Annotated in this window: 57 protein-coding genes and 1 other annotated feature; of the genes, 13 read left to right on the forward strand and 44 right to left on the reverse strand. The window is 45.2% G+C overall.

The features are described from left to right. From TCA2_RS27745 to TCA2_RS23150, 4 genes are all read right to left on the reverse strand, one after another. On the reverse strand, positions 1-223 hold a 223-nt coding region (locus tag TCA2_RS27745; protein ID WP_047913972.1), incomplete at its 3' end, for a hypothetical protein. Between the two features lie 30 nt (positions 224-253). Continuing rightward, complete coding sequence (locus tag TCA2_RS23140) at positions 254-1,453, reverse strand: acetyl-CoA C-acyltransferase (protein WP_047913973.1); 1,200 nt, start codon at positions 1,451-1,453, stop codon at positions 254-256. A 135-nt stretch (positions 1,454-1,588) separates the two neighbouring features. Continuing rightward, positions 1,589-4,015 (reverse strand): 3-hydroxyacyl-CoA dehydrogenase/enoyl-CoA hydratase family protein, encoded by a 2,427-nt coding sequence (locus TCA2_RS23145; RefSeq protein WP_047914044.1) that lies wholly within the window; start codon positions 4,013-4,015, stop codon positions 1,589-1,591. A 5-nt stretch (positions 4,016-4,020) separates the two neighbouring features. Then, a complete protein-coding gene (locus tag TCA2_RS23150; protein WP_047913974.1) occupies positions 4,021-6,201 on the reverse strand; it encodes a (Fe-S)-binding protein in 2,181 nt (726 codons plus the stop codon). Between the two features lie 409 nt (positions 6,202-6,610). On the opposite strand from TCA2_RS23150, the gene TCA2_RS23155 reads away from it, so the two are divergent. From TCA2_RS23155 to TCA2_RS23165, 3 genes are all read left to right on the forward strand, one after another. Beyond that, positions 6,611-7,195 carry a TetR/AcrR family transcriptional regulator gene (locus TCA2_RS23155; RefSeq protein ID WP_047913975.1) on the forward strand — a complete coding sequence of 195 codons (585 nt, stop codon included), beginning with the start codon at positions 6,611-6,613 and terminating at the stop codon, positions 7,193-7,195. A 40-nt stretch (positions 7,196-7,235) separates the two neighbouring features. Then, on the forward strand, positions 7,236-8,003 hold the full coding sequence (locus tag TCA2_RS23160) for an electron transfer flavoprotein subunit beta/FixA family protein (RefSeq protein ID WP_047913976.1): 768 nt from the start codon (positions 7,236-7,238) through the stop codon (positions 8,001-8,003). A 209-nt stretch (positions 8,004-8,212) separates the two neighbouring features. Further along, entirely contained in the window at positions 8,213-9,187 is a 975-nt protein-coding gene (locus tag TCA2_RS23165; RefSeq protein WP_047913977.1) for an electron transfer flavoprotein subunit alpha/FixB family protein, read from the forward strand. A gap of 1,285 nt (positions 9,188-10,472) precedes the next feature. Here TCA2_RS23165 and TCA2_RS27750 read toward each other — a convergent pair. The 5 genes from TCA2_RS27750 to TCA2_RS23185 all read right to left on the reverse strand — a co-directional run bounded on the left by TCA2_RS27750 (position 10,473) and on the right by TCA2_RS23185 (position 13,328). Then, positions 10,473-10,724: a GNAT family N-acetyltransferase gene (locus tag TCA2_RS27750; protein WP_274520949.1), complete on the reverse strand. Its 252-nt coding sequence runs from the start codon at positions 10,722-10,724 to the stop codon at positions 10,473-10,475. Between the two features lie 12 nt (positions 10,725-10,736). Further along, positions 10,737-11,063 carry a hypothetical protein gene (locus TCA2_RS27755; protein ID WP_238546498.1) on the reverse strand — a complete coding sequence of 109 codons (327 nt, stop codon included), beginning with the start codon at positions 11,061-11,063 and terminating at the stop codon, positions 10,737-10,739. Between the two features lie 179 nt (positions 11,064-11,242). Then, positions 11,243-11,695 carry a hypothetical protein gene (locus tag TCA2_RS23175; RefSeq protein WP_047913978.1) on the reverse strand — a complete coding sequence of 151 codons (453 nt, stop codon included), beginning with the start codon at positions 11,693-11,695 and terminating at the stop codon, positions 11,243-11,245. A gap of 180 nt (positions 11,696-11,875) precedes the next feature. Continuing rightward, positions 11,876-12,382: an HIT family protein gene (locus TCA2_RS23180; RefSeq protein ID WP_047913979.1), complete on the reverse strand. Its 507-nt coding sequence runs from the start codon at positions 12,380-12,382 to the stop codon at positions 11,876-11,878. A gap of 319 nt (positions 12,383-12,701) precedes the next feature. After that, positions 12,702-13,328 (reverse strand): SGNH/GDSL hydrolase family protein, encoded by a 627-nt coding sequence (locus TCA2_RS23185; RefSeq protein ID WP_047913980.1) that lies wholly within the window; start codon positions 13,326-13,328, stop codon positions 12,702-12,704. 186 nt (positions 13,329-13,514) lie between these two features. Between TCA2_RS23185 and TCA2_RS23190 the strand changes: the two genes are divergently transcribed. Beyond that, positions 13,515-14,057, forward strand: coding sequence for an isochorismatase family protein (locus TCA2_RS23190; RefSeq protein ID WP_047913981.1), 543 nt, complete (start codon positions 13,515-13,517; stop codon positions 14,055-14,057). 154 nt (positions 14,058-14,211) lie between these two features. On the opposite strand, the gene TCA2_RS23195 is transcribed toward TCA2_RS23190, so the two are convergent. The 5 genes from TCA2_RS23195 to TCA2_RS23215 form a co-directional block, all read right to left on the reverse strand. After that, complete coding sequence (locus tag TCA2_RS23195) at positions 14,212-14,991, reverse strand: exodeoxyribonuclease III (RefSeq protein ID WP_047913982.1); 780 nt, start codon at positions 14,989-14,991, stop codon at positions 14,212-14,214. Positions 14,992-15,232: 241 nt separating this feature from the next. Continuing rightward, the gene (locus TCA2_RS23200; protein WP_047913983.1) at positions 15,233-15,952 is read right to left on the reverse strand and encodes a YebC/PmpR family DNA-binding transcriptional regulator; all 720 of its coding nucleotides are present in this window, start codon (positions 15,950-15,952) and stop codon (positions 15,233-15,235) included. 104 nt (positions 15,953-16,056) lie between these two features. Then, positions 16,057-17,289, reverse strand: coding sequence for a DUF5643 domain-containing protein (locus TCA2_RS23205; protein WP_047913984.1), 1,233 nt, complete (start codon positions 17,287-17,289; stop codon positions 16,057-16,059). Positions 17,290-17,379: 90 nt separating this feature from the next. Further along, entirely contained in the window at positions 17,380-17,616 is a 237-nt protein-coding gene (locus TCA2_RS23210) for a hypothetical protein (RefSeq protein ID WP_047913985.1), read from the reverse strand. A gap of 23 nt (positions 17,617-17,639) precedes the next feature. After that, on the reverse strand, positions 17,640-18,245 hold the full coding sequence (locus TCA2_RS23215) for an N-acetyltransferase (RefSeq protein WP_047913986.1): 606 nt from the start codon (positions 18,243-18,245) through the stop codon (positions 17,640-17,642). Positions 18,246-18,363: 118 nt separating this feature from the next. Between TCA2_RS23215 and TCA2_RS23220 the strand changes: the two genes are divergently transcribed. Next, positions 18,364-19,116 (forward strand): DUF4184 family protein, encoded by a 753-nt coding sequence (locus tag TCA2_RS23220; RefSeq protein WP_047913987.1) that lies wholly within the window; start codon positions 18,364-18,366, stop codon positions 19,114-19,116. Between the two features lie 26 nt (positions 19,117-19,142). Here the strand turns inward: TCA2_RS23220 and TCA2_RS23225 are convergent, their stop codons facing one another. From TCA2_RS23225 to TCA2_RS23245, 5 genes are read right to left on the reverse strand one after another with little or no spacing between them, the layout of a single operon-like run. Beyond that, a complete protein-coding gene (locus tag TCA2_RS23225; protein WP_047913988.1) occupies positions 19,143-20,117 on the reverse strand; it encodes a Gfo/Idh/MocA family protein in 975 nt (324 codons plus the stop codon). Beyond that, positions 20,110-21,126: a Gfo/Idh/MocA family protein gene (locus tag TCA2_RS23230; RefSeq protein WP_047913989.1), complete on the reverse strand. Its 1,017-nt coding sequence runs from the start codon at positions 21,124-21,126 to the stop codon at positions 20,110-20,112. Before TCA2_RS23230 ends, TCA2_RS23225 begins: the two co-directional genes overlap by 8 nt. Continuing rightward, the gene (locus TCA2_RS23235; protein WP_047913990.1) at positions 21,116-22,738 is read right to left on the reverse strand and encodes an extracellular solute-binding protein; all 1,623 of its coding nucleotides are present in this window, start codon (positions 22,736-22,738) and stop codon (positions 21,116-21,118) included. The genes TCA2_RS23230 and TCA2_RS23235 overlap by 11 nt, the downstream gene beginning before the upstream one ends. A 52-nt stretch (positions 22,739-22,790) precedes the next feature. Then, positions 22,791-23,672: a carbohydrate ABC transporter permease gene (locus TCA2_RS23240; protein WP_047913991.1), complete on the reverse strand. Its 882-nt coding sequence runs from the start codon at positions 23,670-23,672 to the stop codon at positions 22,791-22,793. Between the two features lie 17 nt (positions 23,673-23,689). Then, entirely contained in the window at positions 23,690-24,625 is a 936-nt protein-coding gene (locus tag TCA2_RS23245) for a sugar ABC transporter permease (protein WP_047913992.1), read from the reverse strand. A gap of 336 nt (positions 24,626-24,961) precedes the next feature. Between TCA2_RS23245 and TCA2_RS23250 the strand changes: the two genes are divergently transcribed. After that, a complete protein-coding gene (locus TCA2_RS23250; RefSeq protein ID WP_047913993.1) occupies positions 24,962-27,268 on the forward strand; it encodes a helix-turn-helix domain-containing protein in 2,307 nt (768 codons plus the stop codon). Between the two features lie 110 nt (positions 27,269-27,378). On the opposite strand, the gene TCA2_RS23255 is transcribed toward TCA2_RS23250, so the two are convergent. The 12 genes from TCA2_RS23255 to TCA2_RS23305 all read right to left on the reverse strand — a co-directional run bounded on the left by TCA2_RS23255 (position 27,379) and on the right by TCA2_RS23305 (position 36,985). After that, positions 27,379-28,344, reverse strand: a complete 966-nt coding sequence (locus TCA2_RS23255; RefSeq protein WP_047913994.1) for a hydroxyacid dehydrogenase — start codon at positions 28,342-28,344, stop codon at positions 27,379-27,381. A 17-nt stretch (positions 28,345-28,361) separates the two neighbouring features. Next, positions 28,362-29,399 (reverse strand): tripartite tricarboxylate transporter substrate binding protein, encoded by a 1,038-nt coding sequence (locus TCA2_RS23260; protein ID WP_052512280.1) that lies wholly within the window; start codon positions 29,397-29,399, stop codon positions 28,362-28,364. A 37-nt stretch (positions 29,400-29,436) separates the two neighbouring features. Continuing rightward, positions 29,437-30,906 carry a tripartite tricarboxylate transporter permease gene (locus tag TCA2_RS23265; protein ID WP_047914046.1) on the reverse strand — a complete coding sequence of 490 codons (1,470 nt, stop codon included), beginning with the start codon at positions 30,904-30,906 and terminating at the stop codon, positions 29,437-29,439. A 68-nt stretch (positions 30,907-30,974) separates the two neighbouring features. Continuing rightward, positions 30,975-31,433 (reverse strand): tripartite tricarboxylate transporter TctB family protein, encoded by a 459-nt coding sequence (locus TCA2_RS23270; protein ID WP_047913995.1) that lies wholly within the window; start codon positions 31,431-31,433, stop codon positions 30,975-30,977. A gap of 199 nt (positions 31,434-31,632) precedes the next feature. After that, the gene (locus TCA2_RS23275; protein ID WP_047913996.1) at positions 31,633-32,871 is read right to left on the reverse strand and encodes an aminotransferase class I/II-fold pyridoxal phosphate-dependent enzyme; all 1,239 of its coding nucleotides are present in this window, start codon (positions 32,869-32,871) and stop codon (positions 31,633-31,635) included. 131 nt (positions 32,872-33,002) lie between these two features. Beyond that, positions 33,003-33,431 (reverse strand): hypothetical protein, encoded by a 429-nt coding sequence (locus TCA2_RS23280; RefSeq protein ID WP_047913997.1) that lies wholly within the window; start codon positions 33,429-33,431, stop codon positions 33,003-33,005. A 103-nt stretch (positions 33,432-33,534) separates the two neighbouring features. Next, a complete protein-coding gene (locus TCA2_RS23285) occupies positions 33,535-34,035 on the reverse strand; it encodes a DinB family protein (RefSeq protein WP_047913998.1) in 501 nt (166 codons plus the stop codon). A gap of 188 nt (positions 34,036-34,223) precedes the next feature. After that, on the reverse strand, positions 34,224-34,664 hold the full coding sequence (locus tag TCA2_RS26415; protein WP_052512281.1) for a hypothetical protein: 441 nt from the start codon (positions 34,662-34,664) through the stop codon (positions 34,224-34,226). Between the two features lie 77 nt (positions 34,665-34,741). Then, a complete protein-coding gene (locus tag TCA2_RS26800) occupies positions 34,742-35,218 on the reverse strand; it encodes a hypothetical protein (protein ID WP_081872786.1) in 477 nt (158 codons plus the stop codon). Positions 35,219-35,228: 10 nt separating this feature from the next. Beyond that, on the reverse strand, positions 35,229-35,768 hold the full coding sequence (locus TCA2_RS23295; RefSeq protein WP_047913999.1) for a thioredoxin fold domain-containing protein: 540 nt from the start codon (positions 35,766-35,768) through the stop codon (positions 35,229-35,231). Continuing rightward, positions 35,765-36,307, reverse strand: coding sequence for a MauE/DoxX family redox-associated membrane protein (locus TCA2_RS23300; protein WP_047914000.1), 543 nt, complete (start codon positions 36,305-36,307; stop codon positions 35,765-35,767). The genes TCA2_RS23295 and TCA2_RS23300 overlap by 4 nt, the downstream gene beginning before the upstream one ends. A gap of 36 nt (positions 36,308-36,343) precedes the next feature. After that, positions 36,344-36,985 (reverse strand): hypothetical protein, encoded by a 642-nt coding sequence (locus tag TCA2_RS23305; RefSeq protein ID WP_238546499.1) that lies wholly within the window; start codon positions 36,983-36,985, stop codon positions 36,344-36,346. Positions 36,986-37,188: 203 nt separating this feature from the next. Here TCA2_RS23305 and TCA2_RS23310 point away from each other — a divergent pair, with 203 nt between their 5' ends. Next, complete coding sequence (locus tag TCA2_RS23310; RefSeq protein ID WP_047914002.1) at positions 37,189-37,377, forward strand: hypothetical protein; 189 nt, start codon at positions 37,189-37,191, stop codon at positions 37,375-37,377. Between the two features lie 87 nt (positions 37,378-37,464). Here the strand turns inward: TCA2_RS23310 and TCA2_RS23315 are convergent, their stop codons facing one another. From TCA2_RS23315 to TCA2_RS23325, 3 genes are all read right to left on the reverse strand, one after another. Then, positions 37,465-39,285, reverse strand: a complete 1,821-nt coding sequence (locus TCA2_RS23315) for an ABC transporter substrate-binding protein (RefSeq protein WP_047914003.1) — start codon at positions 39,283-39,285, stop codon at positions 37,465-37,467. 170 nt (positions 39,286-39,455) lie between these two features. Next, complete coding sequence (locus tag TCA2_RS23320; RefSeq protein ID WP_047914004.1) at positions 39,456-40,172, reverse strand: 3-ketoacyl-ACP reductase; 717 nt, start codon at positions 40,170-40,172, stop codon at positions 39,456-39,458. Positions 40,173-40,247: 75 nt separating this feature from the next. Then, positions 40,248-40,838: an MSMEG_1061 family FMN-dependent PPOX-type flavoprotein gene (locus tag TCA2_RS23325; RefSeq protein WP_047914005.1), complete on the reverse strand. Its 591-nt coding sequence runs from the start codon at positions 40,836-40,838 to the stop codon at positions 40,248-40,250. A 191-nt stretch (positions 40,839-41,029) separates the two neighbouring features. Between TCA2_RS23325 and TCA2_RS23330 the strand changes: the two genes are divergently transcribed. From TCA2_RS23330 to TCA2_RS23345, 4 genes are all read left to right on the forward strand, one after another. Beyond that, positions 41,030-41,866, forward strand: coding sequence for a TrmB family transcriptional regulator (locus TCA2_RS23330; RefSeq protein WP_047914006.1), 837 nt, complete (start codon positions 41,030-41,032; stop codon positions 41,864-41,866). Then, entirely contained in the window at positions 41,863-42,579 is a 717-nt protein-coding gene (locus tag TCA2_RS23335; protein ID WP_047914007.1) for an AzlC family ABC transporter permease, read from the forward strand. The genes TCA2_RS23330 and TCA2_RS23335 overlap by 4 nt, the downstream gene beginning before the upstream one ends. A 7-nt stretch (positions 42,580-42,586) precedes the next feature. After that, on the forward strand, positions 42,587-42,910 hold the full coding sequence (locus TCA2_RS23340) for an AzlD domain-containing protein (RefSeq protein WP_047914008.1): 324 nt from the start codon (positions 42,587-42,589) through the stop codon (positions 42,908-42,910). Positions 42,911-43,020: 110 nt separating this feature from the next. Further along, entirely contained in the window at positions 43,021-43,422 is a 402-nt protein-coding gene (locus TCA2_RS23345) for a secondary thiamine-phosphate synthase enzyme YjbQ (RefSeq protein WP_047914009.1), read from the forward strand. Between the two features lie 112 nt (positions 43,423-43,534). On the opposite strand, the gene TCA2_RS23350 is transcribed toward TCA2_RS23345, so the two are convergent. From TCA2_RS23350 to TCA2_RS23375, 6 genes are all read right to left on the reverse strand, one after another. Next, entirely contained in the window at positions 43,535-43,957 is a 423-nt protein-coding gene (locus tag TCA2_RS23350; protein ID WP_047914010.1) for a hypothetical protein, read from the reverse strand. A 255-nt stretch (positions 43,958-44,212) separates the two neighbouring features. Beyond that, the gene (locus TCA2_RS23355) at positions 44,213-44,650 is read right to left on the reverse strand and encodes a MarR family winged helix-turn-helix transcriptional regulator (protein WP_047914011.1); all 438 of its coding nucleotides are present in this window, start codon (positions 44,648-44,650) and stop codon (positions 44,213-44,215) included. A gap of 126 nt (positions 44,651-44,776) precedes the next feature. Further along, positions 44,777-45,808 (reverse strand): NADH:flavin oxidoreductase/NADH oxidase, encoded by a 1,032-nt coding sequence (locus tag TCA2_RS23360; RefSeq protein WP_047914012.1) that lies wholly within the window; start codon positions 45,806-45,808, stop codon positions 44,777-44,779. Positions 45,809-46,118: 310 nt separating this feature from the next. Further along, complete coding sequence (locus tag TCA2_RS23365) at positions 46,119-47,801, reverse strand: glutamine--tRNA ligase/YqeY domain fusion protein (protein ID WP_047914013.1); 1,683 nt, start codon at positions 47,799-47,801, stop codon at positions 46,119-46,121. Between the two features lie 88 nt (positions 47,802-47,889). After that, positions 47,890-48,160: a binding site (T-box leader), on the reverse strand. Positions 48,161-48,189: 29 nt separating this feature from the next. Continuing rightward, positions 48,190-49,026 (reverse strand): class I SAM-dependent methyltransferase, encoded by an 837-nt coding sequence (locus TCA2_RS23370; RefSeq protein ID WP_238546500.1) that lies wholly within the window; start codon positions 49,024-49,026, stop codon positions 48,190-48,192. Positions 49,027-49,135: 109 nt separating this feature from the next. Next, positions 49,136-49,912, reverse strand: coding sequence for a hypothetical protein (locus TCA2_RS23375; RefSeq protein WP_047914014.1), 777 nt, complete (start codon positions 49,910-49,912; stop codon positions 49,136-49,138). A gap of 362 nt (positions 49,913-50,274) precedes the next feature. On the opposite strand from TCA2_RS23375, the gene TCA2_RS23380 reads away from it, so the two are divergent. Then, positions 50,275-51,030: a DeoR/GlpR family DNA-binding transcription regulator gene (locus tag TCA2_RS23380; RefSeq protein WP_047914015.1), complete on the forward strand. Its 756-nt coding sequence runs from the start codon at positions 50,275-50,277 to the stop codon at positions 51,028-51,030. Between the two features lie 56 nt (positions 51,031-51,086). Here TCA2_RS23380 and TCA2_RS23385 read toward each other — a convergent pair whose 3' ends face one another. From TCA2_RS23385 to TCA2_RS23400, 4 genes are all read right to left on the reverse strand, one after another. Further along, positions 51,087-52,655 carry a YcdB/YcdC domain-containing protein gene (locus TCA2_RS23385; protein WP_047914016.1) on the reverse strand — a complete coding sequence of 523 codons (1,569 nt, stop codon included), beginning with the start codon at positions 52,653-52,655 and terminating at the stop codon, positions 51,087-51,089. A gap of 169 nt (positions 52,656-52,824) precedes the next feature. Beyond that, positions 52,825-54,015: an MFS transporter gene (locus TCA2_RS23390; RefSeq protein ID WP_047914017.1), complete on the reverse strand. Its 1,191-nt coding sequence runs from the start codon at positions 54,013-54,015 to the stop codon at positions 52,825-52,827. Between the two features lie 35 nt (positions 54,016-54,050). After that, a complete protein-coding gene (locus tag TCA2_RS23395) occupies positions 54,051-54,497 on the reverse strand; it encodes a MarR family winged helix-turn-helix transcriptional regulator (RefSeq protein WP_047914018.1) in 447 nt (148 codons plus the stop codon). A 201-nt stretch (positions 54,498-54,698) separates the two neighbouring features. Beyond that, entirely contained in the window at positions 54,699-56,456 is a 1,758-nt protein-coding gene (locus tag TCA2_RS23400; protein ID WP_238546501.1) for a glycoside hydrolase family 2 protein, read from the reverse strand. A gap of 172 nt (positions 56,457-56,628) precedes the next feature. Here TCA2_RS23400 and TCA2_RS23405 point away from each other — a divergent pair, with 172 nt between their 5' ends. Next, the gene (locus TCA2_RS23405) at positions 56,629-57,531 is read left to right on the forward strand and encodes a transcriptional regulator (protein WP_047914020.1); all 903 of its coding nucleotides are present in this window, start codon (positions 56,629-56,631) and stop codon (positions 57,529-57,531) included. Positions 57,532-57,671 lie beyond the last annotated feature (140 nt).

A 57,671-nucleotide genomic window follows, 5' to 3' on the forward strand; every position in this document is an offset into this window, starting at 1 on the left:
TGTGAGTGCTGCTGTGAGCGCTTCGATGGCGAATCGAGGTCCGAGCCTTCTTGTCCTTGGATTCTTCTGATTCCATCTTAATGGTGAGAATCCAAGGACAAATACGCACGCTTCGCTTCTTCACTCCGATTTCGCCCTCTCCGCTTGTCGCTGCACTCCTTGCTTGAAGGGCAATTCCTCCTCTCTCAACCTTGTGGGGTGAGAGGGGGAGACGGGCTTCCATTCTTCGTCTTATGGAAGCGCCGAGTACAAGCTAGGCTGTTCCAGCGCTTTGTGCGTGCACCTCGAACACCCCCGCTGCACCCATCCCTCCGCCAATGCACATGCTCACCACCCCATATCCTCCACCACGGCGCGCTAGTTCGGATACCAGGCTCACGGTAAGCTTCGCGCCCGTACAGCCGAGCGGATGACCAAGTGCAATAGCACCACCGTTCACGTTAACCTTCTCTTCGTCAAGGTTAAGAGCACGGATGATGTGCAGGCACTGGGAAGCGAATGCTTCGTTAATTTCAAACAGCTCCACCTGATCCAGCTCAATTCCCGCCATTCTCAGCGCTTTTGGTATCGCTTCGACAGGTCCTACCCCCATAATTTCCGGCTCTACACCTGCCAAGGCAAACGAGCGGAAGGTGGCCAAGGGTTCAAGACCGAGCTCCTCTGCTTTTTCCCTGCTCATTACAGCGACAGCTGCTGCCCCATCGCTGGTTTGAGATGCATTGCCTGCCGTAACGGTGCCTTTTACCGAAAATGCAGGTTTCAAACGGGCTAGCCCCTCTGCTGAGGTATCTGCACGCACCCCTTCATCGGTATCAAAAGTGAATTGACGGTTCCTGATCCGCCCGTTGTCATCAATGGTCGTATGGGTAACCTCGACAGGCACGATTTCATCCTTGAATCGGCCGGCAGCGATTGCCGCATGGGCTTTACGATGACTGTTCACGGCATAGGCATCCTGTGACTCCCGGTTCACCCCGAACCTGCGGGCTACCTCCTCAGCGGTGTGTCCCATTCCCATATATACTTCCGGCATCTCCTCCACAATTCGGTAATGTGGAGCAGGCTTGAAGCCGGTCATGGGAACATGGCTCATGCTCTCCACGCCGCCCGCAACAATGACTTCAGCAGAACCGAGCATTATTCGTTCCGCCGCAAATGCAATCGCTTGCAGTCCGGAGGAGCAGAACCGATTGATCGTCAGTGCGGGAACGGTAACAGGAAAGCCGGAATACAAGGAAATGATGCGTGCAACATTCAACCCCTGCTCTCCTTCCGGCATTGCACAGCCGAGGATAATATCCTCGACATCTTCCTTTTTCAGCCCTGGCGCGCGTGCAATAACAGCTTCAAGCACAGCTTTGCCCAAATCCTCTACTCGTGTATCCGCCAGGCTTCCTTTCTTGGCCTTGCCTACAGCGGTTCGGGCAAGTGACACAATGACTGCTTCTCTCAAACTAATCACCTCAACCTTTAATTGATATAAGTGAATCCGTTTCATAAGACTGCTGAAATGGATCCGGATAATGATGATTTTAAGGGATGTATTTAGTAAGCTCTGCCGTCTAATGCAAGTGATGTAATGTGACCGCTAATTGCGAAGAGGCTTACCCTTGGCAAGCATGTGCTGCATGCGCTGCTGGGTTTTCACTTCACCTAGCAGGCTCAAGAAGGCCTCCCGTTCAAGGTCCAATAAATACTGTTCTGAGACAAGGGTACCTGCCGGGACATCTCCCCCTGCCAGAATATGAGCAAGCTTCTTCGCAATGAGGTAATCATGCTCGCTAATATATCCGCTCTGCTTCATACCCAGCGCCCCCAGCTGAAGCACCGCACGTCCGTCACGCCCTGCAACTCTTGCTTTACCGGCAGGAGCTGGTGTATATCCTTCACGATCCAATTCAAGCACGGCCTGCTTGGCTTCATAGATGCGATAATCCTGATTCATCACGACTCGATCCTGGGAGCGGCCATATCCCATATGCAGTGCTTCATGCCCACTGGATGAGGTTTTGGCAAGTGCAATCATTTCAAAGATGCGGTTAAGCTCTGGCTGAAGGTCGGCCTGCTGATCCGGAAAGCGATCGCTCGTCATCCGCACCAACTCTTTGCAGCCTCCCCCGGCTGGAATCAAGCCTACTCCGGTTTCGACCAAGCCAAAATAGGTTTCTGCCGAGAAGATAATTCGATCTGCGGGTAGACAGGCTTCAACGCCTCCTCCAAGCGTCATCCGATGTGGGGCAGCTGCAACCGGTTTAGCTAATTGCTTGAGCTTCATCATACTGCCCTGGAACAATCGGATAATGTCATCCACCTCATCCCAATCTCCGCTTTGAGCTTCCATGAGCATCAGCATGAGATTCGCGCCGACACAGAAGTTTCGGCCTTCATTGGCAAGAACGAGCCCTCTATAATTAGCTTCGACTTCTTCGGCTGCCTGCTGAATCATGACCAGGATGTCGGCGCCAATAGCATTGTTTGGAGAGGTGAATTCCAGAAGCGCAACATCATCTCCAATATCCATCAGATTTGCGCCTGTATTTGAACGAATGATTTTGTTCTGGGCCTTAAGCGCTGCTAAAGATATAATCTCAGGTCGTTTCTCTACCACTCTGTACTCCCCTTTGAGATATTGGAATACATATCCGTCCTTCTGCTGATAGAAGGAGTTATTCCCTGCAGCGATCCAGCTCTTCACCCATGCAGGCACGATCAGGCCTTCTGCTTCCATGCGTTCCACCGAAGCAGGCAGACCGATCAGATCCCAAGTCTCAAACGGGCCCAGCTCCCAGTTGAATCCCCATTTCATCGCATGATCGATATCTTGAATGGAATCCGCAATTTCCCCCAGCTTCTCTGCGGAGTAGATCAGCACTTGCTTAAGCACATTCCATGCGAGCTCTGAATATCGGTCCTTCGTGTTCAAAAAAGCCTTGATCTTCTTCCTTGCTCCTTTGACTGTCTTCGCAGCTTCTATCGACGCTGAGCTGATCTTTGCGCTTGGACTGTACTCCATGTTAGCTAGACTCAGCGATAGAATCTGACTGCCGTGATCTCCTTTTACTTTTTTGTAGAACCCCTGACCACTCTTCTCACCAATCCAGCCTTTTGTTAACAATTCCTGCAGCGCGGCAGGCACTTTAAATACATCCCTCTCCGCTCCGTCCGGCACGGAATCATACACGTTCTGGGCCACATGAATAAAAGTATCGATCCCTACCAAATCGAGCGTACGGAACGTTGCACTCTTGGGCCTGCCGAGCGCTGGTCCTGTTGCGGCATCCACTTCCTCTACCGAGTATCCGTTTTCCGCCATTTCCCTCAATGTGACGAGCAGTCCATAAGTGCCAATACGGTTTGAGATAAAATTCGGAGTATCCTTGGCAATGACAACGCCCTTGCCCAGCCTTTTCTCACAGAATTCTTTCATGAAGGATGTGATCTCAGGATCGGTGTCGAACCCTGGGATAATCTCCAGCAGCTTCATATGCCGTGGTGGATTAAAAAAGTGTGTTCCTAGAAAATGACGCCGAAACTCCTCACTGCAATCCTCCACCATCGCATTGACCGATATGCCGGACGTGTTCGTGCTGACAATGGTTCCTTTTGCACGGACCGCTTCAATCTGCTTCATGATAGACCTCTTAATTTCCAGCTTTTCGGTAACAACTTCAATAATCCAGTCAACTTGTTTCAATAGATGCAAGTGATCCTCTATGTTGCCCGGTGTAATTCGTTCTGCAAAATGAGGAGCATAAAGTGGAGCCGTGCTTGACTTGGGAAGCGCAGCAATGGCACGATTGGCAAGCCGGTTGCGTACCGCAGGATGCTCCAGTGATAGCCCTGCCTGTTCTTCTTCTGGTGTTAATTGAGCCGGTACAATATCCAGCAGCAGACAAGACAGTCCCGCATTAGCCAGATGTGCAGCAATTCCTGCACCCATGACCCCGGAGCCGATTACGGCAGCTTTGGATAAGGTCCTCTTCGTAATTGCAGATGGATGAGTAGGGGTTAACATTTGGTTCACTTCGCAACGACCTCCTGTTCATTCATTTCAGAAACACCGAAGACGGAAGCTTCGAGTATTTCTGCAATATCCTTCGTTTGCACTTTGTCTTCTATTTCTATAAGCTTCGTTCCATCCTCCAGCATCGTCAGGCAGTAAGGACAAGCAGAGCTGATCATCGTCGGTGATACAGATAATGCCTGTTCTGTCCGTGCGAGATTTACACGCTTGCCGGTATCCTCCTCCATCCACATCTGTCCGCCGCCGGCACCGCAGCACATCCCGTTCTCTCGACTGCGTTCCATTTCAACGAGCTCGACGCCTGGAATAGCGCGCAGCACATCTCGCGGTTGATCGTACACATCGTTATATCTTCCGAGATAGCAGGAATCGTGATAGGTGATTTTTTCTGATAACGTGTGCTTGGGAATCAGCTTGCCGGTCTTCACCAGCTCATCCAAGAGCTCGGTATGATGAAGCACTTCGGCTGTAAGGCCAAAATCGGGATATTCATTCTTGAACACGTTAAATGTATGGGGACAGGCTGTAACGATTTTTTGAACATCATATTTATTAAAAATTTCGATGTTCTCCACACACAGCTGCTGGAACAAAAATTCATTCCCCATTCGTCTCGGTGTATCACCCGAATTCTTCTCTTCATTGCCCAATATCGCAAAGTTGACACCTGCCTCATTCAGCAAATGAACGAGCGAACGTGTAACCTTTCGGCTCCGGTTATCATAGGACCCCATCGAGCCTACAAACAGCAGAATGTCAAAGTCCGGGTTCTCCTTCACCGTCGGAATGCTCAAATTCAAGGTGCCGTCCGGGTCAATTTCCTTCACCCACTTGCTGCGTTCTGCCCGGCTGATACCCCATGGATTACCTTGACGCTCAATATTCTGCATTGCTCGTTGTCCCTCATGAGGTACGCTTCCCTCCATCAGCACGAGATGACGTCTGAGATCTACAATTTTGTCCACATGCTCATTTGCAACAGGGCACTGATCCTCACAGTTACGGCACGTAGTACAAGCCCATATTTCTTCTTCTGTCATGACTCCACCGATGAGCTGCACATCCTTGGCGGTAACACCTTCAACTTGATGCCAGGCTCTTTTTTGCACACTCATGGTTGGACGAATGTCAGTTACTCCTTCCCCCGTCCATTCGCTAAGTGATAGATCGGCAGTTCTCATTTCGTGGACTCCAGCGTAACCAAACACACTGGCAGGCATCCAGGCCGACTTCGACGTCAACGCCTCGCCCTTCTCGGTTAAGTGGTCTCTTAACTTGATAATCATGTGCATGGGGGACAAGAGCTTGCCGGTATTGGTCGCCGGACATACATTCGTACATCGTCCGCACTCTACGCAGGCATAGAAATCGAGCATTTGCTTCTGGGTAAAATCTTCGATATGACCGACCCCATAGGACTCTGCCTCTTCATCTTCTAAATCGAGCTTACTTAGCTTGCCAGGTGGATCTGTTCGTCGCAGCAGGATGTTAATGGGTGCAGTAATAAGATGAAAGTGCTTGGATTGGGGTACGTATAGTAGAAAGGAGAGCAGGATCAGCAGATGAATCCACCAGAAAAAGTAATACATTGCGGCCACCGCTATATCGGGCATCCAGGTAAATAACGATGCAATTCCAGATGAGATGGGTGCATAGGCTGAAGATGGCAAATCCTCTCTGAGACGTTCAAATGCCATTGTGAAGAGAACGGATATCATTAGAGATGTGATATAAAAGACAACAAGGCTTGGTTTCCAGCCTCTTTTTAACCGATGCAGCTTCTCCCCATATCTTCGATAGGCAGCATATGAGATGGCGAGGAGAATAAGCACGACCGTAATCTCCTGGGTCAATATAAATCCTTCGTAACCCGGTATAGGCAGACTGTGCCCTGTGAGCCCCTTCCAGATAATGTCCAGTGCACCAAACTGCAGAATAATAAATCCGTAAAAAACGATAAAATGCATGATTCCGCTTCTCGGATCCTTGAACAGCTTGCTCTGACCGAAGACCTGCACCATAAATGCTGCAATCCTGTCTTGAATGTCCTTACGAAGATCCGCAGGTCTGCCTAATTTGATATATAAGTAACGGTGGTATACAACTCTGGCGAATAGATAAACCGCCCAGCCGGTAATGAGGGTAAAGAGCAGTGCATTCATCATTTGTAGAATCATCCTCATCAAGCCCCTTGTATTGATAAAATTTAATTTCAGCTTGCATGGCGGATAGCTGTTAGTTTGAGCTTTAGTAACTTACTATCTTTTGATGTGCAGCTTCACTCCTTTCGGGCACAACCCCCCTAGCCATTGACAATGGTAAGTACGATTCATTTATTAAGCGCTTACATTGTGTCTGCAAAAACAGACCTCCACATCGTTTGTACTCTTTGACAATATCATTGTCATACTCGCTGCAAACTTCGATATGAACGCCTAATGAACCATCTCAACCTTGTAGAACGATTTTCCAATGAGACAGGGATTGAATCGTTGACAATGACTGGAACGTATTTTATAGTGGATACAAGAAATGAATGAGTATTCATTCAGAAATTTAACTGTATTCTAACACCGGGGTGAACATATGACAAGTAAAAAAACAGAAAAATATCAACTCATACTTCAAGGCGCCCTCAAAGTGTTTGCCGAGAATGGCTACCATCGGTCCCAGGTTTCCAAGATTGCTAAGGCTGCCGGCGTAGCCGATGGGACGATCTACCTCTACTTTAAGAGAAAGGAGGACATCCTGATTCATCTGTTCCAAGAGAAGCTGGGTGAGCTGGTGCAGAAATTCCATGACAGTGTCGCTGGCAGCTCTGATCCAGTTCAGGCCCTCCGCACGGTCTGCCGCATTCATTTTACAGAGCTTGAGAATAATCCTGAGCTTGCGTACGTCACGCAGATCGAGCTAAGACAAAGTGATATTGAGCTTCGCAAGGAGATTGGCAAATCACTCAAGCCATATATTGAGCTGATTGAGAATATTCTAGAGCAGGGCATTGAACTGGGACATTTTAGAGAAGACCTGAATCTCAAACTGGTTCGAAACCTCATCTTTGGCTCCATGGATGAAGCAGTTACCTCCTGGCTGATCTCAGGGCAGAAATATTCGCTTCAAGAACAGGTTGACGACACCCTTAGCTTCTTTCTTCACGGTGTTTCCAAATAAATAAATTCATAACTCATGTTTTGAAGGGAGACGATCGAATATGAAGATAGTTGTATTGTTAAAGCAAACTTTTGATACAGAGGAGAAGATCACTCTGCAGAATGGAGTCGTGTCTGAGGATGGTGTGAAATTTGTCATGAATCCATACGACGAATATGCGGTAGAAGAAGCTGTCAAGCTTCGAGATGAACACGGCGGCAGTGTAACTCTTCTCTCCGTCGGTCCAGACCGTGCTGCAGAAGCCCTGCGTACAGCGCTCGCGATGGGTGCAGATGAAGCGGTTCTGATCTCGGATGAGCGAATCCCTGACGACGAATATGTGATCTCCAAAGTGCTCTATTCCTACTTAAACCAAGAGAATCCGGATCTCATTCTTGGGGGTAATTTCTCCGTCGATCGTGGATCAGGTCAAGTCGCCATTCGTCTGGCTGAGCTCCTCGGCATTCCTCACACCTCATCCATTACCAAGCTAACGATTGAAGGTACAACAGCCGAAGTCCATAGGGATGCTGAAGGTGATCTTGAAGTGCTCCGTGTCACACTGCCTGCGCTGTTTACCGCTCAGCAAGGTCTGAACGAACCGAGGTACCCTTCTCTTCCTGGTATCATGAAAGCAAAAAAGAAGCCGTTCAAGACGCTGCTGCTTGAGGATCTAGATCTCACCGAAACCGATGTTCAGCCTGCTACGAAGCAAATCGAGCTGACGCTTCCACCTGAACGCGGTGCAGGTAAGATCCTTAAGGGCGATGCCGAGAACGTTGCCCGCGAGCTTGTTGGCCTTCTGCGTACCGAATCCAAAGTCATTTGAACGATACATTGCGTGCTGAATCATACTGATTCGTTAATTTATTGTGCAACAGTGGACTTTGCCATGCCAAATCCATCATTTTGTATACGGTTTCAATTATGTGCATCTCATCTACCCCAAGTGTATGGCAAACAGAATGTCCGACATGCGTTATTTTTCCATTGGCTGTTCATGCATTCAAATTCAAATGTCCTTAGGAGGTTCTTGTGATGAGTAAAACATTGCTTGTATATGCCGAGAATCGAGATGGAAGGCTTCGTCAGGTAGCACTTGAAACGTTAGGTGCTGCACAACAAATCGCAGGTGCTCAGGATCGGATCCAGGTTGTAGTAGCAGGTTCAGATATAACATCCGCCGTAAGTGAACTCGTTCCCTATGGCGTCGATTTGATATATACCATCGAGCATTCAGCACTTGAACACTATAATCCCGAAGCTTATTTAGCTGCATTAAAATCTGTCTTACAGCAGGCAGCACCAGACCTTGTCCTCTTCGGACATACCGCTCTGGGTAAAGATCTGGCACCATTAGTTGCAGCCCACCTTCAGGCAGGGCAGATCTCGGACATTACTTCTATTGATCTAGAAGGAGGTCATCCCGTATTCACCAGACCACTGTATGCAGGCAAAGCCTTTGAAAAACGTGTATTTGAGGCTGGACCCGCGGTCATTACCATTCGGCCGAACAATATTGCTGCTGCTTCTGCGGCTGAAGGCAGTGCTTCCCCCATTGAAGATGTTGCTTACCCCTCTCCATCACTACGCACAATCGTTAAAGAGGTCGTTCAGAAGACGACAGGCAAGATTGATCTCAGCGAAGCCAAGATTGTCATCTCTGGTGGCCGGGGAGTCAAGAGCGCAGACGGCTTCAAGCCTCTTGAAGAGCTAGCAGATCTGCTCGGCGGAGCTGTAGGTGCTTCACGCGGTGCGTGTGATGCAGGCTATTGTGATTATTCTCTGCAGATTGGTCAAACAGGGAAAGTAGTGACACCCGAAATCTATATTGCTTGCGGCATCAGCGGTGCCATTCAGCATTTGGCGGGAATGAGCCAATCGCGTGTCATTATTGCGATCAATAAGGATCCTGAAGCTCCCATCTTTAAGGTTGCCGATTACGGCATCGTCGGCGATCTGTTCGACGTTGTGCCTCTACTTACTGCCGAATTTAGGAAGGTACTGGTATAGGCGTTCCATCATTGGACGCCGATTCTCCAGTTGCTTGCATTTGTTTGATTGAATCTCTGTAAATTTTACTTTGCAGCTGTGAGAGAAGAATTCTTGGGGGTGGGCTGACGTTACATTTTTTGGCTCCCTCTCTCCGGTTGCTTCGCAAAAGTCGTTCGAGATCCAAAAAATTTCACTTGTAGCTGAGGGAAGAATTCTTGGGGTGGAGCTGGCGTTGCAATTTTTTGAGCCCCTCCCTTCGGTTGCTCGCAAAAGTCGATGGGCTCTCATAATTCCACTTTGTAGCTGGAGAGGAATTCTTGGGGGTGGGGCCGACGTTACAGGTGGAGCTGGCGTTGCAATTTTTTGAGCCCCTCCCTTCGGTTACTGCAACTGTTGCTGCTTCTCTAAACAACGTACTTGCTTTCATGAATCACCGGTGTTAGGACATAGCATTTCCAGATGGTAACGTTCGGTTAACTACAGGATCGGACAGCCATTCATATCGCCGTTCCCAATCTTCTTCAATAACAGGCCTTTATGTTACTCGTTGTTCGCGTAGCATATTTCCTTTCTTGTATGCACTCGCCTTCATGAGCTATTCAATTAACGCTCTTATCTTCCTAATATTAATATCTCTCCCTTATCATTTACTCCTCTAAATATAAATCCACTAGCATCTTTTGTATTTAGTTCATTGTATGATGCTGCAAAACCATCTTCTAAAATTAAATACTGTTGAATTCTCTTTTATTTCATCAACATCATACGAAATTACGATATCAAAATTATCATTACTTACAATTACTCTTTTAATTTCAGTTTTAATTTCAGGATTAACTGATTCCACTCCGAATATAGTATCGTACATATAGTTAATACTGCATTACTATGAATTTCGTTCTCTTAAAATTTCCTTGATCTCTTTTAATTCCTGTAATATTTCTTTCGTGTATTGATTGTTTTTAGAGTTATCAACACCAAACTTAACAGTGAAAATACCAAGCATAAAAAACACTACAAAAATTAAAATGGTTTCCATTTCCAATAGTCATTCCTTTCTCAAGCAACAGAATGTTGCGAATGTTATACTCACATTATCTTTGGAGCAGATCTTGCTGATACCGTTTGTCATTTCTGACGTTCAAGCAGCTTAAGTGACCATCGGAAACGGGTCATCAGACTTAGCTGGTTGTATGTATCGCTGAATATACTTCTATGAAATCCCTCTAGCGATCAAGGGCGAATACCCGAAGTAGAAATGTGTTGTTATCGGATGTTGATGCCTTCTTGAGTTGCTTATGATCTATAAGTTTTTCCATTCACTATCCAAAATCGAATAAAAATACTGGTCATGCCACGCACTATTCCACTTAACTTCTTGTTTAAATATCCCTTCTCTTTTCATTTGTAGCTTTTCCATTAACTTTATAGATTTTAGATTACTACTATTACACATCCCTACTACTTTATGTGCACCGAATTCTTTAAATGCAAAATGAAGCAAGAGTTTAGTGGCTTCGTATCCGTATCCGTAGCCTTGGTAATCTGGAAGTATGCCAAAACCAAGTTACCAACTGTTTCTATACTCTACATAACTCCATATTTGAACTAATCCTACTGGCTTTATTACTTTTTCTGATTCTATTGTTATTACAAAATCATAGTGATGATTAGATTTTAAGTTTTCAAGATACTTTTCCTTGACAGTATCCTTATCACTCTCTACGAATTCCTCAAAAAACCAAATGTCTTTATTGCACTCTAGCTCACTAATAAAGCTCAAATCTTTATTTGTTACTTTTGAAAGACAAACTCTATCTCCTTTGATTTTCATATGAACGGCTCCTAATATATTATTGTTTGCATCAATTTCCGATAACGTTGTTGTATTCAACGACGTCCCACCAACTTAAGGCTCCGCCAGGAGCCGGTCGCGATGCAGTAGTCAGTGCGGATGTGTGAGCCTGATTCAACTTTCTCTGACATTCTCTTCGAGCGGATCAAGGAGCCGATAGGCTCCGATACGTAGATATCATGTTATTCGAATGGGACTCTTGATATACTCACAAATCTCTATATATTTGTTAATTTAACTATAGCTTTAACGTTTTGTTCTAACTCATTGAAAAATTCTGAATCGAATTCAAAAGTTCCATTTAATGTTGTTTCGATCAATTTATTATTTAAATATTTCGTTTGCTTTGTTGAATAGTTCAATAAGAAAAGATTTACTCTCTCACTTTGAATTGTAAGTTCCAATTCCTCTGGGCTCATGGATTCTAGAGATACTTTTCCTTTTCTTGAACTATTCAATTCTTTTACGTCTCTTAGAAAACTATCGATTTTCTCTTTTTCAACCCAGACGTTTATCTCTCCAATAAATAAATGATCTTTAATATGAATACGAAAAGAAATTGAAGGATACCTCTCCAGCTCAATCTCTAGAAAAGTAAATAATATTGTTGATTTTCGATCAATAGAAAACAAAATGAAATCATATTCTCCCAAAGGTTTGGATATAATCATTCGCTTCGTCCTTTCACATAACGTTCGTGTGTTCACGAATCCGAGAGACTTAAGGCGACCAACGGGAGCCGGGTCGGAGACTTTGCCTCGCAGGGTTGTCTGGCTGCATCCACTTCCCTGACTACTCCTCTGCCAGACCGAGGGCGTCAGATCGAAGCGTGAACACGTTGTTAGATGGAGTTACCCTGCGTTCATCACAAAATCCCTCATGCCCTCTCTTAACATACTAACCCCTTCTTCTACACTCTTCATATTCTCATCGTCATTCATATTATTCCTTGCATGTAGTAATACCGGTCTTAATGATTCTACTGAATTTCCAAATTGGTACATCCATTCATATCTAGGAACCATCCATAAATGAAAGTGATGTGTTGTATCTTCATTATAAAAATAATAGACCCTATCAATTCCCAATCGTTTTCTTTGTTCACTTCTGAGCTTATGAATTAACGAAATAAATTCTAATCGCTCTTCATCTGTTAATTCATCCATGCAGTAAAAATGCCTCTTCGAAGCCAATATAACTAACCCTTTAATTGGGTAAGCAATATCCTGATGGACATGAAAGTTGCCTGATTCGAAAATCACTCCACCTGTTGAAGAAATCAAACCACTTGTCAATGCGCAGCTTACACATTCAACTTCTACTGATCTTCCATCAGCTAATGTAATTAGTCTTGGCATTATGCACCTCATAGTTTTTGATTTTGATATGAACTTGCATCGTAATTTCATTTAACTCTTTTATCTCTGAACTTCGTGAATAACTTCTTCACTTAAATATTCGCGCAATTGTTGAACTGTCCTGCTCTTTCGTAACTAGGAGAACTTATTAAAATCCTGCCTGTACTTGTGTATTCATCACTTCGTTCATACGCAGGAAGCAACGCAAAAAAGCTGGCTTTATAAAAACCAGCTTGAAAAGTTCATTTATTAATTCGCAAAAATACCCTTCCTGGGGCTTTCTAAACCTTGTCCGGTTACCCAACTCGTTCGACGAAATTTATACTTTTACTGCATCGAGCCAAGCTCTAGCAATTAGAGCATGTCCTGCATCTGTTGGATGCACACCGTCTCCTGCCCAGTAGGCTGGCTCCGCCTTGGTACTCGCTTGAGCAAACAGGCCATCCAGCGGCACATAATATGTTCCGAATTCACGAGCCAGCTCTCGAATGGCATGAATTTTTGGATCAAGATCTACTCTCCATCCCTTGCGATCTTCCGGAACAGGCAGTACGAACGGTTCTATTATCACGATATTGGCATTCGTATGCTCTTTGGTCCGCACAAGCAGCTCACGATATGTACGATAAAATTCATCTGCAGAAGTCTCTGCCTTGGAATCGTACCAGCGCCACGTATCATTGATTCCAATATATATGGACACCCAGGTTGGGTTATGCGCCAGGCAATCCTGCTCCCACCTTTGCTCAAGATCTGTAACTCGGTTTCCATTGATGCCGCGATTCATAAACTGAATTTGCTTCTCAGGATAACGGAGATTAAGTTCAGCCGCAACCATCTTGGCATAACCTCTGCCAAGGTCACCCACATTATCATAATTTCTGCCACAATCCGTAATACTGTCTCCGATAAATAGCACTGTAGCTTGATCTTCAATCCGTGTCATATGTATATTGGCTCCTTTAGAAATGATATAAAGCTCTGAACTAATGATAGCGCTAACAGAATGGTCATGCAACGCCAGATACGACGAATATGTCAGAATATATTTTCATAGTTTCCCTTTATCAAAAGGATTTCGATCATACCTATAGAATTACCAATTGGTATACAATTCCAGGGGGGGTGTCTGATGAAAGCACTGTTAGTCATTGATGTACAGAACGCCATTGTCGAGCTAAAAGATTTCACAAAAGAACTCACATTAATAGAGCAAGTGATTCAAGATTTTAGAAGAGATGGACATCCGGTCATTTTTATTAGACATATTGATGATCAGGCAGAAAGTCCATTGTACCGAGATTCAGAGGGCTCACATATACATGATTCAATTCTTAAATATGCTGAAACTGTAGTTGAGAAACAGACACCGAGTGCATTTTATAAGACGAAGCTTGCAGAGACACTGGAGCAGTTAGGCGTTAATCATCTCTTCATCGTCGGCTTTGAGACGGAGTTCTGCTGTATGTTCACGGCCATATCAGCCTATGACCGCGGGTACAAAGTGACCTTAATTAAGGATGCAACAGGTACGGGTAACACACCGGATACGTATGAGATGAAGGATCTGGACATCCAAGGTTTTGTCGGAAAAGTGCTCGATTGGTCAGGGGCAATTGAGGTGCTCGATCACGACAGCTATGTTCAGAATTATGTCGTACACAATACCATCTAAGTCTACAAATCTAAAATCTATTAATATACAAATCTATTTCAAAATAAAAGGATGAGCGAAAGCAACCAGAGTGGATAGGCCGCAATTAATTTAACCTATGACTCTATGTAAATTGCCTTGCTCATCCCTAGTAATTATTAATAACCGTTAGCAGTTAAGCATTTTGAAGAGATTCGTCAAGCTCCATCTCCAAGAATACAGGGCAATGATCACTTCCCATGATATGACAGTCTGCCCCTGAGTCCTTTAAATAAGGTGTAAGCCGGGTCGAAGCAAGGAAGTAATCAATACGCCAGCCAATATTCCGCTCTCTGACCTTCGCCATATAAGACCACCAGGTGTACACATCTGTCCGATCGGGATAGAAATAACGGAACGAATCCACAAATCCCAATTCCAGCAGCATGGTCATTTTCTCACGTTCCTCCAGCGTAAAGCCTGAATTACCACGGTTAGATTTTGCATTTTTGAGGTCAATTTCTTCATGCGCGACATTCATGTCTCCACAAACGACTACAGGCTTATGCTTGTCCAGCTCATTAAGATAGGCTCGAAAACGTTCCTCCCATTCCAGACGAAGAGGCAAACGCGATAAGTCCCTTCTCGCATTCGGTGTGTATACATTAACCAGATAAAACTGTTCAAATTCCAGCGTAATCATACGCCCTTCGGTATCCGGGTCCTCCTCGCTCATGCCGTATTGAACCGAAATCGGCTTGATTCTCGTAAACACCGCGGTTCCCGAGTAACCTTTTTTCTCTGCATAATTCCAGTAATCCTGGTAGGAGTCGCCTAGCTCCATTTGAATTTGTCCCTCTTGCAGCTTGGTCTCCTGCAGACAAAAAATATCCGCATCCATCTGCTCAAAATAATCCATAAACCCTTTATTTACACAGGCCCTCAGCCCGTTTACATTCCAAGATACCAGCTTCACTGTAGATGAACTCTCCCCTTTTCGTAAATTCTTCTTTCTCTCATCGTAATCTAATAGACAACTCTTTAATTATAACATAGAAGATTCCTTACTCTCTTGCTGCTGCTTCGATTTCAGTACAGCTTCACGCAATTTACATTTTTACAGATATTCTGTTCATCAAAAAACCTCCCATTTATCCCGAGATAAATGAGAGGCTGACGGTTAAAACTTCAACTTTCATCTAGAAAGTTGTCAGATCCTATTCTTCAAATTCCACATTATGGTACACTTGCTGCACGTCCTCAAGATCCTCAAGTACATCAATGAGCTTCTCAAATTGTGTAAGTGCATCGCCTTCCAAGGATACAAAGGTTTGCGGCAGCATCGTAAGCTCAGCTACAGTAAACTCCGTTACTCCTGCATTTTTAAATGCATCTTGTACGGCATGGAATTGATCCGGCTCCGCATACACGATAACCGCCTCATCTTCTTCCACAATATCCCGAACATCCAGATCAGCTTCCATTAATAGCTCCAGTACTTCATCCGCTGATTTTCCTTCAACCCCGATAACCGCCGTAGAGTCGAACATATAGCTTACCGATCCGCTGACTCCCAGATTGCCGCCATTCTTCGTAAAGGTTGAACGTACTTCTGATGCGGTACGGTTTACGTTGTTCGTAAGTGCATCCACAATAACCATCGATCCGTTAGGACCAAAGCCTTCGTAACGAAGCTCGTCAAAGTTCTCTTCCGAACCGCCTTTTGCTTTTTCCAGTGCACGGTCAATGATGGCTTTGGGTACGTTATATGTCTTAGCACGCTCCAGTACGACCTTCAGAGCGCGATTCGATTCTGGATCAGGCTCCCCTTGACGGGCTACTACATAAATCTCACGTCCGAACTTCGCATATACGCGGCTAGTGCTTGCGTCTTTGGACGCCTTCTTTTCTTTAATATTATTCCACTTACGACCCATATCAATATTCGCTCGCTTTCAAATAGAATCTAAACAATCCTTTATATTATAGCTTTTATGGGCCAGCTTGAAAAGTTAGCATCTCGTGGCTCCTTTATTCTGACTCAGTATAGAGGAATCTTAAACCCACCTGATTTATATCCTGTGTATTCGTATATCGGAAACGTAAGCGGCTGTTGATACTCCTCATTCGGAATGTAGTAATGATACAGATGAGTATGCTTATCTCGTTCAGCTGTGATCTGAGCCGTTAGCTCAATCTCAGGATTTAGAAGCTTGAACTGCTTCCCCGAGGCATCTATAAATACTCCTCCGTACGTAAGTAGGGAAATGTCATTTTGAATGCTCGGTCCAGGAAACTCGTAATTGTCTAGCCGAAGCTTGATGGTCATATACTCTTCATTTTCTAAAATGTCCAGCAACTGTAGATGTTCATCCGGTGCCTCAATAATCTTCTTTGTCTCAGAGTTAATAGTCATGGTCATATTCTTGTCAGAAGCATACACTCCTTCTGATATCAGATACAATTGTTCTGGATCTTCAAAATATAGTCCATCAAAATTAGCCGTATACATTCCCTCGCTAAGTGAACCTGAGCTTAATTCACTCTGATTCCATTGGTGCTGACCTGTATCATCTATTAAAGATAGAGCAAATAAATCATTCACTTGCTTTTTATTTGACTGTGGTGTTTCCAAGCGTAGGGTCGTCCTCAAAGGCAGCAGTTCCATTTCACGCAGTAATACAGTCTGGTTGTCTATCGGTATTTCCTTGTTAATTAGAACTTTCTTTCTCAAACCCGTAAACCGGGAGTGATCTACAGAAATATCCACTTTAAGCTCCTGCTCTCCCAAACGAAACAAAAGCCCCATATTCTGCGGAAATACTTCACCTGAATTCAACTGAACTTTGTATGTCATGTACGATTCAGTTGCATCCTCTTCTATAGAGGGATTAAAGTAAGTTGCCGCATAATGAAACTCTTCATCAGATATTAATTCTACCGAGTATTCGTTTAATTTGCCATTCAAATTAGGACCGCTCAGGGAATATAAGATGACTGCATTCTCTTCATCCGCGATGATTCCACCCAGCGTCAATTGATTTTCCCCGCTCGTATCGGACTGATGAATTTCCTGCAACAGATTGTTTTCCGCAGCGAGCATGAGTGTCCTGTTATCGTTTATTGGCTCTAAATATTTGACCATTTCTGGTGAGTAAGATCTGTTTAGGTCCTCATCCCAAATGACATTCCAGGCCAGCGTCAAACCAACCACCAGCAGTAGGGTCACCACAGTTGTAAGCAATACTATTTTATTACTTTTTTTTGATGGCACTACTATACCTCCCGCCCATACATAACTAACTTATATATAATGTAAGAACACTAGCCGGATATAAAAGGTTCGCTTTACAAAAACATTTTGTTATTTTATTGGCAGCGTGATCTTTTTCTCAATAGAGCCCGGGTGCTTGTAGATCTTAAATTGCAAAGGCTGCTCGAAATCCTTCGCAGGCACGACATAATCGTATTGCCACGTCTGAGTGACATGATCTAATACTAAGAAAAACCGCGAGGATTCGATCGGATATGAATTTCCCGCTGCATCCGTAATCTCTTCGGTGATTTGAAACATTTGGGTGAACGTTTGGTTCGTATTCATTTATAAATTTTAATGACTATAGGCTATATTGTTGGCTCATCCACAGTCCTTACCATATAGAACTTCTCATTGAAGCCAAGTCTATTGCGAAACCATCTTTGCTTTACGGCCTTATAGATGTGAAAACCATGCTTCTCATAAATGGATCGTGCCGCATGATTCGTATCAACAACTTCCAACTTAAAGACCCGATACGGCAGATGATGCATCAGATGGAGCAGCATGGATGTCGCGATCCCTCTTCCCCGATACATAGGGTCGGTAGCAACCGCTTCTAGAAAGCACTCCTCTCTATAAATTGGGGCGGGTATGTGAAATTGTTTTGCCAGAAAATAATGTACAACACTCCCCTGAACATTACCTAGAATGCTTTTTAAGAACTCTTTATCAAAATATTGCGAGCGAGTAATGCTTGTGGAATATGCCATAATGCCGACAACCTGACCATCAATAATCGCAGCGTAAAATTGATCTGCAACAAAAGACTCTTTAATTATTTTTCTTAACATCATTTTATCTTTCGTCATGGAGGTTAATTCGTTATAATAACTATTCACGTAGACGTCTGCCGCCTGCTGCAGCTGCTGCTCCGTAAGCTCTGTTAGCCTGACAATATTTATCGATTCCATCGTGTTCCCCCTCCATTTAATAGCCAACGGTTTATACTAAATCTACCGTGCCTGGGCTAGACAATACATACATCTGGAGACCGATTCTGATTCATTTATAAAGGAGATTCTACATACGATGCCATTTACTTTTGCCCATCCTGCTGCCGTTCTGCCGTTTTCACGCAAGAGCAAGTATCTTCATTTTACTGCGCTCGTATTGGGCAGCATGGCCCCTGATTTTGAATATTTGCTAAGAGGACAGCCTGCGGGCATGACCGGACATACTTTTGCAGGGTTCTTCTATTTTAATTTGCCGCTGGTCGCGTTGGTCTACCTGATCTATTATTTTTTCATTCACCAGACTCTAATGGATCATTTGCCTGTATTTATGCAGGATCGTTCTGAGCGTACGTCTAATTTCGGATTACCGGTCAAGATCATTATTTTCTGCTATTCAGCCTTACTCGGCATGTTAACGCACGTCGTGTGGGATGCTTTTACGCACCAGCATGGATTTGTTGTTGATCGGATTCCGCTGCTCAGCGTTGACCTCCATGTACTCGGTTACGAAATTCCCATCTACAAAATACTGCAGCATGGCGGGACGCTGGCCGGACTTTCGTTAATTCTGATTTACATCCTTTATCGAGCCAGAAAATACAATAGTCTAGCTAATCGAAGTACACCGTCTGCACAAAAATCGCTGTATTGGCTATGCATTGCCCTATTGTCTATTGTATTCTTCATTATCTGGTTTATCGCTGATCCGGTGGCTATTCATAGCATTGGTGTTCATGTGATCAGAGTCATCGATTCCGGTTTGCTTAGTCTGCTCTTGGTTTCCATCTTTTTTAAATTCAAAAAGAACAAGGTGCGCCTCCAGCGTTGAGGCACACCTTGTTTCATTTCATAAGATTACGTTCGTCTCTCCAGGTAATCATAGGCTGACAATGCCACCTCGGCTGCGGCATACCCGTCCTCTCCCGTAATCGCTACAGGCCTTCCATCAAGAATACGATTCACAAAGTCCTGAAGCATATAATAATCCATCTTGTCTCCAAAGTAGCTGTACCGTGCTCTGCCTTGCTCTATGCTGAACACTTCATTGACTTGGGCAAAAGCATCCATTCTTATGATCCCTTCCGTTCCAATTACATCCAGCTTCACATCTCCCCAATAAGGATACACAGGATTTCGAGACCAGCTTGTATCGATAACCCCAATTACGCCATTGTCATATTCCAGATGGACCATACCCGAATCCTCGACAGCAATATCATGAAACAGTGTCCCTTTCTCGGCGTGAACAACACGGGGCTGTACTCCCAGCATCCAATTCAGCATATCAGCAACATGTACCGTATGATCGAGCAGTGCACCGCCGCCAGATTGCGCCGGATCTACAAACCAGCCGCCGGGCATGCCGCCTCGGTTATACCCTTTAACAGCGATGACTTCACCAATCTCACCTTGGGCTACGGCTTCCTTAACTCGAATGACCGACGGAAGGTAACGGCAAGGAAAGGCCGTCATGAGCTGCACCTGCAGTTCATGACAAATATCAATCATTTGCCGCATTTCAACGCTTCCTGTCCCAAGCGGCTTCTCGCACAATATATGCTTGCCTGCCTTCGCACTGTCCGTGACTAGGGCGGCATGATGCCTATTTTCCGAACAAATAATGACCGCATCTATATCCGGCAGCTCGAGCAGCTTCAGATGATCTGGATAGAATTGAACATGGTCACGTTCAACCAATGTCTTGACCCGATCGTAATGTAGATCTGCAATTGCAGTTACCTCCGCATTCTCAACCAGCTGCAACTGCCTGTAATAGCTGAAGGCATGGGAATGGGCGAAGCTGATCATACCGATACGAAGCTTACGCATCCCGCCACCACCCATCGGTTAAACGGAACGATCGCATGGTCACTGCCTGCCCGTTACTTGCTGAATAAGCTGCCGCCTGGATGACAACCGCCGTCTTCCATGACGCCTCCAGCGATATTATAGGTTCCGTCTTATAAGTTGCCATATTCAGCACGGATCGTATATATCCATCGATCGCATCCTCAAATGCAGGGCTGACTAGCCTGAATTCGGAACCCCCTCTTCTGATCTCCACCGAAGCGCTCATCTTCGGACTGGAGCGAACAATCCCTTGATTTCCTGCCATCTCGAATTCAGATGTTGCCGGACTCGGATAACCTAATATACCTTCCATATTCACAATAGTGCCGCATTCATATTTCAGTGTGAGCAGCGCATACTCAGTCCGTTCTTTGCGAATATGCTGTGCGAATACACTCTCCACTTCACCGAGAAGATAACTTATAAATTCAATTTCTTCGATAAACAGCGTCATAATGGGTTCAATACGATGAGCAGAGGAGGAAGGCAAACGGCTGCCGTAAGCTTCCTCTCCAGTCATCATACGCCGAACATGAACTACGCCTGGACTGCCGATCACACCTGCTCTCACTTGCCTTGCCAGATCCGAATATTCCGGTCTGAACAAGGCCTCGTGAGAAGGAATAATCTGTACGCTGTGCTGTCTGCATATGGCAGCCAGCTGTTTCAGATCCGTAGCTGACAAGCCCATAGGCTTCTCACACATCATATGAACACCCGCTTCTGCAGCAATATACAGATCAGGCAGATGCTCCATAACCGGAAGTGCAAGATGAAGGATATCGGGCTTCTGCTCTGCCAGCAGCTTGGGCAGGTTATGGAATACGGTTGCTTGAACGTGTTCTGACCACTCTTCCGCCTCATCATCGCGGAGATCACATATACCTGCCAGCTGAATCGCAGGATGTTCTGCATAGTACTTGGCATATTTTACAGAACCCGCATTGTATCCCATAACGGCTATTTTCACTTGTTGCTTAGCTTGCATTATAACGCTCATAAGCAGCCTGGTAGATCTTCATATACTCATCGAGTCCCATTTTATTAATGGTCTCCACATACGTATCCCACTCATCAAAAGAGGCACTGCCATTGACGAACTTCGCTTCCATTTCACCAATATAATCATGGATGTCTTTACCGACAGAGGACATAAAATCCGTCTCTTCATTCGTAAAGTTGAAATTGTACCAGATATCTTCCACGGCATCCGGCTCAGCCTTCTCTGCGGCTTCCATCGAATTTGGCAACGTTTCGGATCCTTTAAAATATTCGCCTTTCACATAACCAGGGTAGCTTCCGCCCGTCCAGGTAAAATATTGAGTAAGCGCCTGGTCCATCGTAAGCCCATTCGGATTATTTGTAATATCTTCAATGTATTCAAGCTCGCCGTCAGCATTTTTGTTATACGTGGTACCCTCTTCCCCCATGAAGAAGAACGTTGCACCTTCCTGCCCGAAGAAGTGATCCATCCACCGGATCGTTGCCTCCGGATGCTCATTCTTATCTGTAATCGCGAAGGCTCCTACGTGCACCATCGGAACCTTAACATGGGAGTAGAGCTTGTCGCCATGCGGTCCTTCCAATGCAGCCAGACCAATATAATTGTCCTTGCCCATTACGGTATCCGGATTCGGTACAATGGTCGATCCCAGCAGATCGGCCTGCCCCTTAGCGTTTAGAGCACTGCTCTCAATGGTGAATATTTCTTTGTCAATTAATCCTTCTGAGTACAGCTTGTTCATAAACTGCAGCATTTCCTTGTACTCTGGCAGTGTCTTTGTAAAACGAAGCTCATTCGTGTCTGCATCCACATCGACGAACTTATGACCCAGACCCTTCGTGCCTAGACCCCATGCCCCTTTGACCTGATCAATAATAGGAGTAATTCCGGTTCCTCCAAATGGAATCTCATCATTTTTGCCGTTTCCATTCAGATCGGTCTCCTTAACTGCCTTCAGATAATTGTAAAACTCATCAATGGTATCCGGCTCATCCATACCCAGCTGCTTAAGCCAGTCTTCGTTAATCCATAGAGGCGTTCCGATCAGCATGGATAAGAAGTTGGGGTCGTAGAAGGAAGGCAGCGAGTAAATATTCCCGTCTGGCATCGTCAGTCCTTTACGAATACCTGGATTCTCGTCCATCAGCTTCTTGAAATTAGGAGCATACTGATCAATCAGATCATTCAGGGGGATGAACACCCCTTGCGGACCATAGCGGGTCAATTCAGCAGAGCTGACTCTTGCGGAGTAGAAGACGTCGGGATAATCTCCGCCGGCAAGCGCCAGATTACGTTTCTCTGTCAATGTTTCAAAAGGTACCAGATTGAAGTTCACATCGATATTGGACATTTCCTGATACTTATCCCACACGAGCACTTCATCATAATTGCTGCTGTTTCCGGCCCACTTCCCGGTGAAAAAATCAAGCGTAATCTGCTCGTTGACGATTGGCATCCCCGTCTCATTAAGATTAGATGTTGCTTTGGGTGCCTGTTCTCCTTCTGCTTCTCCGCTGCCTTCACTTGAGCCGCAGCCCGCCATTAAGCTTGCCGCAATCACCAGTGATAATGAAAGACTCCCCCATTTTTTCCACATACGCTACTTCACTCCTCGATTTTAGTATAGAACTTCAATATTAGAACCCAAGTTAACCTTTAATAGCGCCGATCATGACACCTTTAATGAAATATTTTTGCAGAAACGGATACAGGATCAGCATCGGCAGATTTGTCACCATGACGGCTGCGTATTTGATGGCCTCAACCTCCATCAGGCTTTTGGAATATGTATCACTGCCTAAGTCCACCATATTTTGCATTTGATCCTGAATTAGAATTTCTCTTAAGAACAGCTGCAGTGGATACTTGTCCCTGTCGGATAGATAGATAAGTGCGTTAAAGTAGCTGTTCCAATGACCCACGGCATAAAATAACACCATAACTGCCAGCACCGGACCTGATAGCGGAAGGATGATTCGGACGAGCAGCTTCAGATTGGAGCATCCATCCAGAAATGCGGCCTCCTGCAGCTCTTTTGGAATAGAGCTTTGAAAGAAGGTTCTCATTATGAGAATGTTCCACACGGATACCGCTGTGGGCAGAATCATCACCCAGAACGAATCGAGCAGTCCGAGATCCTTAATCAACAGGTAAGTCGGGATCATGCCTCCACTGAAGAACATCGTAAATACGATCAGTACCGTAAATGCATTTCTCCCCTTAAAGTCTTGACGAGACAGCGGATATGCTGCAGCAATCGTCATGACAACGTTCAGAGCGGTGCCGATGACCGTATACACAATCGTGTTGAAGTAACCCTTCATCAATTCGTTATTCTCGAATATCCGTTCATAACCAACTAGTGACAAATTCTTCGGCCACAGCCATACCTTGCCTAGCATAACCTCCTCCGGACTGCTAAAAGAGGCAATGAGTACAAAATATATCGGATATAAGACGATGAGAGAGACAAGTCCGAGCAGAATGTATATTGCAGTCATGACGTAACGATCTCCCCGGCTTTCTGCCATACTTACAGGCCTCCTTTCTACCATAGACTGCTTGAGCTGACTTTACGCGCAATCCGGTTAACGGTGAGCAGCATAATGAAATTGACGACAGAATTGAATAGTCCGACGGCAGCTGAGAAGCTGTACTGTGCACCGAGTATGCCGCTGCGATAAACATTCGTAGAGATTACATCAGAGCTCTCCATATTCAAGTCATTTTGCATTAGGAATACTTTCTCGAATCCCACTCCAAGAATAGAACCCATGTTCAGGATGAGCAGTACGATAATCGTGGGTGCGATCCCCGGTAAATTAATGTGCCATATTCGGCGGAGCCTGGATGCTCCATCCACTCTGGCTGCTTCATGAAGCTGTGGATCAATGCCGGCCAGCGCTGCAATATAGATAATAGAGCTCCAGCCCATCGTCTGCCATACACCTGACCATACATAGATGCTCTTGAACCAGCCCGGTTCGGTCATGAAGCTGATCGGCTCCCCGCCAAATAAAGTGATAACTACATTAATGAGTCCAGAAGCCGGAGATAAGAACATCATGATCATGCCCACCATAACAATCGTAGATAAAAAGTGCGGCATGTACGTAACGGTCTGCACGAATTTTCGAAACTTGCCTGTTCTCAGCTCATGAATCATGAGCGCTAAGATAATCGGAATAGGAAACCCGACAACCAGTTCATATATACCGATACCCAGCGTGTTCTTAATAATTCTCCAGAAATAGAAGCTGTCAAAGAATCTCTCGAAATGCTCGAATCCGACCCAAGGACTGCCCATGATGCCTTTGTTCGCGATGAAATCCTTGAAGGCGATTTGCACTCCATACATCGGAATATAGTGAAAGATAATAAAATAAGCGAGCACGGGCAGAAACAATAAGTAGAGCTCCCAATTTCTAGTCCATGATCGCAGACTGCTTCTCTGGTTCCATTTCTTTCTCTCTGACGCCTGCACCTCTGATACTATCTCCTTCCCAATACTTACACCCCCTTTTGACGGTTACGAATGCAAGCACAGTGATTCACTTGCAAGTCACATGATACAAGAGCTATGGCGAGAAAGGTATTTACCGTTCTTTGGATTGTAGACATCTATTCAGAACTTTACGAAACCTAACATCTTTTCGTAAAAACACAATACAATCTTAAAAAATACACAGCTGGATTTTACATCGGATTTACAATGGTGTCCCTGCGAGTTAATACTGTCTTGCTACAATAAGCCGATTAAGAAGGATTCGGCCAAGCCTTAGCAGCACAGAAAAGATTAACGTTAGGAGATGATCGTACGATGAGGTGGATCTGGGCACGCAAGCGTTCTTTATACTTCAAAATATTTGTGAGCTTTCTCACCCTCATTCTGTTGTTTGGGTGCTTCTATGTACTTATTTATAAAATGTTCCGCAATGGTCTTGAACAGGAAATTATGCGCAGCAGTCAGACGCAGACCGAGAATACGGCAGAGAGATTTGCCCAGCATTTTGAGAGAATACAGATTCTGCTCTTTGATCTGTATCACAATCCGGATCTGATCAGCTTTAATAGTGAACTGAACAGGTATGGTATAGACGGAGCGAACTTCTTGAAGGCTAAGGAGGTCATCGAGGAGATTCGAAGAGAGGCATACAATCCGTTATTTATGGTTCAGGATGTCATTGTCCATCTGGATCAGGCGGAGCTTGCGTTTGGCAAGAGCGGCAGCAGCAGCAATGAATATATGTTTGAACGTTTTTATCACAATGTGAATTACACCTTATCCGATTGGCAAGCAGAGCTGAATCAGGAAAATTCATTTCAAATGCTGCCTGCGTCTACCTTCGAGCTTGCGGCTAAGAATATCGAAGCTAAGAAGCTGCTGCCTTATGTGTTCCATTATCCGGACACGTCTTATCAGCTTATTGCGATGATTGATATTGAACAAGCTGCAGATGCATTTTATGGGACCGCAGCAGAACAAGGAAATTTGATGCTGATGGACGAAGCCGGACATATCCTGTACAGCAGGAATGAAAGCGCTCAAGCTGAACAGATTCCGCCATTCGCTGAAGGCGAAAGCATGGTCAAGCATAATGGAGTATATTATTTTAAGACTACGGGCAGTGACGGACTAACCTATATTACATCGACTCCAGACACACAAATCACTGTACAGCTGCAGCACCTGTCCAAGTATTTACTGCTAGTATTTGTCACTTCACTCGCTGTTGCGGTTATCGCTGCCATCGTGCTTAGCCGAAAGCTTCATTCCCCTGTGAAGCAAATGCTCTCAAGTTTGTTAGACCGAACTTCGGGCGGTGTTGCTGCAAGTGAGCATGAAATAAGGAATAACTCCAATTCTGCGGGCCAGATATGGGAATATGACCTAATCCATAGCCGGATTCAGCAGCTTCAGAAAGAAAAAGAGAGCATTATTCACCGGATGAAGGAGCAAAAAGCAGCACTCCAAAGCTACACCTATATGAATCAGCTCAAAAACATCAACACCGACATTAATGAGTGGTCAGATTTCCTAAACAGCTCAGGCCGTTTTCATATTGTTTATTATGATATCCGTTTTCGCCAAGCCGGAATTAAGGCTCGGGAAGAGATGGGCCGGGTTATCCGCCATTTGCTGGAGCATATCCATCTGATCTCTTCCGAATGTGTACAAGATACACATACATTCCAGCTGGAGAGCGATGAAATTGTTTCCGTATTAAAAGGAGCCTCTTCACAAGATTTGGGCTTGCTGCTGGAACGAATCAAGCAAACATTTGATGCAGATCATGAGCATTATATCGTCACCGTTGGCGTCAGTCCGCTGGTTGCGGATGCATCGGGTTTCAACGATGCGTATCAACGATTGCGAAATCTCTCTTCACAAGCCTATATAGCAGAAGAAACTCAAATTATATTCGAGGAAAGAGAGCTTCCCGAGCTTCCTCCCCTGTCTTCGATCATGCAAAAAAATCTACATCAGGCTCTTCAATCCGGGGATGAGGAACGCGCGATGGAGCTGATTCAGGAACTGCTGGTACCCTTTTATGAGCAAGGAGCTGGAGTACAGCAGTTTCAGGAATATGCTCATCTCATTGCTGTAAAACTGATGGAGAGTACCAAGGAGCTTCTTCCAGGTGAAGATTCCTTCCCTGCACTCAAGCTGTGGATGGAAGGGATCAAGCACTGCCATACCCTGTCTGATTATCATCAAAGCTTCCTGTCATTTGTCCATGCTGCATGCGCACTTACCCGGAAGCGCCAGGACCTGTCATCTGAGCCTCTTGTCGTTATGTTCTACGAAATCATTCAGCACAAGTATATGGAGGACATCTCGCTGGATTACTTGTCCGATAAGCTCAATTTGTCCAGTGCTTATCTCTCAGCTTATATTAAAGAGAAGACGGGGATGAATTTCAGCGAGCATTTGCAGGGAGTTCGGATGTCCAAGGCTTGTGAACTGCTCGTGACAACGGATCTGAACGTGAACGAGATCAGCCAGCTCGTCGGATATCATAACATCACCTCCTTCAACCGATCATTCAAAAAGCTGACGAACATGACGCCTGGCGCTTACCGGAAGCAGCATGTCCTCCAGGAGCACAAACGAAGTATTGGGTAAATGTAGCTACTGGCCGCAATTTGGTAACTTTACAAAAAAACACCTTCAATTGAAATGCCTGCATCTTGACGTAATAGGCAGGTAATTCATTGAAGGTGTTTATTAGTTTTTTATTTCGAACCTGCAACTTTCGCGACTCTAAACTCTGAAGCTTCTCCTTCGAGCTCCTTTATCACCTCTGCAGCCACCATTAGAGAGGTTCGATTCAGTGCTTCCTCTGTTGCACCGGCAACATGAGGAGTCAGGATGCAGTTTGATACACTGAATAACGGATGATCTGACGGAGGAGGCTCTTGCTCCAATACATCCAGCACTGCTCCTGCGATTTCACCTGCTTCGAGTGCTTCAACCAAATCCAGTTCATGAACGACTCCGCCACGCGCTGTGTTAATGACATACGCAGTAGACTTCATTCGCTGCAGTGCTGTACGATCAATAAGGTGACGAGTCTCTGGCAATAAAGGAACATGAAGACTAACATAGTCGGATTCTGCCAGCACCTCCTCCAACGTTTTCAGTGCGATCTCATCCTCTGTCGTTGTACCAGGCTCATACATCGGGTCATATCCGATAACATGGAGTCCAAGGGCCTGTGCTTTGCTGCCTGTCAAGCGTCCGACCTGTCCGACACCGATGAGACCTAATGTGGTGCCCTGAATTTCTTTGCCGCCGAATTTTTTTCGATTCCAACCGCCCGAAATGACATCTCTTGTAGCTGCAATAAGTGGACGGCTCACGGTCAGAATTGAAGCCATTACATATTCAGCAACCGATGCTGCATTGGCGTTCTTTGCACTTACAATAGGAATACCTCTAGATGAAGCAGCCTCGACATCAATATTATCCAAACCTACGCCAAGTCGACCAATGACCTTAACACGAGGAAGTTCATCCAGGAGCTCACGTGTAAGTTGTGTTTGATTACGGACAATAAGGACTTCAGCATGCTCAGACGCTTCGATCAGACGACGATGATCTGACCATAAAGTCGGATCATATATAACTGAATATTCACTCTTCTGGAGCCGCTCTAAACCGGTCTCACCCATCGCTTCAACTATGACAATCTTCGCCATCTATACACGGCTCCTCTCTATTTTTTCAGTCCAAATTTATCAGCGAGCTCGCCATAATATTCGGTTTCCTGAGTAATGAACTCATTAAATTCATCCTTGCTCAAATAAGAGGACGACATCTTCATGGCAGCCAATTTCTCTTGAAATTCGGGATCTGCCGCTAATTCTTCCAGTGTGTCATTCCATTTCTGTACAATGTCCGCAGGTGTACCCTTAGGCATGCTTAGTCCAGTCCACCAAGTCGCAGACAGGTTCGTAAAGCCCTCTTCTGTTGTAGTTGGTACATCAGGGAAGTGTGGGCTTCTTTCCGCGCTTTGAATGGCCAGGATTTTTAAGTTACCCGAATTCACCATTGTCGCGACTTCACTTACAGGATGGACGGCTAGGACAGCATTCCCCCCTGCAATCATGGGGAGTGATTCCGCTGTACCTTTGGTTACAATCATACGGGTCTGGGAGATGTCCACTCCAAGCTCGTTCAGCCATTCAGCTACAACATAGGTCGCATATCCTGTGACACCTGAGGTTGTCCAGCTGAGCTGCTCGGGATTTTGCTTGACCCATTCGGAGAACTCGTTCAGGTTCTCCCATTCTGCATCTGATTTCACCGTGAAGGTTGGAGCATCTTCTACAATACGTGCAACGAGCTCCTGATCTTCAAGCTTAATTGCTGGTGAGGCATAGCTCGCTTCCATCATCGAAGTATTAGATACCACATTCGCCAGTACCGTATAACCATCCGGATTTGTTCCAAGTGCATATTGTGCTCCCGTTGTTCCACCTCCACCTGCTTTATTAACTACAGAGACGGGCTGGCCCCATTTCTCGCTGACTGCATCTGCTACAACACGAGCAACGAGATCCACGCCACCTCCTGCGGCATATGGAACAACATATTCTATGGGCTTACTAGGATAATTATCAGCAGAAGAGCCATTTGTTGCTGCATCCTCGTTAGCAGTCCCGCCCCCGCAAGCGGCCAGAACAAACATACTGGATAATACAGCCAGAGTGGTAAGACGCTTTCCTGCTTTTGCGATATATGAACGATTCATTTTACATCTCTCCCAAGATCGTATTTTTATTAACCAATTAAGATATCGAATTTAGATCAGAAGCTCCTGCTTCCACCAGCCTTCTCTTCGTGCGACGAATAAGCAGATTCGAAACAATAATCATGACTAGAGATAAGATTAAGAATATTAGAGCTATTGGACGCGTCAGGAATATCGTAAAATCTCCGGCAGACATGGCAATCGTCTGTGTGAAGGACTGCTCCAACAGAGGACCAAGGATAAAGCATAGGACAAGCGGCATCACCGGCCAGTTATATTTATGCAAGAAGTACCCGATAAAGCCGAATAGCACAGCAATCACAACATCAAACAAGCTGTTCCGGACCGAATAGGCACCAATAACACAGAGTACCAGGATGATCGGCCCCATAATGCCAAAAGGAACTCTCGTCAGCTTAGCCCATACACCCACGAGCGGAAGATTGAGCAGCAGCAGAACCAGATTACCAACGACCATGCTCGCAATAACCGTCCATATAAAGCCCCCTTGCTGTTCAAACAGCATCGGACCTGGCGTTACACCATAAATCATCAGACCAGCAAGTAGTACGGCAAGCGGTGGTGAAGCAGGAATCCCTAGTGAAAATAGAGGAATGAAGCCAGCCGTGCTTGTTGCATTGTTTGCTGCTTCAGGTGCAGCTACACCTTCTATGGCTCCTTTTCCAAACAGCCGTTTACGCTTGGAAAATTTCTTCACAATATCATAGGATAAAAATGAAGTCACTGCGGTTGAAACACCTGGCAGAAGCCCCATTACAAACCCAATTGCACTCCCTGTCAGGGCAGCTCCAGAACTCTGCTTCATATCCTTAACAGAGGGATATACACTGCCTATTTGATCAGAGGAAATGGCTACTTTCTTCTCACCAAAGGTCTTGAATACTTCTGTTATCGCAAACAGCCCAATGATGATGCTGATCATTTCAAACCCGCCGGACAAGGACTCCAAGCCAAATTGATATCTAAACATTCCTGTGGAAGTACCAAGTCCGACTAATGACAACATGAATCCAAACAATCCCATGATAGCCGCTTTGACCATAGATCCTCCGGCGAGACCTGAGGTTACTGTCAACGCAAGAATCATGACCGCAAACAGTTCAGGCGGGCCAAATTTAATAGCTTGTTCCGCGAGAAATGGTGCAAAGAATACAAGTCCGACAAGACCAAGCATTCCGGCAAAGAATGAAGAAATGGCAGCAATACCTAACGCAGGTCCCCCTCTTCCCTGCTGTGCCAAAGGATACCCATCCAAGCATGTAGGCACAGATGAGGCCTCACCGGGGATGTTTAAAAGAATGGCAGTTGTTGAGCCTCCATACATCGATCCGTAGTATATGCCTGCCAGCATAATGATGGCTTGGGAGGGTTCTAGAACTGCTGTAAGAGGCAGCAGGATCGCAATTGCAGAAGTTGGGCCCAATCCTGGAAGAACGCCAACAAATGTGCCAATCAGTGCCCCGAGTGCAGCCATTAACAAATTCATCGGTGTAATAGCACTCGCGAAGCCGCTGCCTAAGGAAATCAATGAATCTAACACGTGAGCACCTCCTGCTACAACCAACTGCCGCTAGGCAGAGGTGTGTTCAGCCACTCTACAAATATGAAGTAAAGAGCCGCTGTTAAGATTAGAGATCCGCCGATAGACCAATACCAGCGAAATTTTCCGATAAGATGGAACAAAATAATGGAAGCGATAAAGGTTGCGATTAGATAACCTGACCAATCGATAAGTGCTACATATAGGAGCAGGACGACAGGAATGACATATATAAGGTGAGATACTTTAACTTCAGATCTGTCATTCGCGGTACCCTGGGATATCCGATCCCCTCTAATGCTCAGCATCATTCCGAATAACACCAATCCAAGTCCGACGATAAACGGAAATACATGATCTCCATTAAATAATGCAATTCGGTAAGCATATAGCTTCCATGCTTCTGATAACGACAGTAAGCCGATTAAGACAGCAACGATTCCGGCAATCCGATCAGCTGCACTAACCTTCATCAAGATCCTCCTCACTTCTAACAAAATATATACGAGTAATATCCATCATTACTTAACAATTCCGATAGTTTAAGTATGTATTTAGGAAGATATTACTTTTTCACCCCTCTATTGTCAACCACAATGATTTCCAGTTCCGCTTCATAATTCCATTTTAAATAAGAAAAGAACCTCTATTATTAGAGATTCTTTTCCAAATTCAAATCATTTCGTATTCTCGGATAAAGCTGCCCATCCGCTTCGCTGCTTCCATGAGTATTTCCTGTTCTTGTACAAGAGCAATTCTGACGTACCCTTCTCCTTCTGATCCGAAGGCTTCCCCTGGGATGACCACCACCCCTGTATCCAGCAGCAATTCACGAGCAAATTTGCGTGAGGTCCATGCCTCTGCATCTCTCTCCGCCACTTTAAAGCACGCAGGAAGCGGGGCCCACACGAACATTGTCGCCTTAGGCTTAGGAACATTCCAGCCTTCGGCTGCAAGAGCCTCTGCAAAAGCATTTCGGCGGGCTTCATACAAGGGCGCGACTCCCCGGTCACCTTTTCCCTTCTTCATCGCCTCTTCCAGTGCCGCAATTGCGGCCACCTGAATCGGTTCAAATACTCCGTAATCAATGTTGCTCTTCAGGTCACGAAGGGCAGATATGACTTCCGAATTCCCGGTTAGAAAGCCAATCCTGCATCCGGCCATGTTAAAGCTCTTCGAGAAAGAATGGAATTCAACAGCGATATCTTTGGCTCCGGGTAGTTCTAGAATGCTCATTGGACGGTAATCATCAAATGCCATCTCCGAATAAGCCAAATCATGCACTATGAGCACGTTCCATTGTGTCGCAATCCGAATCAATTTCTCATAAAATGCTGTATCCGCTGTCACGGCAATGGGGTTTCCTGGAATGTTAAGCAGTATGAATACTGCCTCCTCCCATACTTGATCAGGAATGCTGTCTAAATCAGGAAGAAAATGGTTCTCTTCCTTCAGTGGAAGATACCAGGGCTTTACTCCCGCAATGGCAAGAGAACCGGAATATATCGGATATCCGGGATCCGGAACAATGGCCAAATCTCCAGGATTACATATAGCCTGAGCGAGGTGTGCCAGCCCGTCCTGAGAGCCCATGAGTGCAAGAAGCTCTGTATTCGGATTGACATCCACCTCAAATCGATGCTTCATCCATGCAGCTGCCTGCTGACGAAAGGACAGAGTACCGGAAGTGCCCGGATAAGCATAACTACTCTCATCAAGTACGGCTTCACTCAATACGTTCCGAATATGTACTGTAGGTCCGCGGTCAGGACTTCCGATCCCCAGATCAATAATCTCTTTGCCGGAAGAGCGTGCTTCTTCTTTCCATTCTGCAACTTCTGTAAAGATAGACGAGCCTAAATGTGATAATTTCTCTGCCCGCCAGGATCGCTTAGTTCGTTCAAATGTCAATGCAAGCACCTACTCTTTTTTCATCCATTATAGCAGGCAAAATAATAGATAAAAACCCTGCCAGCTAAGGAGCCGGCAGAGTCATATATTTCATGAATACTCTCTATTACAGCTATCAAAAATGAACTAGCTTATACATTATCAGATACAAGGGTGCCGCTGAAGCTCTCTGGCCCTACGCGTACGGCTCCAAGTAAGTTGGACGTAACAAAAGCCGTATACGTTAACTGAGGTGTTACGGGTGGATTAAAATCTGCTGCATTAAAAGCAATAACCTGAGGAGCAAGCACACTCAGATCAAACGTTGAAGTCGCTGAATACACAAGAGGATCTGTTGAAGCTGTCCCTCTGACGATTGTAATGGTAATTCCTACGAGGGCAAGTGGAAGCTGCAAAGTTATAGTTCCTTGTAATACAACACGAGGGTTTGTACCCACTCCTGCGGTTTGAAGCCCGATTTGACCAAATAATTGCGGTGTACTAATAATCAGAATCGGGATTGCAATGGAGTTGGCAAAGCTGGCATTCTGTGAAGTTCTTGCATCTACAAACTCAGCCATAGACCTTACCTCCTATTCTATTAAGATACAATATATTATGTAATATGGCAGATTTGGTATGGGTAATTAATAGGAGGTAAGCATCTATATATATCACTTCGTGCTAGACATCTTTAGTCTGAACGGACTGAGGCTGAATGAGTCCTCTTCCTATTACGTTTGCAGATAGAGGAGCCTTACCCATCTCCCTTGCCCACACTGATATTTGTCCTAGATGATGGATCTGGTGTGCAATGGTATGTCGCATAATTTCTCCCCATGCATCGACGTGCACTTTACCCGATGGCTCGTGAAAATAAAATGGAGTTGTCTCCAAATTATCGTTCCAATTCTCAATAAAGTCTTTGATGTCCAGACGGTAACGTCGATCGAGCTCCTGAATCTTGTCCACAGTGTTATATTCCTCGAAATTTTCCTCATCATGAGGTTTTTCTTGCATCATTTGAATCCAGCTCCACTCCACGTCGATCATATGAAAGAGAGTTCGCATGATGCTGCCGACTCCGCCGGTCCGCTCTTTCACCAGCTCCTCATATGGAACTTCCTGGCACCATTCATACCACTGATCTCTCAGCAGCCAATTATGCTTAAACCACAGCTTCATTATAACAACCTCCTGTAAAATAGTAGAACTCTTTGCAATCATATCAAATTATTCGCCGTTTGTAAGCACATATGTTCTTAATACACTAGATGAGTACCGTTAAATTCAATTGCACGTCGATCCAACACATCAAGAAAATAAAAAACTGCGGAGATTCCGCAGTTTTATAACCAGCATTCCATTTTGAACTACATCAGCAAACTGAGCGTAAGCAAATTGAATAATGTAAGCGGTAAAATGACGTTCGGGTTAGGACCTGGGCCGAAACCTGGGCCATATCCTGGGCCCGGTCCGTGTCCATATCCCGGTCCGCCGTGACCAGGTCCATGACCCCCACCAGGTCCCCAGCCCGGGCCAGGTCCTCCATGTCCGGGTCCTCCAGGTCCAAATCCAGAGCCAAACCCAGGGCCGCCGAATCCCCGCTGTTCATGAAGTCTAATATATACATGATGCGGGTCTACATTTACAATCGTACCTTCAAACGTTTCCCCGTCCAATGTTTGTATGCTGACGTCATAGTTCAAGAATTGCTCACATGATTCCTTTACATAGTGCCGATACTGCTTCAAATAATCCGCGATCTCATGTTCACACTGAAACATCAATTGACGTTCACGCTGATTAGACATGACGTTCCTCCCTATTCTCATCTTGATAGACAGTATATGCACACGCCCAGATATAAGTGTTTGATCACCCGAAGATGTCAGTATAATAAGGTCGATTGACATCCACAAATCACATATTCACCGTTAATCCGGGCATCTTGATAACACCAATTTCCTGGCGTATAGGGCTTAACATGCTGAGACACACAATCGGTGCATTTACTCCTGAACCCTACAGGGTCACTGGTGTACCACCATCCCGAAGGATGCGGACACAAGCCCCTGCAGCCCATGAGTGCGTTATATGTTGTGCAAGTCACATAAGTGGAAGGACAGGCACCGTCAGAACCACAATCACGACACAGCTGACCATGTGGAGGGAAACAGCCTCCCGACAGATAAGAAATCTGGGCTGTACCCCGATCCCGAATGAACAGCCTGGCTAATGCTGCGGCAATCGCCCCAGCAGCTTTGTTCAACACTTTTTTCAGCCCATGAGCATGATTCCATGCTCTGACTTGTCTGCTGATGTAGTCCTGAATCTGTTCGTCTTTATTTTTTGGATTACGCCACATACTTCACCTCTCATGAAGCTCTTGAAGCCTTAACATACTCCTCCAGCTGGTCTCTGCTGTTAACCAGGCCTTTATGCTTAATGATGCCGTTTCTGTCGATCGCATAGGCGAACGGTGTGACCTGAACATCCAGCTGATTTGCTAAATCTGGATTTACCAGCATCACTTCATCTGTATAATTAATCTTTCTTACATACTCAGCGGCAAACTCAGCCGTTGAAAACAACAAGAGAATGGGCTTCACCTCATTTATTTCCGCAATACGTTTAAAATCAGGCATAATCTCTGCGCATTCTTTGCAGGTGGGAGAACCAAACAGCATTAAGGATGGGGAACCGAGCAACTCGACCGTTGACCATTCCTCTCCTTCTAAACGGAAGGCTGCAGCTTGAGGGATCTTATGTCCAATTGGAATTCCAGACTGATTCACTCCTCGGGCCGTTCCCATAATCATAATTCCAAGCTGCCTGAACAGCACCAAATTCAGAATGACGAGCGGAACGACGAGCAGCCAGAGCATGATGTACGACAGCCAAAATAAAGTATTCAATCTCCGCCTCCTCTCTGCTTAACGACGACTTGCCGGTTAAGACGGGCAGCAGAACGGTAAGCTGTAGTGGCATATAGTGCATCAGGAACGCCTACAGCAATGAATAGAGCGAGCAGCATAACAATCATATAGATAAATGCACCTTCTAGCATAATAACGGGATCGTAGATCGGATAAGTCAAATAACAGATTATAATGCCAGCACAGACAAACGACAGATTCAGTAGAACAAGCTTATAGCTCAACCTGGAGTTCACCTGTGGACCCAGGCAGCCACATTCTACCTTGCCTTTATTACGCATAATGATCAGAACCCCTACAGCTTGGGACAGATACACCAATGAAAGAAGAATGAAGCTGAGGGGGGCTTGGTAAATGAAGACGATAAGTGCAGTCAAAATTTGCACACTGATAAGTAAGTCATAGAGGAATGGATGAGCTGGAAAATTACTCGGATCGCCTAGTGCTTTTCCCCAAAAGAAGCTTGCTGACGACATGAGTAACGGAAAGGTCATGAGGACAGTAAGAAATCCGTACATATCGCTATCACTCCATTCCACATTGGCTTTGTAACGTTAAGAAATTAACAGTGCCGCTATGGAGCCTAAGATTAACAAGTAAGACAACGTCAGCCTTGTAGCGGTGAGGAATGTATAATGACCCGCTCTTTTTTCAAGCAATCGATACACCATTGACCTGACCACCGGGATACTGTATACGATCCCTCTTATACATCCAAAAGCACATCCCGCTGCAACACTTGCCCACCAAGGTGTTGTGAATAATGAGACAAAGACATAAGTGTGAAACAATACGCCTGCCTGTAATGTGATGAAGCCAAGCCCTAATATATTTCCCCACAAGGCCGCGGTGCGGTAATCCGCCTTGCTGATCCACGATGAAGGCACGATAAAATTACCCGAGGGCAGAATTGCCGACTTGTTGAACATCTCGAGCAGCAGTACGATAACAAACCATGTGATTAGAATAGGCTCGGAATAAGCAGAGAGCGTCGTCAAGCCAATGACTGCATTCAGCCCGCTGATGATTAGTCCGGTCGCCGTCCCGCCTGCCATGCAAGAGATAATGTAAATGAATGCATACTTCATTTTGCTCCCCTTCGTATGCTCAAGACTCCCAAGTACGTTAAGTCCACAGGTTGTATCTACACTGGCAATCGCCGAACCTATGGCAAACAGGAACAGAATAATTAGCACAATAGGAGTTCTCTCCTCCCTTCAAATGCTCTTTGCGCCCCATCTAGTTCAGCATATGAATCATTAACGTGATTTATTTCTTAATTCAAGAATGTAGCCTATAAGCTGAACGGTTAAAAGGTGAAGTCTTTGCTGTAAGGTTTACACTTTTTAGCAGCGACGCACAGCCTCATAATAAAGACATCAAGAAGGAGGTCTTTATTATGAATGATTACACACAACACAAGCTGCACGAATACCAGCAGCAGATTTGGGAACATGAGGATCGACTAGGGATTCTAAGAGCTTATTCAAGCAGCAGAGCAAAGAGAAGAATGCTTCATAATTCACACTTCCGATTTTTTAATCGGAGTCTGTTATATGGTTTCTTTCGGAAGCGCCGGTCACGATAACCATCATCCGCTTGAATAATGAACGATTGTATGTAATCAACTCAAAAAGAGCAGGTCTGCTATGATGCAGCCTGCTCTTTTTATTGGTTAAGATTTCCATATTTCTTTAAAATCAATCCATCCGAGTGAATTAATAGCTACGCCTTTAAAGGAAGCATCGGATTGGATTTGGAAGCTGGAATGATTAAGAAACAGAACTTGAGCTTCTCTTCTCAAATATTCCTCAATCTCTTCGAGTATGGCCATTCGTTCATCGGCCCATCTGCAAGCCAGCGCATGATCGATTCGCTCATGTACCCATTCCGTAATACCGGGGTCCAGTAATTCTTTTACATAGCTGCCGTGCTGCTCATAATTCTCAATCAGGCACACCTCTTCACCCGGAAACACGACGGAATGAATGATACAGTCCAGTTCTTCTACTAAATGATCAGCAAGAATATTCGTCATATCCCTGGCAACGACAATCACCTTAATATTTAGATCAGCAAGTCTGGATTGAACCCATTCTGCGTCACGCAAATGCAGTCCATAGCTGCCAATGACGACCGTTGATCCGTCGTAACCCGATTCCTTCAATAACTGTCTGGCATGCAGTTCATCCACAACATGAGCTTGCCTTGCATAGCGGTTGTCCGCAAGAAAGGAGTGTGCCGGATGGGAGCGATGTTCTCCTAAATCCTCTATCATTCTTACTCTATCCAAATACAGGTTAACCGCTTGACGAAACTTAGCGTTCTGCTGACTCCCCTCTTTTGTCATATTCCAGGTAAGAAGTCCGGTACAGTAATGCTCGGAAGCAATATGATCAAACGACTTCGTGTCCTGCGAATTTGAAGTATCCTCAGCAGCACTAGTGTCCATCTCATTCTCAGCAGTCACACGGTTCAGACAGCTCCATTTTCTGGACGAGCCTCCGATCAATCCCGCCTCCTCCGGCAACGTAGCCACGATGACGCTGTCCAAGTATGGCCGACCTTGATAGTAATAAGGATAAGCGTTCATCGTGAAGCAGCATTCCGTCCATTCTGCAAATTGAAACGGTCCTGTTCCAACCGGATGCTCCCAATACTTTTCTTCAGAGAGTCCTGCATAGTCCTTTGGCAGAATCGACATGGATACCGCTGTCACAAATCGGAGAAAAATCCAGTTCGGACGATAAAATACGAAGCGAATGGTATGCGATGAAGGCGCCTCGATCTGCTTCAGAGACCGGAGAATCCAGCTGTTTCTTCGATCTGAGGCAAGCCGCTCCATCGTAAAGCGGACATCTTCAGAGGTTAACTTTGCTCCATTATGAAACAAGACACCCTTTCTAAGATGGAACGTCCACTCTGTAGCATCTTCATTGGATTCCCAGTGGTGCGCCAGTGCCGGAATAAACCGCTTTGTATTGATATCATAGATCACAAGCCGGTCAAAGAGCTGTTGTATCATATGTGCGGACAGGCTGCAGAAGCAATCGGCAGGGTCCATGGTATGGATGGGCCGATAGATCGGGATTCTTAGTACATCCTTGGTTTCGCTGCCCGTTTTGTGTTCTTTTTCAAGTCCAAAATACCCGTCCAGCCAAACAGAAAACTGATCTATTGAATTCCCTTCACCATGAGCATGGAGCAGCTCGAAGGCGGGTTTAAATTGTCCTCTCTCCGCAAGATCTTTAGCCATCATGAGCAGTATTTCTTCCCGATCCACAAGGAATGTAAGCCTTGAACGATTTCCCCTGCCTCTGCCTGATACGAAGCTGATCCAGCCTTGTTCAGTCATTTTTCGTATAACCAATTTCGCATTTCTCGTTGTACAGAACAGAATCTCAGCGATTCGCTCAACCGTAACCTCAATCGGGATATCGCCTGCTCCCTTGTTATGAAGCTTCTGATTTAGTGTTAGATATTGCTCATACAGCATGATCACTCAGCCCCTCCTTCGGTCAGAGAGTTACCTATCCATATATTGTACTCCGTCGTAGGGAGCTTAGGAATTATTTTTTTCATCATAAAAAAACCATCCGCAATTGATTGCGAATGGTTTCTCTTATCGTTAATATGTGATTAATACACAGCTGCTCTATACCAACCTTATGGGTTAGTTGACCACATGCCGGCTGATTTAATGAAGATGCGTGAATTCAGCTTCAGCTGTGCCAGCATATACTCAGCAAGATCTTCTGGCTGCATTACTTTCTCCGGGTTGCCATCTGTCAGGTTCAGTTCTACCGCCATATCGGTTGCAACTGTGCTCGGAGTAAGGGCGCTCACACGAATATTGTGTTTTCTTGCTTCGAGCATCAGAGATTCTGTCATCGCCAGTACTGCCGCCTTCGATGCACTGTAAGCGCTGGATACTGGAGAGCCCTTCTGTCCTGCGGTAGAGGATATATTGATGATGTCACCACTGTTGCGCTCAATCATTTGCGGTAATACCGCTCTGGTTACATAATAAACACCCAGGACGTTCACTTTAATAATTTGCTCCCACTCTTCTGGCTCAAGCGCAAGGAACCCGCCAAATTTGCCGATACCGGCGTTGTTGATCAGAATATCAATGGGTCCCAGTTCATTCGTAATGTGTTCCACCGCTTGATTCACAGATGCAAGATCAGCCACATCGGCGCTTGCTAGTGATACTCGAACTCCATATTCAGTCAGCTCAGCAGCTACCTTCTCAAGGTTCTCAATACTTCTTCCAATCAGTCCAACATGAATACCTTCCTTGGCAAAATAAATGGCGGTTGTTCGGCCAATTCCTCTTCCGGCTCCCGTAATGAGCGCAGTTTTACCTCTTAGATCCTGCATGCAGCTCCACTCCTTTATCTGTATCTCAATTTTATGTGAGCGACAGTCTACTCCATTATAGCTTTTTCCGCTCCCTTATTTCCAGCCATTGATCGCCAGATGTGCCTTGAACATCTCGCTCGTATTCGGGTGCTCTTCCTTGGGAATCCATTGATCCTGGCTCCAGAGACCTGCCTGCTTAAAAGCCCGCGGACAATGCACGAAGCATTCTTCAACCTCAACAACAACGGCAAGCCCCGTCGTTTTGCCGTCCCAGCCTTGAGATGCAATAAACTCCTCATTTCTCGTAATGACCGCTCGTCCGTTAATTCGAAGGACATCGTTGGAGCCAGGAATGACGACAATCATGCCAACCTGTGGATTCTCAATGATGTTTTGCAGCGAATCCGCTCTGCGATTACCCGGGCGATCTGGGAAGGCCAGATGCTTCTCGTCCAATATCTTCACAAAGCCTGGCTCGTCTCCACGCGGGGAGACGTCTGTCTTGCGCTCCAAGCTGGAGGTAGCCAGAAAAAAGATCGAGGATTTGGACACATAATCCCGAATGGTCTCATCAATTACACTGATCGACTTCTTCACAATCGCTTCATGTGGCTGATCTATGTTCTCTCTCAGCTGTTCAGCAGAGGTAATTTGATCCTTCGTCCATATCGGCTCGTTGTTCATAACGTCCCCTTTCGCTTCCTCGGTATGTAATGTTTTTGTTTCCTTTTATTATAGACTCTACAACAGAGTCACTTCAAACCCATTTCAAGTGCAGCAGAGAAGAACCTGAAAATATATTGACAATACTCCATACCTTACCTATAGTGATTGGTACACTAACTACTATCACATCAAAGGAGACAACTGACCTTATGGACGAAGAAATCTATCGATCCCTTCAAAAATTGGGCTACTCCGCCTATGAATGCAAGGCATATATCGGTCTATTAAAGCATTCACCTATTACAGGCTACGAAATCAGTAAACGTACCGGTGTACCGAGATCAATGATTTATGAAGTGCTTGGAAAGCTGCTGGATAAAGGAGCTGTTCACACGGTACCCAGTGATCCAGTAACCTATGCTCCGCTGCCAGCGAGAGAACTCATCCATCGGACTCGCAGTGAATTTGAGCAATCCTTTCGGTATCTCGAAACGAAGCTCACCGCTCTGGAAGGAGAACGAGAGGTAGATGTCATCCATCGTATTCACAGTGATGCACATGTCATTGCCGAGATGAACTCGATGATCAAGCAGGCTGAAGAAGAACTGTGGTTCTCCATATGGGAGAACGAATTTTTATATATACAGGATGAAGCAATGATCAGGCAGGAGCAGAAGCTCCCTATTTACGCCATCGTATTTGGTCCCGATCAGATGAAGCTCGGGTTTACAACTCATCATAATTACATGTCTCCTCAGGTGGCAGAAGAACGCATGGGCGGCAGACTAACGATTATTGCCAGAGATAATAAGGAAGTGCTGATCGCTAATTTCTCACCGGGGTCAACCGCGTGGGCTATCAAGACAGAAGATCCTGCTCTCGTCCTGGTTGCCATGGAATACATACGCCACGATATTATGTTCTCCGAGCTTGTTAAGGAAGTCGGTTCCGATAAGGCAGAAGCATTATGGAGAGGACACAAGGATCTGTATCATGTTGTAACGGGCAAATGGGCAGGGAATCAAACGGAGGATTTGGAGAAATGAGCATTCAAGCTAGAAGCAATATCCCCATGCCTAAAGATCAGAATTCATTTCTGCAAGGCGTCAAAGATTGTGTTCCCACCCTGCTGGGTTATATGAGTATTGGCTTTGCCTTCGGAATTGTAGGCGTATCATCGGGGCTTAGTATATTCGAGATTGCTCTTATGTCCATTCTTGTCTATGCCGGTTCTGCTCAGTTCATTATTTGTGCACTGCTCGTTGTGAACACGCCGGCTTCAGCCATTATTTTAACTACTTTCATTGTAAATCTAAGACATTTTCTGCTTAGCCTGACGATCGCTCCCTATCTGACGAGATATTCGATCTCCAAAAATATCGGCTTCGGTGCACTCCTTACCGACGAAACGTTCGGGGTAGCAGCAAATCGTATTGCAGAACAGGGCTCTCTATCAGGAAAGTGGATGAATGGACTTAATCTGACGGCTTATTTATGCTGGATTGCAGCGTGTACCCTCGGGGGAATATCAGGACAATGGATCGCAAATCCGGAAGCTCTAGGACTCGACTTCGCTCTTGTTGCCATGTTTGCCGCTCTGCTTGTCCTTCAGCTCCATAGTACCGAGAGATCCAAGCTGAAGCATCGCCTATCCCTCGTTCTATATATGGTCATATGCATGATCGTGCTCTCTTATCTCGTACCGTCCCATGTGGCCGTATTACTCTCCACCATCCTTGTAGCAACGATTGGGTGGTGACTGAGCGATGAATACTAGCATGACGATGATTTGGCTGTTCGTGGGATGTGCACTTGTTACACTGCTTCCGCGGATCATACCTTTCATTTTTGTTCGAAGTGTCCGTATGCCAGATGTTGTACTGAAGTGGCTCTCGTATATTCCAATCTGTATTTTGTCTGCCCTCGTTGTTGAGAGCATGATAACAGAGACTAATGATCAGATTACAATCGATTGGAGCACCGTCATTGCTCTTGTTCCAACGCTTGTAGTTGCGGTATGGACCAAGAGCTTGTCTGCGACGGTCATTGTGGGCGTTATATGCATGGCCGTCTTAAGACTATTTTTCTAAGCGATTGAATCAATTTATAAATCATTAAAAAGGTAGTATGGAATTGTTGCGCTCATACGAGACAAGGGTACAATATGTAAGTATAGATTAATGATTGCTGGAGGGATTACATGCTGCAAAAATTGACGCTGAAAACATTCAACAGAGATGAAATGCGGGATGTTACGGAGGAAGTGAAAGCCGCTGTTGCGAAGAGTGGTATCACTGACGGGATTGCAATTATTTATAGTCCTCATACTACCGCAGGAATTACCATTAATGAAAATGCTGACCCCGATGTCAAGCACGATGTGCTGCTCCGACTTGATGAAGTATACCCATGGAATCATCCCAAGTACTTGCATGCCGAAGGAAACACGGCTTCTCACTTGAAGGCAATAACGACGGGAACCTCGCAGACGGTCATTGTTCAGAATGGCAGATTGGTTCTAGGCCGCTGGCAAGGTATTTACTTCTGTGAATTTGACGGTCCCCGAGATCGGGAATACTATGTGAAGACGATGGAAGGCTGACTTCCAGACACAAAAACCGGCTTAGGAATAGGACATTCCAAGCCGGTTTTTGTTTATTACAGTACATCTAATCCATCTGTTCTGAAATGCACTGTCCTACTTCTGTTGTTTATTAATCCGAGTACAGCTGCCCATTGAACGTTTCCGGACCTACCCGAATCGTCCCAAGCAAGTTGGCAGCCACAAAGGCAGAATACGTAAGCTGCGGCTCAATTGGCGGGTTAAAATCCGTAGCCGTGAAATTAATAATTTGCGGAGCAAGCAAGCTTAAATCAAAGGTTGATGTGGCTGAATATACGACAGGATCGGTTGATAGAGTTCCTCTGACCACCGTTATTGTAACCCCAGCAAGCGCGAGTGGGAGCTGTAATCCAATGGTTCCACTGAATACCACACGCGGGTTCGTGCCGACACCTGCTGTCTGTAAGCCAATCTGTCCAAACAGCTGGGGCGTCCCGATGACTAGAATCGGTATAGCAATCGAGTTGGATGTGCTCGCATTTTGAGAAGTTCTTGAATCGATGAACTGAGCCATTTCTCACTACCTCCTGACAAGAATCGTTAACATATCCTATGTCAGCAGTTCATCATTCAGTACATTTTCCCTAGTAGTCCGGGCACATTTCATTATATATCAGGAATCTATTACGGCGAGATTGGATCCCACTTCTTCTATAAGCATGTCCTTTATTTTAACGCTTGGTTGATGTATATGTTGCCTTCTGCCACAAAAAAACAAGCCTGGAAGGCAAACTGCCTTCCAGGCTTGCATCTCGTTACTGCATCATTATTAACGATCCTGCTTAACACGAAGTAGAGATTCGAGCAACCCTTTTAGATCCGTATCCGGTAAGGCCTTGATTAGTACTTCATTAAAGGTATGAAACGCTCGGTTCACTTTCTCCTGGCCGATATCTGTAAGTGAAGTGTACACACTTCTCCGGTCTTCCTCACATGCTGATCTTCTCAGGGCACCGCATCCTTTGGCCTCAAAGCGGGCCACAAATCTAGACATGGCGCTCTGGCTAAGTCCTACCATCGACTCCAGCTGCTGCAGCTTCAGTCTTTTTTGCGGAGCTTGAGATAAGAAGTACAACATATAAAATTCATTTAATGACAGATCATGTTTAGCCTGCAATGACTGATCAAGCAGACTCTCTATATTCATTTGGATGTGAGTCAGTGATAACCAGCTCGTTATAAGGTCATGCTCTTGATTCATGTCCATAAGTAATTCCCCTCGGCTTCATAAGATGAATCTCTAACAATAATGCTACTACTTATCATCTTATTATAACAAACAACTTCAGATTACAGAAGTTCGATTCATCCTGATAAAAGCCAGAGAGAGAGTTTAGCCTAACCGGAATCCGCCTGCGTATTGTCTTGGGACATCTGTTTGTTTACGCAGAGATTCGGCAGCAGTTAAAGGCCAGTACGGATTCTTAAGCATCCCTCTGCCTACAGCAACCAGATCAGCATCCTCATTACCGATCACGGAATTGGCTAATGCCGGCTCATCCAGTCTACCAACAGCAATGACTGGAACATTCAAGCCCTGCTTAATTGCTCTGGCAAGCGGCACCTGATAAGCCGTATGAGTGCCTGGTCGTCCATCCGCACCAATAGGACCTTCTCCTCCAGAGCTTACATGGAACATGTCAACGCCTGCTTCTTTGTAGGCCTTGCTGAATTCAAGACTCTCCTTAATGCCATATCCGCCCTTCACATATTCTTTAGCGGAGATCCGCATGATGAGCGGCATATCCTCCGGCATTTCACTCTTCACCGCACGGATAATCTCCACACCGAATTTCGTCAGATCCTGACCATATTCATCCGTTCTTCTGTTCGTGAGCGGGGAATGGAATTGATGGATCAGGTAGCCGTGTGCACCGTGAAGCTCGATAACATCCACACCTGCCTGTACGGCACGGCGAACAGCAAGTCTGAATTTCTCCACCATCCCCTTCACTTCCTCAGTAGAAAGCTCACGCGGGGTCTTGGATTGTTCGTCAAAAGCAATAGGTGAAGGAGCAACCGGCACCTCTGCATCCTCTGCTTTACGACCCGCATGGGCGATCTGAATACCTACCTTTGCTCCGTATTTGTGTGCATCCTCTACAATACGAGCCAATGGCGCTACCTGTTCATCTGACCACAGACCGAGGTCATAGTCACTAATTCTTCCGTCGGGCTCTACATCGGTCATCTCAATGATGATCAGTCCGGTTCCGCCAATAGCTCGACTGACATAGTGTGTGTGATGCCAATCATTCACTACGCCATCTTTTTTGGTAACTGAATATTGACACATCGGAGGCAGGACAATTCTGTTCTTAAGCTCAAGCCCTTTAAGTTTATACTCGCTGAACATATCGATCATTTAACGTATCTCTCCTTTGAATATATAGGATTTAAGTTAGAAGCTTTACCAGCTGAATTCGATGACTATGATGCATGTGCATGCATGTATATTAACGGATTCGAATAGCTGTGTCAATGATAGGCCGTTCAAAATGCTTGAATTATGGCTGGGTATCACTCGAGGCCTCATTACATAGGTTGCTACATCTTCATGCTCATCATACGTGCAGACTACTGATGATCGAGATATTTAAAGTCCCTCTCCGCACAAATGAAGGCCGGGAAGGACTTTATCATGAATCTTATATAACTGAACAGCCAGACCAAGATCACTCCCGATTTTTCTTCCAACCATCCTTCAAAGCAACAATTCGATTAAAAACGATGCCCGCTGATTCAGGAGATTTGGGATCTACACTGAAATAGCCGTGCCGTATAAATTGATACGTCTCATCTTGAGCTGCCGAATTGATCATCGGTTCAATCCATGCATTCATAACTGCCATCGAGTGAGGATTAACCAGCTCTTCCCAATGATTATCAGATTCAGCAATAACCGCGTCCTCTTTAAGCAAATGGTCGAACAATCGGACTTGTGCCTTCTCCGCATGGGATGCAGATACCCAGTGTATGGTCGATTTTACTTTTCTGCCATTATAGCCGGTTCCGCTCTTGGTCTCTGGGTCATACGTACAATGAAGCTCTATCATTTCCCCGGTGTCCATATCCTTTATGACAGACTCACATCGAATATAATATGCTCCTTTTAAACGAACTTCTTGTCCGGGAGATAATCTAAAATATCCTTTCATCGGATGCTCCATAAAATCTTCTCTCTCAATAAACACTTCTCGTGAAAATGGAACCTCCCGCTCACCTAATTGCTCATTCGTTTCATTGTTTTTGATTGGAAGCATCTCTACCTCCCCTTCAGGATAATTCGTGATGACCACTTTCAGGGGATCTAGCACAGCCATGACACTGATCGCTCTGCCCTTCAGATCCTGACGAATAAAATGATCCAGCATAGCCGATTCTACAGTGCTGTTCTGACGAAGCATGCCCACCTCGGTCATAAACCGAAAAATACTCCCCGGAGACACACCTCTTCTGCGATAAGCCATCAGAGTTGGAAGCCTTGGATCATCCCAGCCATCAACGAATCCACCTTCAACCAGCTCTCTCAAATACCGTTTGCTCGTCACTTGACCCGTAAGATTCAATCGTCCGAATTCTCTTTGCTTTGGAGGCTCCGGTATTTCCAGCTCCTCCAGCACCCACTCATACAACGGGCGATGCTCCTTGAACTCTGCCGAGCACAGCGAATGGGTAATCCCTTCGATGGCATCTTGTATCGGATGGGCAAAATCATACGTTGGGTAAATACACCATGCCGTCCCTGTACGGTAATGCGGAGCATGAATGATCCGATATAATACTGGATCTCTAAGTGTGATATTGGGTGAGGACATATCTATCTTCGCACGCAGCACCTTGGCTCCACTCTCAAATTCCCCTTTCCTCATTTGCTCAAACAAATTTTTGTTCTCTTCTACTGAGCGCTCCCGATACGGACTATTCTTGCCGGGCTCTGTAAGTGTGCCCCTGTGTTCTGTTAGTTGTTCTGGATTTAGATCACATACATATGCCTTTCCTTTACTGATCAAAGTAACCGCTGCCTCATAGATTCGCTCAGAATAATCCGAGCCATAATACGCCTTAGGTGAGAGACCAAGCCAGCGGAGATCCTCCTCTATCGCTTGAACATATTTCAGATCTTCCTTGAGCGGGTTCGTATCGTCAAAACGAAGATTAAATACACCGTCAAAATGCTTCGCAATCGACGAATTGACATGAATCGCATATGCGCTTCCAATATGCAGGTACCCATTTGGCTCTGGAGGAAACCGCGTATTGATTGATCTGTTATAGACCCCGTCCTCCACATCTTGCTGAATCAGACTGGTTAAAAAATCACTTGTAGCTTCCTTTTTGTGCTCTGCTTCTTTCATTGTACATTGCCTCCTCCGGATTGAAACCATTTCGTAACTTCATCAACAGGTGAATAAAACAAAAAAATCCCGCCTCCAAGACATCTGTCTTGGGGACGAGATTTGATCAACCGTGCTGCCACCCCTGCTTCATGAATACATCACTGTATCCACCTCTTCAAGTACGGCATAATGCCCTGGCAATATACTTATACTCTAGCTCTATAACAGGAGCTCCTGTCACACCATCGCCTTAAATCCCAGGTTCCGATGCGCTGCTCAGAGGCTTGATTCAACGGCAGACTTCCTGCTCCTTCTCAGCTTCCGGAGCTCTCTGATGAGGAATTCTGTTCATTTACTCTTCTCTTCATCGCGTTTATTCATCCATTAATTTTTATAATAATAGCACTTAGAATGCCGAATGTAAACCAGATCCATACGTATCTAGTTCCTTTTCCTTCTGACATACATAGATTAGTTCCGGTTTGCTGTCCACAGGCGGGTTCTCTTCCCAGTCACCATAGAGCTCAATCACTCGAAATCCGTGTCGGGCGAGCAGCCGCTCCATTTCCATCGGATACGTATATCGCAGCTGGATCGTCGTTCTAAGCTCGTTCTCAATCGTTAGATCATCCTGTTTCGTTTTTCGAACAATAATATAATTCTGTACTTGAGTCAGTGCATCGTAATGACTAGTCGTAAATACATCCACTTGTTTTCCGTCATCCGTTACATAGGTTCTCCAGTACTCTTCCTCAGCAGGCTGCAGCAGCTCTTCCGCACTCGGAAACCGGGTATTGAATAGGAATACACCGCCTGACTTCAAATGAGCAGCTACAGACCGCAGCAGCTTATCCTGTGCTTCGTTCGTCAGAAAATGCTGAAAGGCATTGCCCACCATATAAATCATCGAGCTCTTCATATCCAGTTCCAGCTCTTCACAATTCTGCAGTTCAAACCGGATATCCGTGTGCTCTTCCTCTGCTTTGAGCTTCGCTCTCTCCAGCATCCCTTCGTGTACATCCACACCAATAACGGAATAACCTTTATCAGCGAGAGGAATAGCCGTACGTCCTGTGCCACAGGCCAGATCAATAAGAGTGCCTCCCATTAAAGATGCCCATTTCTCAATCAATGCAAAATCACCATCAAATTCGTCATTTTCCATGTCATACATGATTGGATCACTATACTCTTCCAAATTCGGTGAATGCTTATGAATACTTAAGCCCTTCTTCATGTCCATATTCAGCTTCCTCTTTTTAACCCATTTTTAATATTGGAATGAATTGCAAAATACTGACATTAAGAATAACGTTTTTTGATGGTGATTTCAAATGTACTCCTATCGAGCTCTACAACAACAGCTGAGTCAGCACATGAATGCCCTGGTCCAGCACCAGTTTGGTCTCCGTACGCTGTACATGATCGATTAGCGTAATTGGCATAAGTCCTGTCTCAGTCTCAGCTTCATTTAATGGGTCTGATTCGATTCGGATTGCATATCTCGGTGTGAGCTCATTTAATATCTCGTTCGAGTATATTGTTCTGACTGTAATACCTGCCCCCTCAAGCTCAGCCGCCGCTCTGGATGCAGCAGTACTCGACTCAGGCGCAGCAAGCAGCGAGATCAGCTCAGCCTGCTTCGTACAATTCGTCACTACCTGTTCCACTCTCAACTTCTCTATAGCTTGAAGGTCAATATTTAATTTCACCGCGGAATCCGAAGCTTTTGAAACGTACACAGACCGGGCAAGCAAGCTCTCACCTTGATCGTTAAAGATAGTGTAGATTACTATTTCTTCATCTCTGCTCTGTACCTCTATCTCTGAATCCGTTAGAAGAAGATGGGCGATTCCTGTTTTCTCGAAGGTCATTTCAGCTTCTTCAGCAGAGATTCCAGCTCTACGAAGCCACTCGGTATTCCACTCCAGCTGAACAGGTATACCTAAGTGATCAAACAAATTGAGAGCTGCGACAAGCAGCTGTGCTTCTGCTTCATATCCCGCTTGTTTCGATATAGTGAGTGAGCAGGAGCGCTCCTTGAATCCGAATTTTTCCATTTCCTCATTTATAGTCGTTTGTCGTTCATTTCTTGGATGGGTTAATTCATTCCATTTCATCGATTGCATCTGTTTCACCGTCTCCCTTCATTTGGCAAAAATAAAAAACGCGCCGGACCCCATTGGTCCTGCGCGTTTCATCTATGCCGCAGGGGGGCCGAACGCGAAATGCGTTAGCCCACCTGTGAATAACGTAACAGGTGTGCTAACGCAGATTAAAATGATAATATGGTTGTAAGCGAGATAATTTCATGAATTTCAATCTCCTTCAACAGGACAAATTTAAGTTGTTACTGATTATATATGATGCGGCTGAGGTCTGCAACATATATTTAGAGTCCATTTATGTACTTTCAAGAGCTTATTGTCTTATAATAAATTCTAGTAATAAGTCAGGTACCATGCATAACAGCATGGGGAAAGGAGTCCGCATGCTTGCAGCAGAAAGACGACAATACATTATGGACATTGCACAGAATGATAAACGTGTGCTGGTGTCGGAGCTTAGCCAGAAGTTCAATGTAACAGAAGAAACCATTCGGCGTGATCTGGAGAAGCTGGAGAAGGAAGGAATTTTGACCCGTACATATGGCGGAGCCATCATTAACAAACATACGAATGAAGACCTGCCTTTTGTAACTAGGCAGCGGGCCAATCTGGAGATCAAGCAAGCGATAGCCCGAAAGGCATTAAATTATATACACGACGGCGAGACATTAATGATGGACCCCAGCTCCAGTTCTATGGAGCTCATGAAGCTCCTTAAGCACCGAAGCCATTTAACAATTATAACGAATTCCGCCGTCTCCATGCATGAGCTGGCAAGCACAGGACACCAGATGATATCAACCGGGGGTACCCTGCGAGCATCCTCATTGTCTTTGACAGGCACGGTTGCACAGGATACCGTGCGCAAATATCACGTGGACAAGCTTATCTTGAGCTGTAAAGCTCTCTCGTTGAATAAAGGGATCATGGACTCCAATGAGCCGGAAAGTGAACTTAAGCGAACGATGCTTCAGCAGGCAGCTAAGGTGATTTTGCTCGCAGATCACACCAAATTTGATAAGACTGCCTTTGTTCAATTAGCCAGCTTCTCAAATATTGACATGCTCATCACTGACCAAGAGCCTGCCCCAGAATGGATTCAGCTTCTGCAGGATCAAGAGATTGAGCTTGTATATTAACACGTCAATCCGCCAATGCCTATGAACCATAATTCCGGCACTGGCGGACCTTTTTATTATTCTTTTCTATAAATCCATTCACCTGAGTTCGCATCTATATATACAGTACGTGTATGAAGGACCTCTGCCTCGCTCTTGTACTTCACCACAGGTTCATATACCAGCTTATATTCCTTCTCTCCCGTAGACGCGGTATGTAAGAACCATTTCAGCTGTACATCCAACTTCTGGCTATATCTTTGATACGCTTCCTCTGTCGTAAGCTTCGGTTGGTGCTCCACGGACATTAACTCTGTTATCAAATGTGGACTTATCCCCCGGTAGCTGCTAATTCGTCCGTTTCTTGTATTTACAACGATCATAACTTGCTCGTAAGCTACCTGAATACCGGACATAAATAAAGGGTAGAAGAAGAATTCCTTTTTACTCGGCTCCTCATTCTCCAGGTCGCTATCCATTTCTCTATGCAATAAAGCCCCATGCTCTGGAAAAACATCTGCAAGAAAAAGCTCGGCGATCTCCCTGCAAGCTGACCTGCCAAGCGCCTCCTGCAATGTCTCCGTTTCCCCTTCCTGTTCAAATGCATGAAATGCTAGAAGGCGGCTTGTGTTTTTATCAATGGAGAGCTTGCAAGAATAAATCATCCGGTCGAATATTTTGCCCCATCTATGTTTAAAGTAAGCTTCTGTCTGAAGCGGGTTTGGTTCTTGAGCAGCGTCTTGATCCATTTCTCTATTCTGGTTCCTTAATGCATATAAACAGCGGATCTCTCCTTCTTCATCCTTCATTTCTTCCCGCTCAAAAATGGACAAATCTATCCCTAAACGTTCCTCCCACTTCTTAAGCGCGGAATCTATAGAATCAGACACAGTCTCGCATTGAAGTTTCAGTTCAGTGAAGGATTCATCACCTGCTTGTACCATAGGCTCACTTCTAGGCAATCTATAATGATCTTTATCGAATAGATCCTCACCCGTAACTGCACAGATGATTTGTCGTTCAGGAACTGCGGTGTATACAAGCTTAAATGTGGAGTCTGAGCCTTGGTAATCATATATCGTCGAATAAAAATATTGAATTCTTAGCTCCATGTCAAATGCGCTCAACAGATTCGCTCTAATCATGTCGGGTTCGATCACCTCATGGGGCCAATGAGGGATTGCTGCGGAAATAGACTTATTACCTTCAAATCTAAATCTGAATAAGTCCAAGTCTCTGGTAAAAATAAACTCGCAGCCCGTATGAGGGAGTGGAAGGCCTCCGATCTGCAGTCTATAATCCACCTTCACTTTATCCTCAATATATTTTATTTCGTTAAACATATAACGATCCGGTTCTTGTAAGTACTGCTCCAACATTTCCTGCGCCCTATCCTTTACACTTCTATCAGAAGGTGAGCTGAACGAAGACAGTTCTGCTTGTCTATCTTTTTGTAGTCTTAAAAGTTCCTTGCTGTGGAGATCCAAATCAACCTCAATGGTTTCCTCTACATTGTCAGAATTCTCCCACACAAATACCCGGTACTGTGCATTCTCCTTCGGTATACTATCCTCCATGACCAAAGTGTAATGCGTCGGTGGATCAGCATACTTCTCAGCAAGCCTGCGCAGATGATCGTAGTCCATATTTCATCCCTCCCATATATTAGAAGTCATCTTCCTCTTTCAATATACAGCATAGATGTACTAATATCACATATCACAAAAAACAGACCGTCCCGACATGCATCGGAACGATCTGTTTTTTTGCATAGCTCTGCACCCGTTCTACACCAGGACTCCCATCAACCTCGCCTCAGCCTCTAATTCGTACATCGGTTCTTGCCCGAAGTGCGAGAATAAAGCACAGGAATAAAATAATGCTTGCTGATATATACGGAAAGTTAATATTGATATCAAATAGGAATCCGGCGATCACTGGTCCGAGTACGTTACCCATACTCGTAAATGCCGAGTTAAGTCCAGCAATATAGCCCTGCTGCTCCATTGCCATCTTGGACATCTGGGTACTCAGCGTCGGTCTCAATATATCCATGGATAAAAATACGATAAAAGTAACGACGAGGATGAGCCAGTAGTTGTGCACGAACAGCGTCAAGATAATGAACAGTCCGGCAGCAAACAAACAGACGGCTACCACGTTCTTCTCTCCGAATTTATTTAGAATCCAGCTAAAGATCGTGACCTGCACCACTGCACCAGCTATTGAGCCAAATGTAATAATAATGGCAATATCCCGTGTCGTAAATCCAAACTTCTCATCGACGAACAAGCTGAATACCGTTTCATAATTGGCAAGTCCAAACGAAGCAACGAACACAATAATGAGTGCCAGGAAGTAGGGCTCACGATAAGAATAGCGCAGTTGAGTGAACAGGCTTTGACTCGGGAGCTTCACCACTTCCTCCTCGCTCTCCGTGCTGCGCTTGGATTCTGGCAGAACCAGCAGCGTAATTACCGCTGCCACCACACCTGCTGCGGCTGCTGCATAAAAAGGAACCCGGACGCCATATTCGGCCAGAAATCCACCAATCCCTGGACCGATAATAAATCCGGTTGTTATGGCCGCATTAATATATCCCATTCCCTTGGCCCGCTCTTCACCAGAAGTAACATCCGCCGTGTAGGCCATGACAGCAGGCATAATCAGCGCAGCCCCAATACCTCCCAGGAATCTGGCAAGGAAGAGAAGCAAGGCTGTATTCGACATTCCAAACATAAGCTCGGATATGGCGAAAATGACCATCCCGATGATAATAATTTTTTTACGGCCAAGTGCATCCGACATCCTCCCTGCAAGCGGCGAGAACAAGAACTGAGTCATTGAAAAGGCTGCGACAAGCAGCCCTACAATGCTTCCGCTCATGGATAGCTCCTTCATGAAGGTGGGCATGACCGGAACAACGAGTCCTATTCCTGTGAAAACGATAAATATATTTAGCATCAACAGGAGAATCGCTCCCCTGTTTCTTAACATCAGTGACATGTGTCTTAAGTCCTCCGTCAATATTCGTGTGTAGATTACATCTCTAGTTTGCTCTTCTTAATAATCTTGTTGATTTCTTCCATCGTTTCTGTCATTTGAATCAATTTAGGCAGGTCGATCTTCGAATAATATTTGTCAATCATCACCTGATCAATTTGTGCCAGCTTCGTAATAAACGACTGACCTTGCTCATCAAGCACGATAAAGGACTCTCTTCGGTTATCCGGGTTCACCTGCTTCAGAATCATCTTTTCCTGCTCAAGCTTGGTCAGGACCTGACTGACAGCACTTTTGGTAATGTCAAAAGCTTGTGATATCTCGTTCGCTGTAATTCGCTCGTGCTTGGATATATAGATGAGAATGACCTCCTGCTGAGAAGTCAGATTATAGTCATCTAAATCCTTCACTTCTTTAGTAATCAGTACATTAAACTCATCGAGCACCTGATTCATCCGTGTAACCACCTGGATATAATCATTCATGTATTTAATATCAGCCCCTTTGCAGAGGATTCGGCTAACTTCCTCTTATGATTAAAAATTGACATCACAAGTACAGTTTAGTTCAGTTAACTAAACTGTACTAAACCAATATAGAGACACTTTGGAAACTTGTCAATGAATATTGATGGCATTGTACAATAAACCGGATGATCACGATGGATCATCCGGTTGTCGCACTTACTATGCTTTACCCAGCACGATTGCTTTAATCGTCTCCAGCGGCAGCTTAGGCACCCGATCATAAGTGAGTAGTCCGTTGATCTCTTGCTCCACATCTGTAAGCTGTGTATAACAGAAGCCCTGTACTACACTTGAACGATGCAGCGGATCAATGACAGCCTGAAGGCGGGCCGCATAATCTTCATCATTCTCTGCACCAGAGTATCCCCAGCCCTCCCACTCACTCTTCTTATATGCAATGCCTCCAAATTCACTGACTAGAACCGGCTGCCCTTCATAAGGAAATCCCGTAACTGCCAGTTCCCTATTAGAAGGTCTTGAAGCCAGCACACGATCGATTGTCCGGTAACGCTCCTCTAATACTTCTTTACGCCATTCATAATCATGAATGTTAAACAGATCGGTCTTCGTCATTTCCCAGCCGTCATTCGAGACGACCAATCTCGTCGGATCCAGCGATTTCGTCAAATAGTACATCGCCAGCGCATGATATTGCTGCTGTTTATTGGCCCATATATTCGGGACCCCCCAGCTCTCGTTCAAAGGAACCCAGCCGATGATTGAAGGGTGATTATAATCTCGTTCAATCGATTCCTGCCACTCCTTCGTAAACCGCTCCACATATTGCTCAGAGAATTCATAAGCATTCGCCGCTTCACTATACACGAGAAGTCCAAGCTTGTCGCACCAGTATAAGTATCTGGGATCTTCCAGCTTCTGATGCTTCCGTGCGCCATTGAAGCCCATAGCTTTCGTTAACTCTACATCCTGTTTAATCGCTGCATCGCTAGGAGGTGTAAGATTTCCATCCGGAAAATAACCTTGGTCCAGAACCAGTCTTTGAAAATACGGCCTGTTGTTCAGACACAGCTGTCCGTTCTCAATCGAGATCTTCCTCATACCGAAGTAGCTCTCCACTTGATCTACTACGCTTCCATCCTGAAGCAGCTCGAAGGTCACGTCGTACAAGTTCGGGTTCTCCGGTGTCCACCATCCGCCAAGTCCGTGATCGTTAAAGTCATGAAGCTGTATGGATCTGGTTTCACTGGCTGCAGTGACAAGGCACTGATCCTCTGCAATCAGCTTGCCTTTGAATTCGATACGAGTCTTGAGGTATTGCCGTGTCTTCAATTCAGAACGCTCAATAAACGCTTTGATCTCAATCTGTTTCCGATCAATATCCGGGGTCATACGCACTTTGGCAATGTAAGAAGGAGCTACCGGCTCCAGCCAAACCGTCTGCCAAATGCCGGTGGTACGTGTGTAAAAAATGCTCGCTGAATCCTGCAGCCAATACTGTTTCCCACGCGGAAGCGTCACATCTGTACTGTAATCCTGTGCTCGAACGACCACTTCATTCTTCCCATCTTGGATAAAAGGTGTAATATCTGCGCTAAACGGTGTATGTCCTCCGGAGTGTGTCATCGCCAAACTTCCGTTAATCCAAACAGAGGCCTCGTAATCCACGGCACCGAAATGCATTATGATGTGCTTCCCTTTATAATGGTCAGGCAGCTGAAATGACCTGCGATACCATACTAGATCATGAAAATCAGATTCGGCTATCCCGCTCAGCTTACTCTGATAAGCAAATGGTACTTGAATCCGCTTGGAGTACTTCTCTTGTCTCTCCCACCACTTCTCCTCGTCACCCTGCGCCTGATCATCAAATTCAAACTCCCACTCTCCATTAAGATTAAGCCATTCCTTACGTATGAACTGAGGTCTTGGATAATCATTTCTATAACATTCTGACATGGTCTCTGCCTCCATTAGTTAATTAATAAGTTAATTAAAATATCCTAAACGAAACTTTACACAATCAAAATTATGCACCCTATGTATGAAAACGTCAACAATAAGTTGATTGATTAACTTCAAAGTTATATAATTTGATCAAAATGATACTGATGCAGAGGATAAACGACCTATGAATATTCGTGTAAGTTCTGAGCATTTCCCCTTTCTTGAAGCTTTTGCTTCGGAAACGCGAGTTAAAATTATCGAGATGCTGAATGAAAAGCCTCGAAACATTAAAGATATGGCCGCTGAGCTGTCGCTATCGTCAGCCATGATCACCAAGCATATTCAGAAGCTGGAAGAGGCCGGAATTGTGGGTACCGAAAGCTTGTCCGGAGCACGTGGAAGGCAGAAGATATGCCGGCTTATCCAGGACTCAGTCACCCTGCAATTCACCTCACCGGTAAGCACAGATCGCAGCGGTTACTCGGTCAGTATTCCTGTAGGTCAATATACTCGCTATCAAGTCAACCCGACCTGCGGACTGGCTTCCGAGAGCGGCCTCATCGGCATGATGGACGATCCGCGTTATTTCGCCGATCCTGACCATGTAATGGCCAAGCATCTATGGTTTGGCACCGGTTATGTTGAATATTCCATCCCCAACTATTTGGTAGGCGATCAAGCGATCAAGAGCCTTAGTATGACTCTTGAGATTTGTTCGGAAGCCCCTGGGTATAGTGAAGATTGGCCCTCGGATATTACATTTTATATTAACGATACCGAGCTGGGCACCTGGACGTGTCCTGGAGACTACGGTCATGCGCCTGGTGTATTCACCCCTGGATGGTGGACACTCGGAACACAACACGGCTTATTAAAAACAGTGATGCTCCGAGCAGAAGGAACCTTCCTGGATGGGATTCGGCTGTCGGATATAACTGCGAAGCAGCTAAATATTAAAAAAGGAGACGAGATCCGTCTTCGGATCGAGTGCAGGCAGAACTCCGAGCACCCCGGAGGAATCAGCTTGTTCGGATCAGGATTTGGCAACTACAATCAGGATATTGATATTCATGTCTTATATGAGTGACAAAGAAGCAGCAGAGCCTATGATTGTTCATCATAAAGCCCTGCTGCTTTTTCGATGTTGCTTATCATTTAAGATGGTTTATATCTTGTATTACGCGGAAGCCTTGTTTTGTCATTAAGTTCTATCACTGTGTCTTTCGT

This window comes from Paenibacillus sp. TCA20 (assembly GCF_000732325.1).
GTDB lineage: Bacteria > Bacillota > Bacilli > Paenibacillales > Paenibacillaceae > Paenibacillus > Paenibacillus urinalis.

What these genes read in the sequence shown, in the direction of transcription:
- TCA2_RS23235 (WP_047913990.1), bottom strand. Translation starts at nt 22,738, where the DNA reads ATGTGGAAAAAATGGGGGAGTCTTTCATTATCACTGGTGATTGCGGCA.
- TCA2_RS23315 (WP_047914003.1), bottom strand. Translation starts at nt 39,285, where the DNA reads ATGCTGTATGAGCAATATCTAACACTAAATCAGAAGCTTCATAACAAG.
- TCA2_RS23165 (WP_047913977.1), top strand. Translation starts at nt 8,213, where the DNA reads ATGAGTAAAACATTGCTTGTATATGCCGAGAATCGAGATGGAAGGCTT.
- TCA2_RS23340 (WP_047914008.1), top strand. Translation starts at nt 42,587, where the DNA reads ATGAATACTAGCATGACGATGATTTGGCTGTTCGTGGGATGTGCACTT.
- TCA2_RS23180 (WP_047913979.1), bottom strand. Translation starts at nt 12,382, where the DNA reads ATGCCAAGACTAATTACATTAGCTGATGGAAGATCAGTAGAAGTTGAA.
- TCA2_RS23395 (WP_047914018.1), bottom strand. Translation starts at nt 54,497, where the DNA reads ATGAATGATTATATCCAGGTGGTTACACGGATGAATCAGGTGCTCGAT.
- TCA2_RS23250 (WP_047913993.1), top strand. Translation starts at nt 24,962, where the DNA reads ATGAGGTGGATCTGGGCACGCAAGCGTTCTTTATACTTCAAAATATTT.
- TCA2_RS23265 (WP_047914046.1), bottom strand. Translation starts at nt 30,906, where the DNA reads ATGAATTTGTTAATGGCTGCACTCGGGGCACTGATTGGCACATTTGTT.
- TCA2_RS23200 (WP_047913983.1), bottom strand. Translation starts at nt 15,952, where the DNA reads ATGGGTCGTAAGTGGAATAATATTAAAGAAAAGAAGGCGTCCAAAGAC.
- TCA2_RS23215 (WP_047913986.1), bottom strand. Translation starts at nt 18,245, where the DNA reads ATGGAATCGATAAATATTGTCAGGCTAACAGAGCTTACGGAGCAGCAG.
- TCA2_RS23230 (WP_047913989.1), bottom strand. Translation starts at nt 21,126, where the DNA reads ATGCAAGCTAAGCAACAAGTGAAAATAGCCGTTATGGGATACAATGCG.
- TCA2_RS23160 (WP_047913976.1), top strand. Translation starts at nt 7,236, where the DNA reads ATGAAGATAGTTGTATTGTTAAAGCAAACTTTTGATACAGAGGAGAAG.
- TCA2_RS23345 (WP_047914009.1), top strand. Translation starts at nt 43,021, where the DNA reads ATGCTGCAAAAATTGACGCTGAAAACATTCAACAGAGATGAAATGCGG.
- TCA2_RS23400 (WP_238546501.1), bottom strand. Translation starts at nt 56,456, where the DNA reads ATGTCAGAATGTTATAGAAATGATTATCCAAGACCTCAGTTCATACGT.
- TCA2_RS23375 (WP_047914014.1), bottom strand. Translation starts at nt 49,912, where the DNA reads ATGCAATCGATGAAATGGAATGAATTAACCCATCCAAGAAATGAACGA.
- TCA2_RS23380 (WP_047914015.1), top strand. Translation starts at nt 50,275, where the DNA reads ATGCTTGCAGCAGAAAGACGACAATACATTATGGACATTGCACAGAAT.
- TCA2_RS23260 (WP_052512280.1), bottom strand. Translation starts at nt 29,399, where the DNA reads ATGAATCGTTCATATATCGCAAAAGCAGGAAAGCGTCTTACCACTCTG.
- TCA2_RS23300 (WP_047914000.1), bottom strand. Translation starts at nt 36,307, where the DNA reads ATGTACGGATTTCTTACTGTCCTCATGACCTTTCCGTTACTCATGTCG.
- TCA2_RS23405 (WP_047914020.1), top strand. Translation starts at nt 56,629, where the DNA reads ATGAATATTCGTGTAAGTTCTGAGCATTTCCCCTTTCTTGAAGCTTTT.
- TCA2_RS23310 (WP_047914002.1), top strand. Translation starts at nt 37,189, where the DNA reads ATGAATGATTACACACAACACAAGCTGCACGAATACCAGCAGCAGATT.
- TCA2_RS23355 (WP_047914011.1), bottom strand. Translation starts at nt 44,650, where the DNA reads ATGGACATGAATCAAGAGCATGACCTTATAACGAGCTGGTTATCACTG.
- TCA2_RS23390 (WP_047914017.1), bottom strand. Translation starts at nt 54,015, where the DNA reads ATGTCACTGATGTTAAGAAACAGGGGAGCGATTCTCCTGTTGATGCTA.
- TCA2_RS23185 (WP_047913980.1), bottom strand. Translation starts at nt 13,328, where the DNA reads ATGACACGGATTGAAGATCAAGCTACAGTGCTATTTATCGGAGACAGT.
- TCA2_RS23210 (WP_047913985.1), bottom strand. Translation starts at nt 17,616, where the DNA reads ATGAATACGAACCAAACGTTCACCCAAATGTTTCAAATCACCGAAGAG.
- TCA2_RS23365 (WP_047914013.1), bottom strand. Translation starts at nt 47,801, where the DNA reads ATGAAAGAAGCAGAGCACAAAAAGGAAGCTACAAGTGATTTTTTAACC.
- TCA2_RS23285 (WP_047913998.1), bottom strand. Translation starts at nt 34,035, where the DNA reads ATGAAGCTGTGGTTTAAGCATAATTGGCTGCTGAGAGATCAGTGGTAT.
- TCA2_RS23225 (WP_047913988.1), bottom strand. Translation starts at nt 20,117, where the DNA reads ATGCGTAAGCTTCGTATCGGTATGATCAGCTTCGCCCATTCCCATGCC.
- TCA2_RS23155 (WP_047913975.1), top strand. Translation starts at nt 6,611, where the DNA reads ATGACAAGTAAAAAAACAGAAAAATATCAACTCATACTTCAAGGCGCC.
- TCA2_RS23255 (WP_047913994.1), bottom strand. Translation starts at nt 28,344, where the DNA reads ATGGCGAAGATTGTCATAGTTGAAGCGATGGGTGAGACCGGTTTAGAG.
- TCA2_RS23370 (WP_238546500.1), bottom strand. Translation starts at nt 49,026, where the DNA reads ATGGACATGAAGAAGGGCTTAAGTATTCATAAGCATTCACCGAATTTG.
- TCA2_RS23385 (WP_047914016.1), bottom strand. Translation starts at nt 52,655, where the DNA reads ATGGACTACGATCATCTGCGCAGGCTTGCTGAGAAGTATGCTGATCCA.
- TCA2_RS23280 (WP_047913997.1), bottom strand. Translation starts at nt 33,431, where the DNA reads ATGGCTGAGTTTGTAGATGCAAGAACTTCACAGAATGCCAGCTTTGCC.
- TCA2_RS23350 (WP_047914010.1), bottom strand. Translation starts at nt 43,957, where the DNA reads ATGGCTCAGTTCATCGATTCAAGAACTTCTCAAAATGCGAGCACATCC.
- TCA2_RS23270 (WP_047913995.1), bottom strand. Translation starts at nt 31,433, where the DNA reads ATGAAGGTTAGTGCAGCTGATCGGATTGCCGGAATCGTTGCTGTCTTA.
- TCA2_RS26800 (WP_081872786.1), bottom strand. Translation starts at nt 35,218, where the DNA reads ATGTGGCGTAATCCAAAAAATAAAGACGAACAGATTCAGGACTACATC.
- TCA2_RS23330 (WP_047914006.1), top strand. Translation starts at nt 41,030, where the DNA reads ATGGACGAAGAAATCTATCGATCCCTTCAAAAATTGGGCTACTCCGCC.
- TCA2_RS23335 (WP_047914007.1), top strand. Translation starts at nt 41,863, where the DNA reads ATGAGCATTCAAGCTAGAAGCAATATCCCCATGCCTAAAGATCAGAAT.
- TCA2_RS23320 (WP_047914004.1), bottom strand. Translation starts at nt 40,172, where the DNA reads ATGCAGGATCTAAGAGGTAAAACTGCGCTCATTACGGGAGCCGGAAGA.
- TCA2_RS23190 (WP_047913981.1), top strand. Translation starts at nt 13,515, where the DNA reads ATGAAAGCACTGTTAGTCATTGATGTACAGAACGCCATTGTCGAGCTA.
- TCA2_RS23325 (WP_047914005.1), bottom strand. Translation starts at nt 40,838, where the DNA reads ATGAACAACGAGCCGATATGGACGAAGGATCAAATTACCTCTGCTGAA.
- TCA2_RS26415 (WP_052512281.1), bottom strand. Translation starts at nt 34,664, where the DNA reads ATGTCTAATCAGCGTGAACGTCAATTGATGTTTCAGTGTGAACATGAG.
- TCA2_RS23150 (WP_047913974.1), bottom strand. Translation starts at nt 6,201, where the DNA reads ATGATTCTACAAATGATGAATGCACTGCTCTTTACCCTCATTACCGGC.
- TCA2_RS23240 (WP_047913991.1), bottom strand. Translation starts at nt 23,672, where the DNA reads ATGGCAGAAAGCCGGGGAGATCGTTACGTCATGACTGCAATATACATT.
- TCA2_RS23220 (WP_047913987.1), top strand. Translation starts at nt 18,364, where the DNA reads ATGCCATTTACTTTTGCCCATCCTGCTGCCGTTCTGCCGTTTTCACGC.
- TCA2_RS23175 (WP_047913978.1), bottom strand. Translation starts at nt 11,695, where the DNA reads ATGATTATATCCAAACCTTTGGGAGAATATGATTTCATTTTGTTTTCT.
- TCA2_RS23360 (WP_047914012.1), bottom strand. Translation starts at nt 45,808, where the DNA reads ATGATCGATATGTTCAGCGAGTATAAACTTAAAGGGCTTGAGCTTAAG.
- TCA2_RS23145 (WP_047914044.1), bottom strand. Translation starts at nt 4,015, where the DNA reads ATGTTAACCCCTACTCATCCATCTGCAATTACGAAGAGGACCTTATCC.